We start from the raw sequence: 54,974 nt of genomic DNA on the forward strand, positions 1-54,974 counted from the left end.
TTCATCCAGACGCTCGAGCCGCGCCTGTACTACGTGTACACGCCGTATCGCGACCAGTCGAATGCGCCGCTGTTCGACACCGCGGAATCGGACTTCGGGCTCGCGGAGATCTACCAGCCGAACACGTTCGTCGGCAACGACCGGATCGCCGACGCGAACCGGATCACGGCCGGCCTGACGTCGCGCTTCATCGATCCGCGCACCGGCGACGAGCGCGCGCGCTTCGTCATCGCGCAGCAGTATTACTTCGCCGATCAGCGCGTGACGCTGAACTCGGCACAGGCGCCGTCGCAAGCGCGGCACTCGGACCTGATCGTCGGCGCCGCGCTGAAGCTCGGCTCCGGCTTCATGTCGGAGACGGCGTTCCAGTACAACCAGAACAACAACCAGCTCGTGAAGTCGAGCATCGGCTTCGGCTTCAGCCCGGCCGAGCGCCGCGTGATCAACGTCGGCTACCGCTACACGCGCGCGAACACGACGCTCGATAACCAGCCGATCAACCAGTTCCTCGTGTCCGCGCAGTGGCCGCTGACGCGCCGGCTGTATGCGATCGGCCGCTTCAACTACGATCTCGCGGGCAACCGGCTGGTCGACGGCGTCGTCGGCTTACAATACGACGCGGATTGCTGGGCGCTCGGGATCGGGATCCAGCGTTTCGCGAACGGCGTGAATACGTCGGGCCAGCAGAACTCGTCGACGCGATATCTCGCGCAGCTGACGCTGAAGGGGCTCGCGACCATCGACAACGGCCTCGTGAATGCGTTCCGCGCCGGGGTGCCGGGCTACACGCCGCTGCCGCCGCCGCCGCCGCCGATGTCCCGCTTCAGCAACTACGAGTAACGCCGGCTTGTTCCGCACCGGTCCGCACGATTTCAATGGAGTATCAGTGGCAATGAAGAAAACCCTTCGTTTCGCGGCAGTCGTGTCCAGCCTCGCCGCGTCCGCCGCGCTGCTCGTCGCCGCGCCGGCCGCGGCGCAGGCGCTCGGTTCGCAAGGTGCGCAGCTCGCCGACGAAGTCGTCGCTGTCGTGAACAACGACGTGATCACCGGCCGCGAACTCGACCAGCGCGTGAGCCTGATCGCACGCCGGCTGCAGCAGCAGAACGCGCCGGTGCCGCCGGCCGACCAGCTGCGCGCGCAGGTGCTGAACCAGATGGTGCTCGAGCGCATCCAGGTGCAGAAGGCCAAGGACGACGGCATCCGCATCGACGACGCGACCGTGCAGGCGACGCTGCAGCGCCTCGCGCAGGCGAACGGGATGACGCTCGACCAGTATCGCGCGCGGCTGGAGGCGCAAGGCGTGCCGTGGAACATCTTCACGAACGATGCGCGCACCGAACTGATGCTGTCGAAGCTGCGCGAGCGCGAAGTCGACAGCAAGATCACCGTGTCGGACGCCGAAGTCGCGAACTACATCGCGAGCCAGCGCGGGCCGAACGCCGCGCAGCAGCAGGATCTGCGCTTCCAGCACATCTTCATCAAGGCGCCGACGAACGCGCCGCAGACGGAAATCGAAGCCGCGCAGAAGAAGGCCGAAGCGCTGCTGCAGCAGGCGATGTCGGGCGCCGATTTCGAGAAGCTCGCACGCAACAACTCGGAAGCGAACGACGCGAAGAAGGGCGGCGATCTCGGCTTCAAGTCGCCGGGCGCGCTGCCGCCCGACGTCGTGCAGGCCGCATCGAAGCTGCGTCCGGGCCAGGTCAATCCGACGCTGATCCGCGTGCCGGACGGCTTCGAGATCGTCCGCCTCGTCGACCGCCGCCCGAGCCAGGGCGCGACGGCCGCCGCGCCGAAGATCGTGCAGACGCACGTGCGCCACATCCTGATCCGCGTCGGCGAAGGCAAGTCGGAAGGCCAGGCGCGCCAGGAACTGCTCGACATCCGCAAGCAGATCGAGGCCGGCGGCGATTTCGCGAAGTTCGCGCGCACGTACTCGCAGGACGGCTCGGCATCGCAGGGCGGCGATCTCGGCTGGATCAGCCCGGGCGAGACGGTGCCGGAATTCGAGCGCGCGATGAACAGCCTGCAGGACGGCCAGATCAGCCAGCCGGTGCGTACCGAATACGGCTATCACCTGATCCAGGTGCTCGACCGCCGCGAAGCGGAAGGGTCGGTGCAGCAGCAGATGGACATCGCGCGTCAGGCGATCGGCCAGCGCAAGGCCGAGCAGGCTTATGCCGACTGGCTGCGCGAGTTGCGCGACTCGTCGTACGTGCAGTACAAGATCGGCGGCGTCGGCCCGGCGAACTGAGCGAGCAGCCGATGACGACGCCCGCGCTGCAGATCGCGATCACGACCGGCGAACCCGCGGGCGTCGGCCCCGAACTGACCGTGCAGGCGCTGCGCGACGCCGCGCAGCGCTGGCCCGACGCGCATTTCACCGTGCTCGGCGATGCGGCGCTGCTCGATACGCGCGCGGCGGCCGTCGGCGTGGAGCGTACGGCGCTCGCGGGCGCGCAGGTGTCGATCGAGCATCGTCCGGTCGCCGCACCGGTGCAGGCGGGCAAGCTCGATGCGGCGAACGGCCGCTACGTGCTCGGGCTGCTCGACGCGGCGATCGACGGCGCGATGGCCGGCCGATACGACGCGATCGTCACCGCGCCGCTGCAGAAGAGCACGATCAACGATGCCGGCGTGCCGTTTACCGGCCACACCGAATATCTCGCGGAGCGCACGCACACGCCGCGCGTCGTGATGATGCTGGCGGGCACCGGCGATACGCCGCTGCGCGTCGCGCTCGCGACGACGCACTTGCCGTTGAAAGACGTGTCGGCCGCGCTGACGATCGACGGGCTCGTCGAGACGCTCGCGATCGTCGATCGCGACCTGCGGCGCGACTTCGGCCTCGCGGCGCCGCGCATCCTCGTGACCGGGCTGAACCCGCATGCGGGCGAGAACGGCTATCTGGGCCGCGAGGAGATCGACGTGATCGCGCCGGCGCTCGCGCAGGCAAAAGCGCGCGGCATCGGCGCGCGCGGCCCGTACCCGGCCGACACGCTGTTCCAGCCGCGCTACCTTGCCGACGCCGATTGCGTGCTGGCGATGTTCCACGATCAGGGCTTGCCGGTGCTGAAATATGCGACGTTCGGCGAGGGCATCAACGTGACGCTCGGGCTGCCGATCATTCGCACGTCGGTCGATCACGGCACCGCGCTCGATCTCGCGGGCACCGGTCGCGCGGATCCGGGCAGCATGGTCGCCGCGCTCGACACGGCCGTCACGATGGCGCGGCATCGCCGCGCGGGCTGACGCGGCCGCAGCGTATCGGCGGCCGGCTCTCATTCGTCGTATTTTTCGTTTTTCTCAGTCGATGTCGAACAGCAGACAGCATCAAGGCCACTTCGCGCGCAAGCGCTTCGGGCAGAACTTCCTCGTCGATCATGGCGTGATCGATTCGATCGTCGCGACGATCGCGCCCGCGCGCGGGCAGCGCATGGTCGAGATCGGCCCTGGCCTCGGCGCGTTGACCGAGCCGCTGATCGAGCGTGTCGCGACGCCCGAGTCGCCGCTGCATGCGGTCGAGCTCGACCGCGACCTGATCGGCCGCCTGCAGCAGCGCTTCGGCGCGCTGCTCGAACTGCATGCGGGCGATGCGCTCGCGTTCGACTTCCGCTCGCTCGCGGCGCCCGGCGACCAGCCGTCGCTGCGCGTCGTCGGCAACCTGCCGTACAACATTTCGAGCCCGCTGCTGTTTCATCTGATGACGTTCGCCGACGTGGTCGTCGACCAGCATTTCATGCTGCAGAACGAAGTCGTCGAACGGATGGTCGCGGAGCCGGGCACGAAGGCGTTTTCGCGGCTGTCGGTGATGCTGCAGTACCGCTACGCGATGGACAAGATGCTCGACGTGCCGCCCGAGTCGTTCCAGCCGCCGCCGAAGGTCGATTCGGCGATCGTGCGGATGATTCCGTACGAGCGGCACGAACTGCCGGACGTCGATCCGGCGCTGCTCGGCGAGGTCGTCACGGCCGCGTTCTCGCAGCGCCGCAAGATGCTGCGCAATACGCTCGGCGACTACCGCGGGACGATCGACTTCGATGCGCTCGGCTTCGACCTCGCCCGCCGTGCCGAGGACGTGAGCGTGGCCGAATACGTCGGCATCGCGCAGGCGCTCGCCGCGACGCGCAGCGTAGGCTGACGCGCGCCACGGCGCCGCGCGGGCGCGCACGCAAGGCCGAACGCTGTCACGACGTTGCGCTGCGGCTCGGCACTTTCGTAGCGCACGCGGCTTTCGGGGCGCCGGCCGTTGCCGCTGTCATCGATCGCGCGTGCCCGGCGGCGCATTGACGAGCGCGATCCCGGTCAGCACGAGCGCGGCCGCGGACATGAAGCGCCAGCCGACCGATTCGCCGAGCAGCAGCACGCCGAACGCGACGCCGAACAGCGGCGACAGAAACGTGAACACCGACAGCCGCGATGCGCTGTAGCGCGTGAGCAGCCAGAACCACGACAGATAGCTGAAGAACGCGACGATCACCGACTGATACGCGAGGCTCGCGAGCGCGACCGGCGTCACGTGCGCGAACGACGTCTGGCCGAGCAGCGCGGCGAGCGCGATCAGCACGACGGCCGATACCGCGAGCTGGTAGAACAGCGTCTTGCTCGCGCTAGTGCGCGCGAGCGACGTCGAGCGCACGACGACCGTCGTCGCGGCCCACATCGCGCCGCCGAGGATGCCGAGCGCGTCGCCGGCGAGGCCGGCCAGCACCGACGCGCCGGGCGCGGCCGGCTTCAGGAAGCCGTCCGCGAACGCGAGCGCGATGCCGGCGAACGCGAGGCCGACACCCGCCCACTGCGCGCGCTGCAGCCGCTCGCCGGGCGCGAACAGGTGCAGGCCGAGCGCGGTGAAGCACGGCGCGGTGTACAGAAAGATCGCCATGTGCGACGCGCTCGTCAATGTGAGCCCGAAGAACACGCAGATGAATTCGCCGGCGAACAGCGCGCCGGCCGCGATGCCCGCGCCGAGCGTGCGGTCCGCATCGAAGAGCGGCGTGCCGCGCGTCCGCGCCCAGCCCCACAGCAGCAGCGCGGCGAACAACGAGCGCAGCCCGGCCTGGAACATCGGTGCGATCGCGGCGTTCGTGCTCTTGATCGCGACCTGCTGGAAGCCCCAGATCATGCACAGCAGCAGCATCGCGCCGATCGCGCGTGCGTCGAGCGCGCGGCGTACGGGCGACGCGGCGGCGGGCGGGCTCATCGGTCGGCCTCGACGGTATGGCGCGGCCGCAAGTTCGGACAGCAGGCGCGTGTGGCGCGTTCGGTTCGGCAGTTTCGCACGGCGGTGTGGACGGGTTCGGACGACGGTCGGGTTCGCGCGGGCCGAGAAATGCCCGCTTTTGGTGCGAAGTCGAAGGATGTTACCCGATCGTGCGGACGCGGGCGAGGCGCGCGTGCGCAGCGGGGGCGCCGCCGACGCATTTCACCCGACTCTGGTACAGTTTCCGGTTCTGGAAAGTCCCCACAGGAGTACACACATGCGTTTGCTGCATACGATGCTGCGAGTCGGCGATCTCGACCGCTCGATCAAGTTCTACACCGAATTGCTCGGCATGAAGCTGCTGCGTCGCGAGGATTATCCGGAAGGCAAATTCACGCTCGCGTTCGTCGGCTATGAAGCGGAAAGCGCCGGCACCGTGATCGAACTCACCCATAACTGGGACACGCCGTCGTACGAGCTCGGCAACGGCTTCGGCCACCTCGCGGTGGAAGTCGACGACGCGTACGCGGCCTGCGAGAAGATCAAGGCGCAAGGCGGCAAGGTCACGCGCGAAGCCGGGCCGATGAAGCACGGCACGACGGTGATCGCGTTCGTCGAGGATCCGGACGGCTACAAGATCGAATTCATCCAGAAGAAAGCGCACTGAGCGCGGACGATGAACCGGCTGCGGCGCGATGCGCGTGCCGCAGCATGACGGGCGATGCGAGGCGACTCGCGTCGCCCGTTTGCATTGAAGGCGGTGCCGCCCGCGTTACAGCGACGGCAGCAGCTCGGGCGGGTGATGCTTGAGCGTGTGGCGCGCTTCGCGGAATTCCGGAAAGATCGATTCGACCGTCTGCCAGAACGCCGGACTGTGGTTCATCTCGCGCAGATGCGACAGTTCGTGCGCGACCACGTAGTCGATGATCGACATCGGGAAATGAATCAGCCGCCAGTTCAGCCGGATCTTGCCGTCGCTCGAGCAGCTGCCCCAGCGCGTCGCGGCCGACGACAGCGCATAGACCGAATATGTGACGCCGAGCTTGTGCGCGTACACCGCGAGGCGTTCGCCGAAGATCCGCTTCGCTTCGCCCTGCAGCCAGCCCTGCACGCGGTCCTTGATCTGCTGCGCGTCGGCCTGCGCGGGCAGCGGCAGCGACAGCCGCAGCGCATCGGCGTCGAACGCGACGGCGCCCGCGCCGAGCGCGATCGTCACCGTCTTGCCGAGATACGGAAGCTGCGCGCCGTCGCGCCAGTCGATTTGCGGCAGCGCGCGCTGCTCGGTGCGCGTCTTCCATTCGGCGAGCTTCGCGAAGATCCAGCGCTGCTTTTCGGCGATCGCGGCTTCGATGTCGGCGAGCGTGACCCAGCGCGGCGCGGTGATCGACAGCCCGCTGCCGTCGATCGTGAAGCCGATCGTGCGGCGCGCGGAGCGCTTGAGCCGGTATTCGAGCACGCGGCTGTCGAGCGCGAGCGTGCGCACGCGCGAGCGGTCGACGGACGGGCCGGGATCGGGCAGCGCCGCGGGCGCGGCTTCGGGCGGTGCCGACGCGGGCGGCGCCGCGGGCGCCGACGGCGCGGCGGCCGGCCCGTCGAAGAGCGGCAAGTCCATCTGGCGATGATCGAGGGCTACGACGGCAGGCCGTGGCCGCGGACGCTTCTTCATCAGTTCGCTTCGTTTTGTCGTACGCAACGGCGGCAATCCGGACGGTTCAGACGCGTGCGGCATCGCGTGCGCCGGCGTTGCCCGGCTCGCGATACGCGTCCGGATCGATGCGGCGCATTTCCGCTTCGATCCATGCCTCCACCTGCGAGTTCAACGCATCGGCGGTGAGGCCGGCGACGTCGATCGGCTTGCCGATCGACACGGTCACGACGCCCGGATACTTCGTGAACGAGTTGCGCGGCCACACATGACCTGCATTGTGCGCGATCGGCACGACGGCGGTGCCGGTTTCGATCGCGAACCGCGCGCCGCCCGTCTTGTACTTGCCTTGCTTGCCGACCGGCGTGCGCGTGCCTTCGGGAAACATGATGATCCACGCGCCTTCGGCGAGGCGCTTTCGGCCCTGGCGGATCACCGAGTCGAACGCGTGCTTGCCTTCCTTGCGGTTGATGTGAACCATGTGCAGCATCCCGAGCGCCCAGCCGAAGAACGGCACGTACAGCAGCTCGCGCTTGAACACGTAGCAGAGCGGCTTCGGCATCAGCGCCGGGAACGCGAGCGTCTCCCAGGCGGACTGGTGCTTCGACAGCAGCACGGCCGGACCGTCCGGCAGATTCTCCATCCCTTCGATCCGGTAGCGGATGCCGTTCAGGCGGCGCACGACCCACAGCGTCGACTTGCACCAGCCGGCGGCCATCCAGTAGCGCGCGTCGGGGCGCATGAACGGGAACGCGATGAAGCACGCGGTCGCGTACGGGACCGTGTACAGGATGAAGTAGATCAGCAGCAGCAGGGAGCGGACGAAGCGCATCGGCGTGGGTCTGACAGTGAAGAGGACGCGCGCGGCGGCTGCATCACTCGTATTCGTTTGAAAGAAAATCCAGCGCGAACGCACGCAGGTCGTCGTGGACCTTCGTGCCGGGCGGCAGATTGCCTGCGGCGAGCGTCTTCTTGCCCTTGCCGGTCAGCACGAGGTGCGGCTGGAAGCCGACCGCGACGCCGGCCAGCAGGTCGCGCAGCGAATCGCCGACGACCGGCGTGTGATCGGGATCGATCTCGAAGCGCTCGGCGATCATCTGCATCATGCCGGGCTTCGGCTTGCGGCAGTCGCAGTGATCTTCGGACGTGTGCGGGCAGAAGAATACCGCGTCGATGCGCGCACCGGCCGCGGCCGCCGCGCGATGCATCTTCAGATGCATCGCGTTGAGCGCGGCCATGTCGAACAGCCCGCGGCCGATGCCGGACTGGTTGGTCGCGACGACCACGCGGTAGCCCGCGTGATTGAGCCGCGCGATCGCCTCGAAGCTGCCGGGCAGCGCGATCCATTCGTCGGGCGTCTTGATGAACGCGTCGGAATCGACGTTGATCACGCCGTCGCGATCGAGGACGACGAGCTTCCGGTTGGGGCTGAGCGGCATCGTGCGGCCCTTATGCGGCGAGCTTCGAGATGTCGGCGACGCAGTTCATCTGCTGGTGCAGCGCGAACAGCAGCGCGAGACGGTTCGCGCGCAGCGCGGGATCCTCGGCGTTGACCATCACGTCGTTGAAGAACGTGTCGACCGGCGCGCGCAGCGCGGCGAGCGCCGACAGCGCGCCCGTGTACGCACGCGCTTCGAGCTGCGACTGCACGTGCGGCGTGACGGCCGCGAGCTGCTCGTGCAGCGCCTTCTCGGCGGCCTCGACGAGCAGCGTCGGCTGCACCGCGCCGTTCGCGCCGCCTTCCGATTTCTTCAGGATGTTCGAGATCCGCTTGTTCGCGGCCGCGAGCGCTTCGGCTTCCGCGAGGCGCGTGAACTCGCGCACCGCGTCGAGGCGGGCGACCAGATCGTCGACGCGTGTCGGGTTCAGGCTCAGCACCGCGTCGACTTCGCCGGCCGAATAGCCGCGCTCGCGCAGCAGCCCGCGCAGGCGGTCGATGAAGAACGCGAAGATCGCGTCGGTCGATTCGGCGACGCCGGGCACGTTCGCGAAGCGCGCATGCGCGGTGCGCAGCAGCGACACGAGATCGAGCGGCAGCTGCTTCTCGAGCAGCAGCCGCAGCACGCCGAGCGCGTGCCGGCGCAGCGCGAACGGATCCTTCTCGCCGGTCGGCGCGAGGCCGATGCCCCAGATCCCGACGATCGTCTCGAGCTTGTCGGCGAGCGCGACGGCCGTCGACACCGGCGTGGTCGGCAGCGCGTCGCCGGAGAAGCGCGGCTGGTAATGCTCGGCGCACGCGAGCGCGACGTCGTCGGCTTCGCCGTCGTGGCGCGCGTAGTACGTGCCCATCGTGCCCTGCAGCTCCGGGAACTCGCCGACCATGTCGGTCAGCAGGTCGGCCTTCGCGAGGCGCGCGGCGCGCTTCGCATGCGCGACGTCCGCGCCGATCGCGGGCGCGATCTCGCCGGCGAGCGCCTCGAGCCGCTCGACACGCTCGAGCGTCGAGCCGAGCTTGTTGTGATAGACGACGTTCGCGAGCAGCGGCACGCGCTCGGCGAGCGGCTTCTTCTTGTCCTGCTCGAAGAAGAACTTCGCGTCGGCGAGGCGCGGACGCACGACGCGCTCGTTGCCTTCGATGATTTCGCCGGGCGTCTTCGTCTCGATGTTCGACACGATCAGGAAGCGCGAACGCAGCTTGCCGGCGACGTCGGTCAGCGCGAAATACTTCTGGTTCGTCTGCATCGTGAGGATCAGGCATTCCTGCGGCACCTGCAGGAATTCGTCCTCGAAGCGGCACGGATAGACGACCGGCCATTCGACGAGCGACGTCACTTCGTCGAGCAGCGACTCGGGCATCACGACCGTGTCGCCGTTCGCATGCTCGTTCAGCTGCGTGCGGATCGTTTCCTTGCGGTCCGCGAAGTGCGCGATCACGCGGCCCTTGTCGCGCAGCGTGTCCGCATACGCGCGCGCATGCTGGATCGCGACGAGCCCGTCGGACAGGAAGCGGTGGCCGAGCGTCGTGTCGCCCGCATCGATGCCGAACGCGGTGACGGGCACCACGCGGTCGTCGTGCAGCACGGTCAGCCGATGCACGGGGCGCACGAACTGCACGTCGGTGCCGTCCGGGCGCTGGTACGTCATCACCTTCGGGATCGGCAGCTTCGCGAGCGTTTCGTCGAGCGCGGCCTGCAGGCCGTCGGCGAGCGTCGCGCCGGCGGCCGAATAGTTGACGAAGAACGCTTCGGCCTTGCCGTCCTGCGCGCGCTCGAGCTCGGCGACGGTCAGGTTCGGGAAGCCGAGCGCCGCGAGCTTCTTCGCGAGCGGCGCGGTCGGCTTGCCTTCGGCATCGAGCGCGACCGACACGGGCAGCACCTTTTCGCGGACCTGGCGGTCCGGTGCGACGGCGCGGACGTTCTGCACGACGACCGCGAGGCGGCGCGGCGTTGCGTAGCGTTCGAACACGAGTTCGCCTTCGACCAGGTCGCGCGCCGCGAGGCGTTGCGCGAGACCTTCGGCGAATGCGTCGCCGAGGCGCGCGAGGGCCTTCGGCGGTAGCTCTTCGGTCAGCAGTTCGACGAGCAGGGGGGCGGGATGGTTGTGCGTCATGATGGGAAGAAGTCTCGTCTCGTCAGTCCTGATCGATCTTGCGCTCGACCTTCAGCGGCGGCGCCCATGCCGGCTGCGCGGCGTCCTGGGCGTCGGTGGTGAGGCCCGGCACGCCCGGCGGATTGCCGAGCATCGGGAAGCCGAGCTTCTCGCGCGAGTCGTAGTAAGCCTGCGCGACGAGACGCGACAGCGCGCGGATGCGGCCGATGTACGCCGCGCGCTCGGTCACCGAGATCGCGCCGCGCGCATCGAGCAGGTTGAACGTATGGCCGGCCTTCAGCACGAGCTCGTACGCGGGCAGCGCGAGCTGCGCGTCGATCATCCGCTTCGCTTCCGCTTCGTAGCTGTTGAAGAACGTGAACAGCAGATCGACGTTCGCGTGTTCGAAGTTGTAGGTCGACTGCTCGACCTCGTTCTGGTGGTAGACGTCGCCGTACGTGAGGCGGCGGATCTCGGGGCCGTTCGGGCCCGGCTCCTCCCACTCGGTCCAGATCAGGTCGTAGACGTTCTCGACCTTCTGCAGGTACATCGCGAGACGCTCGAGGCCGTACGTGATTTCGCCGAGCACGGGCTTGCAGTCGAGGCCGCCGACCTGCTGGAAGTACGTGAACTGCGTGACTTCCATCCCGTTCAGCCACACTTCCCAGCCGAGGCCCCACGCGCCGAGCGTCGGGTTTTCCCAGTCGTCCTCGACGAAGCGCACGTCGTTCTGCTGCAGGTCGAAGCCGAGCGCTTCGAGCGAGCCGAGATACAGGTCGAGGATGTTTTCCGGCGCCGGCTTCAGCACGACCTGGTACTGGTAGTAGTGCTGCAGTCGGTTCGGGTTCTCGCCGTAGCGGCCGTCCTTCGGGCGGCGCGACGGCTGCACGTACGCGGCGCGCCACGGCTCCGGGCCGACCGCGCGCAGGAACGTGTGGACGTGCGACGTGCCGGCGCCGACTTCCATGTCGATCGGCTGGAGCAGAGCGCAACCCTGCTTGTCCCAGTAGGACTGCAGCGTCAGGATGATTTGCTGAAACGTAAGCATGAAGAGCCTTCGTGGCGCTGGCGCTCCGTTGCGGGCGGCGCTCCGGGCAGGCCCGGCGCGGCGGCTCGCGCGGCGGCGCGGCTTGTTGTGTGCGGAAAACGTGCAATTTTACCGGATCGGCGGCCGGATGCGGCCGGAACGCCGGCGACGGGCGATCGGCGGCGTTCCGGCGCGCAGCGTGCGCGGTCGCGAGCGCGGGTCGGCAGGCCGCGCGATGCGCTGCGTGCGGCGCATGCCGCTGCGACTCGCGTTGACGTTAAGATCACGCATCGCGGCGCGTGCCGCCCTCCCGATTGCCGATTTCGCCGCATGGACGATTCCGCCGACCTCCTGATTCCGCTGCTTGCGCCGTTCATCGCAATGCTTCGGCAAGCCGCCGACGCGCATGCGCGCGCCGAGCGCGCCGCGCACGATCTGTGGCTCGCGGCCGCCGCGCACCTGCATGCGGTCGATGCCGCCGCGCTGTCGCAGCTCACCGCGACGCTCGTCGCGCGGCAGCGTACCGACGATGCGATCGCGCTCGCCGAATGCGCGGCACGCGCGCTGCCGGGCGCGGCGATGCATTTCAATCACGGCTATGCGCTGCAGATGGCCGGCCGTCATGCGGACGCGGTCGCACCGTACCGCGCGGCGCTCGCGATCGAGCCGGACTGGCCGTCGCTGCGCAACAACCTCGCGATCGCGCTGCGGCTGTCCGGCGGCGATCGCGCCGAAGAGATCGCGCTGCTCGAAGCGGCAGCGAACGCCGATGCACGCGACGTGCAGGCATGGATCAACCTCGTCGTCGCGCGGCTCGCGCTGCGCGACCTCGACGGTGCGCTCGCGTGCGCGGCGCGCCTTGGCGAAATCGCGCCGAACGACGCGCTCGCGATGAACAACGTCGCGATGGCGATGAAGGAGGCGCAGCGCTGGGACGACGCCGAGCGATATGCGGCGCGCGCGTGCGAGCTCGCTCCGCACGACGCGTCGTTCCGCTTCAACCTTGCGATCATCCAGCTCGTGCGCGGCAACTACGCGGATGGCTGGCGCGGCCACGAGGCGCGCTGGGACGGCGCGGGCGAGCTGCGCGGCCGGCTGCCCGCGCTGCCGGGGCCGCGCTGGCGCGGCGAGCCGCTCGCGGGCAAGACGCTGCTCGTGTGGGGCGAGCAGGGGCTCGGCGACGTGCTGCAGTTCTGCCGCTTCGTCGCGCCGCTCGCCGAGCGCGTGCACGCGGAAGGCGGCCGGCTCGTGTGGAACACGTTTCCGTCGCTCGGCTCGCTGCTGCAGCGCAGCCTCGGCGCGCATGCGGATGCGTTCGGCGCGGGCGGCGGCGTCGACACGCTGCCGGCATTCGACTACGAAGTGCCGTTGCTCAGCGTGCCGCTGACGCTCGGGATGGAGACGTCGACGCTCGCATCGTCGGTGCCGTACCTGCACGCGGATCCGCATGCGCGCGACGCGTGGCGTACGCGGTTCGCGGCGGACCGCAGGCTGAAGGTCGGGCTCGTGTGGACCGGCAGCGCCGGGCATCAGCGCAACCCGTTCCGGCGGGTCGGCATCGAACGCTACGCGGCCGCGTTCCGCGGGATCGACGGCGCCGCGTTCTACTCGCTGCAGCCGGGCGCGGACGCCGACGTCGCCGCCGCGCGCGCGGCCGGCTTCGCGATCGACGACTACACGGCGCAGCTGAAGAGCTTCGACGATACGGCCGCGTTCGTCGGCGCGCTCGATCTGGTGATCACCGTATGCACGTCGGTCGCGCATCTGGCCGGCGCGCTCGGCGCGCGCACGTGGGTGCTGCTCGACGTGAATCCGCACTGGCCGTGGCTGCTCGAGCGGCGCGACAGTCCGTGGTATCCGAGCGCGACGTTGTATCGGCAACGTACGTTCGGCGACTGGGAGCCGGTGATGGACGACGTGAGCCGCGATCTGCGGCGCCTGGCCGCGCAGCCGCGGTAACGGCGTCGAGCCGGCGCCCGGCGCGCGGTTTTCGGATGGGCGCGGCGGGTTCCCGTTTCCCGCGCTGCCGGTCCGCCGACGCTTCGGCACGGCGGCGTGTCGAAGCGGCAACGGCCGTCACGCAGCACGTGACGGCCGCCGCTCGTGTCACGCGAGCGGTTCGTCGTCCGCTCGCGCGCCGTTGCGGCGACGCAGCCGCGGCCCGAACGCGAAGCCGAGCGCGAGCAGCACGATCGACACCGCGAGCACCGCGTCGTTGCCGCTCGTCACGTACGGCGTAAAGCCGCTCGTGCCTTCGATGCGCACGTCGAGCGAGCCGATCGTGAACGGCTTGAGCTGGCCGAGCACGCGCCCGCGCGCGTCGATCGCGGCCGTCATCCCGGTGTTCGTCGAGCGCAGCATCGGGCGCCCCGTTTCCAGCGCACGCATCCGCGCGATCTGCAGATGCTGGTCGAGCGCGATCGTGTCGCCGAACCACGCGAGGTTCGTCACGTTGACGAGCACGCCGGGCGGCTGCGGATTGTCGCGGATCGTCGCGGCGATTTCCTCGCCGAAGATGTCCTCGTAGCAGATGTCGGCCATCACCGGCTGGTTGTGCACCAGGAACGGCTTCTGCACCGGCGCGCCGCGCGCGAAGTCGCCGAGCGGCATCTTCATCAGATCGACGAACCAGCGGAAGCCCCACGGAATGAATTCGCCGAAGGGCACGAGGTGGTGCTTGTCGTAGTGATAGATGTCGCGCGAGTTCGGCGTCACGCCGTACAGGCTGTTCGTGTAGTCGACGTAGCGGCCGTCCTCGGTCACCGACGCGCCGACCGCGCCGAACAGCACGGCCGAGCCCGTCGTGTCGCTGAACTTGCGGATCGCGACCGCGAACGGCTCGGGCAGCTCCTGGATCATCACCGCGATCGCGGTCTCCGGCGTGACGATCAGATCGGCCGGCTTTTCGGTGATCATCCGTTGGTACATCTTGATCGCCGCGTCGATGCCGGCCTGCTCGAACTTGATGTCCTGCTTCACGTTGCCCTGCAGCAGCCGCACCGTGAGCGGCGCGTTCGCGGGCACCGTCCACGCGACCTGCGACAGCGCGAGGCCGGCCGCGACGAGCGCCAGCGCGAGGCCGGCCGGCGCGGCGATCCGGATGCTTGCGTTGCCCGCGCGGCCGCCATCGCGGACGGGCGCGGGCGTACCGCGTGCGGCCGCGAGCGCCTGCACGACGAGCGCCGCGAACAGCGCGAGCACCCAGCCGATACCGTACACGCCGACGATCGGCGCGAAGCCCGCGAACGGGCCTTCGACCTGCGGATAGCCGCTCGCGAGCCACGGAAAGCCGGTAAACACGGTGCCGCGCAGCCATTCGCCGAGTGCCCACGCGCTCGCGAACGCGAACGCGCCGTGCCAGGTCGGCGCAAACGGTCGCGGGTCGGGCTCGCGGCGATGCCACGCGTGCCCCGCGCAGCACGACCAGAGCCCGGCGGAGAACGCCGGGTACAGCGACAGATACAGCGAGAACAGCACGAGCGCGCCGCCGGCGAGCGGCGCGGCCATCTCACCGTACACGTGCATGCTGATGTAGAGCCACCAGATGCCGGTGATGAAGTTGCCGAAGCCGAACGCGCCGCCGGTGAGCGCGGCGCTGCGCCAGCTCGCGGTGCGCGTGAGCTGCGCGAAGAACCACACGAACACGGCGAGCTGCAGCCAGCCGCCGTGCGGCGTCGGCGCGAAGCTGAGCGTATTGGCTGCGCCGGCGAGCAGCGCGGCCGGATAGTGCCAGCGCGGCAGCGTGCGGCCGGGGGCGGGCGCGAGCAGGCCGCCAGCCGGGCGGGACGGGATCGGATCGTCCATGTGAAGCGGAACAGGCGAGCGGTTGAAGGAGGGGCGGCCAGCGCGGGACGATCAGTCCTCGTGCGAGGTTTCGGCGCGGCGGCTCGCGAGCGGATTGCGGCGCACCAGCAGCACGTGGATCTGACGCGCGTCGCCGCGCTGGATCTCGAACATGATGTTGCCGAGCTGCAGCTTCTCGCCGCGGTGCGGCACGCGTCCGAAATGATGGGTGATGAGCCCGCCGATGGTGTCGACTTCGTCGTCGGAGAAGTCGGTGCCGAACGTCTCGTTGAACTGCTCGATCTCGGTCAGCGCGCGCACGCGATAGCGGCCGTCCGGCCCCGAGATGATGTTGCCGGCTTCTTCGTCGAAGTCGTATTCGTCCTCGATGTCGCCGACGATCTGTTCGAGCACGTCCTCGATCGTGATCAGGCCGGCGACGCCGCCGTACTCGTCGACGACGATCGCCAGATGATTGCGGTTCACGCGGAAGTCGTGCAGCAGCACGTTCAGGCGCTTCGATTCCGGAATGAACACGGCCGGACGCAGCATCCCGCGCACGTCGAATTCCTCTTCCGCATAGAAGCGCAGCAGATCCTTCGCGAGCAGCACGCCGATCACGTTGTCGCGATTCTCCTCGTACACCGGATAGCGCGAGTGCGCCTTCTCGAGGACGAACGGGATGAAGTCTTCGGGCTTGTCCGCGATGTTGATCGCGTCCATCTGCGCGCGCGGCACCATGATGTCTCGCGCGCACAGGTCGGATACCTGGAACACGCCTTCGATCATCGACAGCGAATCGGCGTCGATCAGGTTGCGTTCGTGCGCGTCCTGCAGGATTTCCAGCAGCTCGCCGCGGGAGTCGGGCTCGGGCGAGATGAAGTCGGTCAGGCGCTCGAGCAGCGAGCGCTTTTCTTGCGGTTTGTCGGTTGGCTTTCGACTGGGATACGAATCGTTCATGATGGTGCGCCCGGGTCGTGCCGGGGCGCGATGTCACGGAGTAGGCAAGGATACACCAAGGGCATGGCGCGGCTGTGTCGGACCGGCCGAACGGCCAGCGTACGCGACGACGCCGCGCCGCTCGCGGGATGCGCCGCGGCGCGGCGTCGTCCCGGTGTCCATCCTATCTCAGAAAAAACCGGCGGGCAGCGGCGCAAAAAGCGGGGTGGGATCGCCGAAGCCGGCTGCCGACGGTCGGGCGGCACGCGAGACCGGCATCGCGAGCGGCATTCTGCCGCATGCGCGGGCGGCCCGCCGTTCAGAAGCGCATGCCGGCCGAGCAGCCGCCGGCCGCCGCGCCGTTGGTCGCGGCGCCGCCGCAGCCCAAGATGCCGCAGCCGGACAGCGCGACGCTCGCGGCGACGAGCAGTGCGGCCAGTTTCCAGCGGGATCGGCGTGACGGCTTCATCGGCGGGAACCTCGTTCGAAACGGCGAGCATGGCGCGCGGCGCCGGCGGGCGCCGCGCCGCGTGGACCGGCTACGCGCGTCACCGGCATCGCGCGAGCAGCCCTTCGAGTGCGCGGTCCGGAATGCCGCTCGCGCGCAGCGCGTCGACCGTGCGGCTCACGTAGTCGAGCGTCGTGCCGTAGCGGCCGGCCGCGCAGTCGAACACTTGCTTCACGACGGCATCGGGCAGCTTGCCGGTATAGGTCGGCGCGTCGCGGCGCATCACGAACGCGAGCGCGTTCACGCGTTCGCCGGTCTCGAGCGAGCACGGCAGCCACGCGGGCCGGTACGAGCCCATCGGCATCTCGCGTTTCCACAGCGTCTCGAGGTGCGGCTGCGCGGTCGGCCCGGCGATCCGGAACGCGATGCCCGAGCACGAGCCGCCGCGGTCGAGCGCGAGCACGAGGCCCGGCCGCTCGGGCGTGCCGCGGTTCACGCGCGACCACAGGTAGAGGCCGCGATGATAGCCGTGCACCTTGGCGCGCACGGCCGCCACCGTCGGCAGCCCGGGATTCCAGATCAGCGATCCATAGCCGAACAGCCACAGATCCTGCCGGCCGTCCCAGTCGCGCATCGTGTGCGCGAGCGACGCGGCGAGCTCGTCCTCCGTCAGCAGTCGCCCTTCGCCGATCGACGGCGGGTAGGCGGGCGGAAGCATCGCGGCGCTGCGCATCGTCGGGCCGGGTTACCGGTAAGGGTTCGGAAAGCCGAGCTTCGCGAGGATGTCGACTTCGAGCGCTTCCATTTCGGCCGCATCCTCGTCGCTGGTTTCGTGATCGTAGCCCTGCGCGTGCAGCACGCCGTGCACGAGCAGGTGCGCGTAGTGCGCGTCGAGCGGCTTGCCCTGCTCCTGCGCTTCCTTCTCGACGACCGGACAGCACAGCACGAGATCGCCGATCACGGTGCCGTCCGGCGCCGGGTCGTACGCGAACGTGAGCACGTTGGTCGGATAGTCCTTGTGGCGGTAGCCGGCGTTCAGCGTGCGGCCTTCCTCCTCGCCGACGAAGCGCACCGTGAGCTGTGCGCTCGAGAACAGCGCCGGCTCGATCCATTCGGCGATCAGCTTGCGCTTCGGCAGCGTCTTGCGCACGTCGGGCGCGATTTCGTCGCCGTACTGCACGGACAGATCGAGTTCCGGCTCGCGGAATTCGCCGTCGCCTTCGCCTTCGCGCGGCGCCGGTTCGGCGCCGACGTGCAGCGTGATGCTGTCGTAGTGCTCGGGCTGTACCGCGAGCTTCGCGCGCATCGCCGAATCGTTGTGCTGCGCGACGATCGCGACGGCCGCGTCGCCCGAGCTGCCCGACAGATCGAACATCAGGCTGCGGCCGTCCGGAAAGTCGATGCGCAGCCCCTGCGCGTTGACGGTCCGGGCCTTGCCCTTCGCGTCGAACAGCGAAACACGGGTGGACGGGGAGGCGGCCGATTGGGCGCGCCCGGACTGGCGGGAACGGGAGGATTTCATGACGCGTGCGGCGATTGGAACGCGATGAGGATACACCAAACGGCCGATCGCACCCGAATTCGGGCAGGCCCGCCCGCACGCGCAAAAAAGCCCGGCGCGCGCTGCGGCGGGCCGGGCTGCGGCGGCGCGCGGGCGCGGCCGTCCGGTCAGGTGTCCTGGCGCTGCGCGTGGAATTCGTCGTACGCCTCGACGATGCGCGCGACGAGCGGATGACGGACGACGTCCGCGCTCGTGAAACGCGTGAGCGCGATCCCGCGCACGCCGCCGAGCACCTGCTGCGCTTCGACGAGGCCGCTCTTGTGGCCGCGCGGCAGGTCGACCTGGCTCGTGTCGCCGGTGACGACGGCCTTCGAGCCGAAGCCGATCCGCGTGAGGAACATCTTCATCTGCTCGGGCGTCGTGTTCTGCGCCTCGTCGAGGATGATGAACGCGTGATTCAGCGTGCGGCCGCGCATGTACGCGAGCGGCGCGATCTCGATCATCTGGCGCTCGAACATCTTCGCGGTCTTGTCGAAGCCGAGCAGGTCGTACAGCGCGTCGTACAGCGGGCGCAGATACGGATCGACCTTCTGCGCGAGATCGCCCGGCAGGAAGCCGAGCCGCTCGCCGGCCTCGACGGCCGGACGCGTCAGCACGATCCGCTTGACCTGGTCGCGCTCGAGCGCGTCGACCGCGCATGCGACCGCGAGGTAGGTCTTGCCGGTGCCGGCCGGCCCGATGCCGAACGTCACGTCGTGCGACAGGATCTGCTTCAGGTACTCGCGCTGCGCGGGCGTGCGGCCGCGCAGGTCCGCGCGCCGCGTGTAGAGCTTCGGCGCGGGCTCGTCGAGCGCGTCGTCGTCGTCGAGCTGGACGGCCGGCTCGTCGAACGGATGATCGGGGTCGCCGCGAAAGCGTACGTCGAGCGTGTCCTGGCGGCCGTTGCCGGCCGTATGGCGCACTTCGACGAGCGCGAGCTGGATGTCGTCGACCGACAGCGGATCGCGCGCGCGGTTGTAGAAGTTCTCGAGTGCCGCGAGCGCGAGCTTCGCGCCGCGGCCGCGGATCGCGATCCGGTGGCCGCGCCGCGCGAGCGTGACGTCGAGCGCCTGTTCGATCTGCCGCAGATTCTCGTCGAGCGGGCCGCAGAGATTCGCGAGGCGCGCGTTGTCGTCGCGCGGCGCGGTGAATTCCAGTGCTTGGGCGGTCTTCAAAGTGGCGTCGGGCTCCGGTGGAACGTCAGTGCGTGGCCGCGCTTGCTTCGTCGCTGACGAGCAGCAGCTCGCCGCGCAGCGAGTGCGGGTACGCGTGGTTGATCTTCACGTCGATCATCTGGCCGATCAGGCGCGGATGCGACGCGAGCGGCGCCGGGAAATTCACGACCCGGTTGTTTTCTGTGCGGCCCGCGAGTTCGTTCGGGTCCTTGCGCGACGGCCCTTCGACGAGGATCCGCTCGACCTTGCCGACCATCGACCGGCTGATGCGCGCGACGTTTTCCTCGATCGTCGCCTGCAGATGCTGCAGGCGCTTGAGCTTCACGTCGCGCGGCGTGTCGTCGTGCAGGTTCGCGGCCGGCGTGCCGGGACGCGGGCTGTAGATGAACGAGAAGCTCGTGTCGTAGCGCATGTCGTGCACGAGCGCCATCATCTTGTCGAAATCGTCGTCGGTCTCGCCGGGGAAGCCGACGATCAGGTCGGTCGACAGCGACAGATCGGGGCGGATCGCGCGCAGCTTGCGGATCACCGACTTGTATTCGAGCACCGTGTAGCCGCGCTTCATCGCCATCAGGATACGGTCCGAGCCGTGCTGCACCGGCAGGTGCAGATGGTTCACGAGCTTCGGCACCTTCGCGTACGTGTCGATCAGGCGCTGCGTGAATTCCTTCGGATGCGACGTCGTGTAGCGGATCCGCTCGATGCCGGGGATGTCGGCGACGTATTCGATCAGCGTCGCGAAATCGGCGATCTCGGACGACCCGGCGGTCAGCGCGCCGCGGTACGCGTTCACGTTCTGGCCGAGCAGCGTGACTTCGCGCACGCCCTGATCGGCGAGCCCCGCAATCTCGGTCAGCACGTCGTCGAGCGGGCGCGACACCTCGTCGCCGCGCGTGTACGGCACCACGCAGTAGCTGCAGTACTTCGAGCAGCCTTCCATGATCGACACGAACGCGGTCGGACCTTCGACGCGTGCGGGCGGCAGATGGTCGAACTTCTCGATTTCCGGGAACGTGATGTCGACCTGCGCGCGGCCGCTCGTGCGCCGCGCATCGATCATCTGCGGCAGGCGATGCAAGGTCTGCGGACCGAACACGAGATCGACGTACGGCGCGCGCGACACGATCGACGCGCCTTCCTGGCTCGCGACGCAGCCGCCGACGCCGATCAGCAGATCCGGCTTCGCTTCCTTCAGCTCGCGCACGCGGCCGAGATCGGAGAACACCTTCTCCTGCGCCTTTTCGCGCACCGAGCACGTGTTGAACAGGATGATGTCGGCGTCTTCGGGCGTGTCGGTCTTTTCGAGGCCTTCGGCCGCATTGAGCACGTCCACCATCTTGTCCGAGTCGTACTCGTTCATCTGGCAGCCGAAGGTCTTTACGTAAACTTTCTTCGTCATGGGGATTCGCCGTTCGCAGTGGTTGACCTGGGGGCGTCGTCAAGGGTGAATCGGGACGGCCGCGTAGCCGATACGCGGGTTCGTGCAGCGTCCGCATGCGGACCGGCGCGCGCAGCGCGCGTGGAGCAGGAAAAGCCGTCGGGAAAGCCCGTCATTATAGCTTTTCACGCCGCGTGCCGCGGCGCCCGGATCGCGCACGCGCGACGGCACGTCGGGTCCGGACCCCTGTCACGCGCGGCTTCCCGTCACCGGCACGCATTGAGCAGATCTTCCAGCGCGGCTTCCTCGCGCGCGAAGCGCTCGGCGAGAAAGTCGAGCAGCACGCGCACGCGCGGCGCCATGTAGCGCTTGCTGTGGTAGATCGCGTGCAGCGGCGCGTCCTGGTGCCGCCACTCGGGCAGCAGCACGCGCAGCCGGCCCGCGCGCACGTCGTCGGCGATGTCCCACAGCGACTTCAGCGCGATGCCGTGGCCGCGCAGCGTCCACTCGCGCGTGAGGCCGCCGTCGTTGGTCTCGAACGCGCCCGACATCGGCACCGTGTAGGTCTGCACGTCGTCGCCGCGCGTGAAGCGCCACGTGTTCATCGGGCCCGACGCGATCGTGATCACGTTGCACGGAAAGCGCGCCAGATCGTGCGGATCGGCCGGCGCGCCGTAGCGCTCGATGAACGACGGCGCCGCGCACAGCACGCGCCGGTTCGCGGCGAGCCGGCGCGCGATCAGCGCGCCGTCGGGCGGCGCGGCGAAGCGGATCGCGAGGTCGATCTCGTCCTGCCACAGATTCGACGACGAATCGGACGCCGTCAGCGAGAACGTGACGCCCGGATGGAGCGCCGTGAATTCGTCGAGCCAGTCGAGCAGCTGGTTGCGGCCGAAATCGGACGTCGACGACAGCCGTACCTTGCCGGCCACCACGTTGCGGCCTTCCTGCAGCATCGCGTCCGCGTCGTCGAGCGCCTGCAGCGCCTGCCGGCAGCAGTTCAGGTACAGGCGGCCCTCGTCGGTGAGCCGCAGCTGCCGCGTCGAGCGCTCGAAGAGCCGCGTCGCCGTCTTCGCCTCCAGCTTCGCGAGCCGCGCGCTCGCGGCGGCCGGCGTGAGATTCAGCTTGCGCCCGGCAGCGGACAGGCTGCCCAGCTCGGCCGCTTCCACGAACAGCCGGATATCGCCCAGTCGGTCCATCGGATTTTCCAGAATCTTTTGAAAATGGTTCAAAGGCGACGCCAATTATCAAATATGAGCGGCTTCGGGACAATGCGCGCACGTCCCGACTTTTGTGCGGTGCGGCGCCGACCGCGCGCCGCGTCCGCCGCGCTATGGAGAACACCATGCCCATTCCGTTACTCGCGCTGGCGATCAGCGCGTTCGCCATCGGCACCACCGAATTCATCATCATGGGGCTGCTGCCCGAAGTCGCGCACGACCTGGCCGTGTCGCTGCCGTCGGCCGGCCTGCTCGTGACCGGCTACGCGCTCGGCGTCGCGGTCGGCGCGCCGCTGCTCGCGGTGCTGACGAGCCGCATGCCGCGCAAGGCCGCGCTGCAGCTGCTGATGGCGATCTTCATCGTCGGCAACGTGCTGTGCGCGACGGCTTCCGGCTACGGCATGCTGATGGTCGCGCGCGTCGTCACGTCGTTCGCGCACGGGTCGTTCTTCGGGATCGGCGCGGTGGTTGCCGCGTCGCTCGTGCCGGTCGACAAGCGCGCGAGCGCGATCGCGCTGATGTTCACGGGCCTCACGCTGTCGAACGTGCTCGGCGTGCCGTTCGGCACGTTCGTCGGCCAGCTGCTCGGCTGGCGCGCGTCGTTCTGGATCGTCGCCGCGCTCGGCGTGCTGTCGCTCGGCGGCGTCACCGCGCTCGTGCCGAACCGGCACGACAGCGGGCCGGTCGGCCTCGGCCACGAAGTGCGCGTGCTGAAGGAGCCGCAGGTGTGGCTCGCGCTGCTGATGACGGTGCTCGGCTTCGGCGGCGTGTTCGTCGTGTTCACGTACATCGCGCCGATTCTCGAGAGCGTGACCGGCTATTCGCCGCGCGCGGTCGCGCTGATCCTCGTGCTGTTCGGCGCGGGCCTCACGGTCGGCAACACGCTCGGCGGCAAGCTCGCGGACCGCGCGCTGATGCCTTCGCTGATCGCGATTCTCGTGGCGCTGATGGCCGTGATGGCCGTGTTCGCGAAGACGAGCCATCAGCCGGTCGCCGCGGCCGTCACCGTGTTCGTCTGGGGAATCGCCGCGTTCGCGACCGTGCCGCCGCTGCAGGCGCGCGTGGTCGAGAAGGCCGCGAGCGCGCCGAACCTCGCGTCGACGCTGAACATCGGCGCGTTCAACGTCGGCAACGCGGGCGGCGCGTGGCTCGGCGGGCTCGCGCTCGAACACGGTTTCGCGCTCGACGCGCTGCCGTGGGTCGCCGTCGCGGTGACGTTCGCGGCGCTCGTCGTCACGTGGCTCGCGATGCGGCTCGATGCGCGCGGGCCCGCGCGCGGCACCGCGCCGGCTGCGCAGTGAGCGGCGCCATAGCGGCAGGAACGGTGCGGCGAGAAACGCATTCCTCCGCGATGCTGATAACGGTGTGAAGATAACTTCGTTTGCCCGCGCCAGGCCGGGTGATAGCGTCTCGATACGCGCCGTTCGCGGCGCAATCCGATTCCGATCCCGGCTTACCCATACGCAGGGCCGCGCGGCGGCCCGGAGGCAATGCTATGTCTTCACCCCTGACGCTCGTGCGCGACGTGTCCTCGTTCGAGTCCGGCGCTGCCGCCGATACGCGGACGTCCGCATCGCTCGACGCTCTCGAACAGGTCGTCGGCGTGAACCTGGCCCGGCTGCGTGCGGAGCGGCAGTTGTCGCTCGATGCGCTCGCGCGGCTGTCCGGCGTGTCGCGCGCGATGCTCGCGCAGATCGAATCGGCGCGCAGCGTGCCGTCGATCAAGGTGCTCTGCAAGATCGCGGCCGCGCTGAAGGTGTCGGTCGCCGCATTCCTGCGCCGCCATGCGGTGAACGGCTTCGAGCATCTGGCGGCCGATCGCGCGTCGCGCGTCGTCAGTTCGAACGGCCGGTTTTCGTCGCGCGCGCTGTATCCGGAAGGCGAGCCGGCCGCGGCCGAATTCCACGAATTGCGGATCGCGCCGCTGCATACGGAGCCGGGCACGCCGCGCGCGCCGGGCACGACGGTGAACCTCGTGGTCAGCGAAGGCACGCTCGAGATCAGCGTGCACGATCGCCGGCAATTGCTCGCGACCGGCGATGCGATCGTGTTCGACGCCGACCAGCCGTACAGCCTGCGCAATCCGGGCGACAGCGACGCACGCGCGTTTCGCGTGACGGTGAGCCCCGAGGTGCCGCCGCGCTGGATCGTGCCCGACGCGTCGCATGCGGCCGGCTGAGCGGGCGCTGCGCCGGCCGATGGACGGCCGGCACGGTGCGCTTAGACGGCGTCGTCAGTAGGGTCTTCGACGACGCCGGCTGCACGGCTGTTGTATGCTTGGCCCCGCCGGCGACGGGCGACCGCCGCCGGCAATCAGTGCGTCTTCAGGGCGGGGCGAAATTCCCCACCGGCGGTAGGCCGGCGAAAGCCGGCGAGCCCGCGAGCGCCCGCGCATCCGCGCGGGGTCAGCAGATCTGGTCGAATGCCAGAGCCGACGGTTACAGTCCGGATGAGAGAAGATGTGCAGATAGTCATGTCCGTCAGGGCCGCTTCGCCGCGCGTGCGAAGCGGATCGTCGTTCTGTCTGTTTGCAATGCCCTGAAACGTTTTTCGCCCAAATCGTATTTGCGAGGAGCGTTTCACATGTCCTTGATGTCCGTTTCGTCGGCGCCTGCCGACGCCTTTGCCGATCTCCCGTTGCTCGACTCCGAACCGGTGCCGCCGCGCATTGCCGCCGCGCTCGATGCAATGCGCGCGGGGCGCGCGGTCGTGCTGCAGGACGACCACGACCGCGAGAACGAGGCCGACCTGATCGTTGCCGCAGAACGCATCACGCCGGAAACGATGGCGCTGCTGATTCGCGAATGCAGCGGGATCGTGTGTCTGTGCCTGACCGACGACAAGGTGCGCGCGCTCGAGCTGCCGCCGATGGTTCAGACCAACGAGAGCCGCAACGGCACGGCCTTCACCGTGTCGATCGAGGCGCGCGAAGGTGTGCATACGGGCGTGTCGGCGGCCGACCGCGTGACGACGATCCGCGCGGCGATCGCCGACGATGCGAAGCCGCACGACATCGTGCGTCCCGGCCACGTGTTTCCGTTGCGCGCGCAACCGGGCGGCGTGCTCGCGCGGCGCGGCCATACCGAAGGCACGGTCGATCTTGCGATTCTGGCCGGGCTGAAACCGGCCGGCGTGCTGTGCGAGCTGATGAATCCGGACGGCACGATGACGCGCGGCGACGACGTCGAGCGTTTCGCGCAACGGCATCGCCTGCCGATGCTGACGATCGCGGAGCTCGTCGAATTCCGCGCGGCGCTGGCGGCCGCGCGCGAGCGTTGCTGCGAACCGGTGTAACGGCGAAGGCACCACGCATATCGACGCGCCCGTGTCGCGGCATCCGCGCGCGGGCGCATCGCGTCGCGCGTCTTAGCGCCGCGCGCTCAGGACTGCACGTCGCCGAATTCGCCGCGCATGCCGGCCGCGACGAGCGCCGGCAGTTCGTCCATCGTCCGCATGATCCGCGTGATGCCCATCGCGCGCAGCGCGTCCGCGTAGTTGTCGGGAATGTGGCTCGCGCCGACGAATGCGATCGTCTTCATGCCGGCCGCGCGTGCGGCGTTCAGCCCCGATACGCTGTCTTCGACGACGATGCAGCGCTGCGGCGCGATGCCGAGCGTCTGCGCGGCGTACAGATAGACGTCGGGATAGGGCTTCGGTCGTGCGACCTGCTCGGAGCTGAACACGCGATCGCCGAAGATCTCGGTGAGCGCCGCGCGCTTCAGCGAATTGCGCACGCGCGCGAGGCGGCTGTTCGACACGACCGCGGCCGGCAGCTCGACCTTCAGCAGTGCGTCGCGCACGCCGGTGATCGGTGCGAGCGACTTCGCGAGCTCGACTTCGATGTTGTGCTCGACGGTCTCGATGAAGTTGTCGGGCATCCGGATGCCGAAGCGCGCTTCGAGGCCGGCGAGAAAGCGCGACGTCTGCTGACCGAACGCCGTCTTCGCGGCGGCTTCGAAATCGAGGTGCGGGAACGTCGCGGACAGCGTGTCGAGCAGCACGCGGTCGGCAATGACTTCGCTGTCGACGAGCACGCCGTCGCAGTCGCAGATGAGGTGATCGAGCATGATGGGTGAGAAAGCGGGGAAATCGGCGACGCCGATCATCCCGCCATGATACGTGCTTTCGTCCGGCCGCCGCGCACCGCTCGTTGTGCGCGGCGGCCGCTTCGTGACCGCGCGCCGCGGCCAGCGTGCAGCCGAATGTCTGCGTGCGCGACTGCTGCTGCCGTCACACCTCGACCACGCGCCCCGTCTGCCACGACGCGATCGCGGCTTCGGCCAGCTCGAGCGCCGCGAGTCCGTCGTCGATCGTCGTCCTGACCGGCGCGCCGTCGCGCAGCGCATCGACGAAGTGCGCGATCTCGGCCGCATACGCATGCCGATAGCGTTCGAGAAAGAACGGTTCCGGCACGTCGATCGCGATGGCGCGCGCCGACCACGCGCTGACCTCGGTCGCGCGCACGTTGCCGGCCTGCAGCATCCCGCGGCTGCCGAGCAGCTCGAAGCGCTGGTCGTAGCCGTACGCGGCGCGCCGCGACGTATTGATCTGGCACAGCAGCCCGCGCCGCGTGCGGATCGTGACGGCCGTCGAATCGAGGTCGCCGGCGTCGCGCACGGCCGGATCGGTCAGGCAGCTGCCGGTCGCATGCAGCGTCTGCGCTTCGTCGCCGAGGATCCAGCGGAACACGTCGAAGTCGTGGATCAGCATGTCCTTGAAGATGCCGCCCGAGCTGCGGAGATAGTCGAGCGGCGGCGCGCCGGGGTCGCGGCTCGTGACGATCAGCATCTCCGGCTCGCCGATCTCCCCGTGCTCGACGCGCGCCTTCAGCGCGGCGAACGTCGGATCGAAGCGGCGCTGGAAGCCGATCATGCAGGTCACGCCGTTGCGGCGCACGACGTCCGCGCATTCGCGCGAGCGCTCGATGCTCAGATCGACCGGCTTTTCGCAGAACACCGCCTTGCCCGCATTCGCTGCGGCGACGATCAGGTCCGCATGCGTATCGGTGCTCGACGCGATCACGACCGCGCGCACCGCCGCATCGCCGAGCGCACGCTCGATGTCGGCGACCTGCGCGCCGTGCGCGTGTGCGAGCGCGGCGGCCGACCGCGCATGCCGGTCGATCACGTATTTCAGCTTCGCGCCGGGATGGCGCGCGAGATTCGCCGCATGAATCTTTCCGATTCTGCCTGCGCCGAACAAAGCGAATTCGATCATGCCTTCTCCTGTTGATTCCGATGAGCGCCGGTCGGGCGGCTGCGCGGCACGGCTTTTCGGCTTCGCGGTTTCGCGGCGGCTTCGACGTGCGCGGTCCAAACGTGCGACGGACGCCGGCTCGCGTGCCGGCCGTCGCCGACGCGTATGTCTCGTGCGTTGCCGCGCCGCTCAGCGTGCGGCCAACTCCGAGCGGACGTAGTCGATGCTCGCGCGCAGCCGGCCTTCGATGTCGTCGGCTGCGGCGATTTCGTCCGCGAACGGTTCGAACGACAACGCGCCGCGGTAGCCGCGCGCGAGCAGTTCGCGCAACTGGCGGATGTTGCCGAGCCGGTCCGCAGCGCCGACCAGTACGCGATGACCGTCGCGCATCCGCGCGACCGGCAGATCGGCTTCGTCGACGCCCGAGAGGTGCACGAGGCCCGTCAGGTTCGGGAAGAAGATGTCTTCGCCGGCCAGGTGATGGTGGAACGTGTCGTGCACGAGCCGGAACACCTGTTCGCCAGCTGCGTCGTAGATCGCCTTCACCGCGTCGGACTTGCGGCGCAGCGCGCACTCGTCGAAGCCGAGCGGTTCGATGAAGCCGAGCAGGCCGCGCGCGTCGAGGATCGGCTCGAGCGCCTTCAACGCGTTCACGAGATCGGCGTGGCGCGCATCGGCGCTGCGCGTATCGCCGCGGCTGTTGGTCGGGCACAGCACGAGTGCGCGTGCGCCGCATTGCGCGGCGTAATCGGCCAGCGCCGTCGCTTCGTCCGCGCGCTCGGCGTTCCATTGGTCGAAGCGCTGCAGCGCGTTGATCGTCAGGATCGTCACGCCGCCGGCTTCGGCCGTCGCGCGCACGGTCGTGGCCGGCGTGCCATCGGCGATCTCGACGCCGTCGACGTCGTTGCGGATCTCGATCGCATCGATGCCGAGACGCCGGCACAGCGCGACGTAGCGATCGAGCGGCATGCGCGGCGCGCTCATCCGGTTCAGCGAAAAGTGAAATGCTTGCGTCATCGTTGCGTCCTCCGGTGTCGTGTGGGGCGAATCAGGTGGCGGCGCGCGCATCGGCCGCCTGCGCGGCGAGCGCGCGCCACGTGTCGCGCAGCCAGTGCGCGCACGCGACGTTGTTGTCGAAGATCGAATAGCGCGCGCCGCCGCCGTAGTCCGGAAACGGAATGAATTCGCAGCTGATCTGCTCGAGCTGCGCAGGCTGCGTGCGGACTTGCCAGCGCAGCAGCTGGCGCAGCGCTTCCTTCCACGTGTCGAGCCGTGCGGCGTCCCATGCGCCGTGATAGGTGCCCGGCGCGGGCGCGACGAACGGATACTGAATGCCGCGGCCGGGCCTGCCGTCCGCGCGGCGCATCCAGCGGTTGTCCGGATTGTTCGGAATCACGCTGCGCGCATGCGCGTGCCGCACCCACCCGCGCGCGATCCAGTCGGTATAGATCGCCGTCGGCGATGCGGGGTCGAGCAGCGCGCGTCCGCCGTCGGGCTCGCTGTCGACGTGCGATGCGGCGAGTTCCGCACGGTTGCCGATCTTGAACAGCAGATGCGAATGGTCGAGCGTGATCCGGAACGGCGCGCCGGCTGCATCGACGTGTTGCGCGACCCGCGCGATGCGTGTGAAATCCTCGCTCCACATGTCGACGTGCACTTCGACGCTCGGCAGGCAGCCGACCCGCTCGCCGCGTTCGTAAGCGCGCAGATAGAAGTCGGCGACCTCGCGGTCCGACAGCGGATGGCCGTCCGCATGATGCGCATGCAGCTGGCAGTTGAGCACCGTGCTGCCGAACCGCGCGCCGGCGTCGACGATCTCGGCCACGTGCGCTTCGTCGGCGCCCGCGCGCCAGATGCCGCCGATCACGCGGATCGGCAGCGCGTGGCGCTCGACCAGCGCGAAATACGGCGACAGGTCTTCGCCGCGCAGCGGATTCTTTTCGACGTAGTCGAACGCGCGGGCGGCCGCGATCATCCGGAAGCGTTCGGCCGGCGACGGCGGCGGCAGCCCGTCGTGTTCGAGCACGCCGTCGATGTTGACGCCGACGAGAATCGGTTCGGCCATCGTCTCCTCTTTGTCGTCGTATTGCGATGGCTGTCCAATTTACGGATGCGCGGCGCGCGCCGCATGACCGACGTTGACGAAAAATCGCCAACGCGACGGTCGATTTTTTCGCGCCGCGCGGCTCAAGCCTGCAGATACGCGCTCGTCCTGACGTTCGCCGAACAGAACACGCGGAATTCGACCGCTTCGCGCGGCGGCGGCTGTTCGACGATTCCGCACGCGTGCAGCACATGCTGCAGCGCGGAGATCGCCTGCCCGTCCGGATCCTGGTCGATTGCGATGTCCATCGCGCCGGCCTCGATGAACGCGCGGTGCTCGTCGAGCATCTCGTGTCCGATCCACACGACGCGGTGCGCCGCGTCCGCGTTGCGCAGCGCGGCTTCGATGCCGGCCGAACCGGCGCCGCTGTTGTAGATCGCGACCAGATCGTCGTGCCGGCGCAATGCGTCGGTCACCGCGCGGTAGCACCGGTCGTCCTGATCGAACGTCTCGATCGGCTCGTCGCTGCAGCGCAGCGCCGCGAATGCGTCGGTCAGCTGATCGACGCAGCCGGCGAGCCGCTCCGCATGCGCGCGGTATCCCATCCGCGCGCCGAGCAGCAGCACGCGGCCCGCGCGCGCCGCGAGGCGGCCGATGTAGTAGCCGGCCGTGCGGCCGGCGCGGTAGTTGTCGATGCCCGCGTAGTGCACGCGCGCAATGCCGGAGATGTCGGTGACCATCGTGACGACGGTTTCGCCGCGCGCGATCGCGCCGGCCAGTGCGTCGCGCACGCGCGGCGTGTCGGGCGCCGTGACGATCAGCGCCGCGCGCCGGTACGCGGGCCGTTCGATCAGGGCGGCCGCGCGCGCGTCGTCCGCCGCGGGCAGGATCGTCCGGTGCACGACCACGCGGCGGTCGAGCATCTGCAGCGAGCGCTGCAGCGCCTGCTGCAGCCGGCGGAAGAACGGCGTATCGGTGTCCGGCAGCAGCACGTCGACGTGGATCAGTCCATGCCGCGTGTCGGGCAGCTGCCGCGGCACGCCGAGCTGCCGGGCCGCGGCGACCACACGCTCGCGTGCGTGCGCGGATACGCTGCCGCGCTCGTTCAGCACGCGATCGACGGTCGTCGTGCTGACGCCGGCGAGCGCCGCGATCTCGTCGAAGCGCGCGGTGCGCTTGCGCCAGCGCGGACCGGATTCGCGTGTCATGTCGTCTCCATCGTTGTCTTCGCCATTCGGAATGACGCTGACCGGTACGCTAGGACGCTGGCGAAATTTCGTCAATGTTCCCGTTGAGCGCGCGGTGCCGGTCGCCTAATTTTGCTTTCACGCCGAAGCGCTTGCCGAAGCGCCCGCCGCTTTCCGAGCATCGACGAACAGGAGACACGAGTGGCCCCCATGGACGACCAGGCGCGCGATCGCACGGCATCGGCGCGCCGTCACGAATACCGGATGATCGGCGGCGCCGGCGAGCGTGCGCGCGCGGCCGGGCTCGTCAACGCCGAGTGGTACCGCTGCCCGGTGCCGCGACCGCTGATGAAGCAGCTGATGCAGCGCGACGATGCGCGCGCGATCCGCGACACGCTGATCTGGTACGCGGCGATCGCGGTCAGCGGCGCATTGGCGTGGCTCGCGTGGCGCGCGCATTCGGCGTGGACGATTCCCGCGTTCTTCGTGTACGGCACGCTGTACTGCAGCCCGGCCGATTCGCGCTGGCACGAATGCGGTCATGGCACCGCGTTTCGCACGCGCTGGATGAACGACGTGCTGTATCAGGTCGCGTCGTTCCAGGTGTTTCGCCGCGCGACGGTGTGGCGGTGGAGCCATGCGCGCCACCACACCGACACGCTCGTCGTCGGACGCGACCCGGAGATCGCCGCGCCGAAGCCGACCGACTGGCTGTCGCTCGCGCTGAACGTCGTCGCGCTGAAGCATGTGGCCGGTGAACTGCGCAAGATGGTCGCGATCGCGTTCGTCGGCCGGCTCGACGACGAAGAGCGCACGTACGTGCCCGAATCGGAATGGCCGAAGGTCGTGCGCGAAGCGCGCATCCATCTGGCCGTGTATGCGGCGGCGATCGGTGCGTCGCTGGCCTGGCACACGATGCTGCCGCTGCTGTACGTCGGGCTGCCGAGTCTCTACGGCGCGTGGCTGTACCTGTACTTCGGCCTCACGCAGCACGCGGGAATGCCGGAGAACGTGCTCGATCATCGGCGCAACTGCCGGACCGTGATGATGAATCCGGTGTTCCGCTTCCTGTACTGGAACATGAACTACCACGTCGAGCACCACATGTTTCCGATGGTGCCGTTCCATGCGCTGCCGAAGCTGCACGACGCGGTAAAGGCCGACATGCCGCCGCCGTACCGCAGCACGCTCGCCGCGTATGCGGAGATCGTGCCCGCGCTGATCCGGCAGACGCGCGATCCGTCCCATCACGTCGTGCGTCCGGTGCCGGATGCCGCGCGTGCGTGAGCGGCCCGCACATTCAACGAAGGAGACGCGAATCATGACGCAATGGATCGACGCCGGCGCACTCGACGACATCGACGAAGACGACGTCGCGCGCTTCGACCACGCAGGCCGCACGTATGCGATCTACCGGATCGGCGGCAACGTGTATGCGAGCGACGGGCTGTGCACGCACGAGCACGTGCATCTCGCAGACGGTCTCGTGATCGATCACGTGATCGAATGCCCGAAGCACAACGGCCGCTTCGACGTGCGCGACGGCCGGCCGCTGTCCGCGCCCGCGTGCGAGAAGCTGCGCACGTATCGCGCGAAGATCGACGACGGCCGCATCCTGATCGAGGTATGACCGCGATGGCGACCGAACGCGTGATGGCGATCGTCGGTGCGGGGCACGCAGGCGGCCGCGCGGCGCAGGTGCTGCGCGAGTGCGGGTGGCGCGGGCGCATCGTGCTGATCGGTGCGGAGGCGCACCTGCCGTACGAGCGGCCGCCGTTGTCGAAAGGCGTGCTGACGGGCGAACGCAGCGCCGCGCAGTGTCAGTTGCGCGACCCGCGCGCGTGGGCGGCGGACGGCATCGAGCCGATCGTCGCGACGGTCGAACGCATCGACCCGCACGCCCGCGAAATCCGCGTCGCGGGCGCCCGCACGTTCGGCTATGACGCGCTGCTGCTCGCGACCGGCGCACGTGCGCGCCGCCTCGCGATTCCGGGCGCGACGCTCGACGGCGTGCTCGCGCTGCGCACGCTCGACGATGCGGCGGCGCTCGGCGCACGGCTCGTGCCCGGCGCGCGCATCGTGTCGATCGGCGCCGGCTTCATCGGACTCGAGGTTGCCGCGTCCGCACGGCTTCGCGGGTGTCGCGTGACGGTGCTCGACGCGGCGCCGCGCGTGCTCGGGCGCGCGGTGCCGGCGGCAATCGCCGCGCGCGTGCACGCGCTGCACGTGCAGCACGGTGTGACGATCCGCGTGAACTGCGCGCCGGTTGCGATCGAGCGGACGGCGGCCGGCGCGCTCGCGATCGTGCTCGACGACGGCAGCACGCTCCACGCCGATACGATCGTCGCCGGCATCGGTATCGAACCGGCCGACGAACTCGCGCGCGATGCGGGCCTGCGCGTCGATCGCGGGATCGTCGTCGATGCGCGGCTCGAGACGTCGGCGCCCGGCATTTATGCGGCCGGCGACGTCGCGGTGTTTCCGCGCGGCCGTTCGGGACGGCTCGTGCGGCAGGAGACGTGGCACGGCGCCGAAACGCAGGCGCGCGTCGCCGCGCGCAACATGCTCGGCGCCGACGAGCCGTATCGCGACACGCCGTGGTTCTGGTCCGATCAATACGACGCGCAGCTGCAGGTGGCCGGCGACCCGGCGCTCGGCGAGCTGACCGTCGCGCGCGTGCTCGACGACGACGCCGAAATCCACTTTCATTTCGACGCGCATGCGCGGCTGGTCGCCGCGAGCGGCTTCGGGCGCGCGTCGGGTTTCGTCAAGGAGATGCGGGTCGCGAGAATGCTGGTCGAGCGCGGCGTCGACGTCGCGCCGGATGCAGTCGCGGATACGAACGTGAAGCTGAAGTCGCTGGCGGCGGCCGCGTGACGGTCGGCGCCGGACCGCGCGCGTGCGGCGACGCGGCTTGCGAAGAAGAGAGTGAAAGCGTGTCGTTGCCGGCGCGTGCGGCAGCGACGTGCCGCGCGCGCCGGCGAAGCGACGCTCAGACCGTCGCGTGCAGGCGCAGATACAGGCCGGCCGCCGCCGCGCCGCCGAGCAGCGGGCCGATGACCGGCACCCACGCGTAGCGCCAGTCGCTGTCGCGCTTGCCCGGAATCGGCAGCAGCGCGTGCATGATCCGCGGCGACAGATCGCGCGCCGGGCTCATCGCGTAGCCGGTCGGGCCGCCGAGCGAGATCCCGATGCCGAGCACGAGCAGGCCGACCGGCAGCGCATCGAGCGCACCGAGGCCGACCTGCGGCGATGCGAGGTACAGCACGCCGAGGATCAGCACGAACGTGCAGATCGCTTCGGTCAGCACGTTGTGCGTGACGCTGCGGATCGCGGGCGCGGTGCAGAACACCGCGAGCTTCAGGTCGGCGTCGGCTTCCTTCGCGAAGTGCTGCCGATACGCGAGCCACACGAGCAGCGCGCCCGCCATGCCGCCGAGCATCTGCGCAAGCACGTAGCCGCCGACTTTCGACCACGCGAACTTGCCGGCGAGCGCGAGGCTGATCGTGACGATCGGATTCAGGTGCGCGCCGCTGAACGACGCGGTCACGTAGACCGCGACGAATACGGCCATCGCCCAGCCCATCACGATCACGATCAGGTCCGCGCCTTTGCCCTTGGTTTTCGCGAGCAGCACGTTCGCGACCGCGCCGTTGCCGAGCAGCACGAGGATCGCGGTGCCGATGAATTCTGCAATGTAAGGTGACATGTTCGTCTCTCGTATGTCCGGGCAGACTCGCGCGCTGCGCGGTCCGCCGGTGTTGTTGTGTGTTGTCGTCTTTCCGTCTGGCGGCGACGCTTATCGGCCGTCGTCGGCCCACGCCTTCGCGGCGCGCACCGCGCGCTGCCAGCCGGCCATGCAGCGCTCGACCTGGTCCTTCGGCATCGACGGCGCGAAGCGGCGATCGAGCTGCCACTGGCTGCGCACCTCGTCGAGGTTCTTCCAGTAGCCGATCGCGAGGCCGGCGAGGTATGCGGCGCCGAGCGCGGTCGTTTCGGTGATCTGCGGGCGCACCGCATCGACGCCGAGCAGGTCCGCCTGGAACTGCATCAGCAGATCGTTCGCGCTCGCGCCGCCGTCGACGCGCAGCTCGCCGATGCTGATGCCCGAATCGGCTTCCATCGCGGCCAGCACGTCGAGCGACTGATACGCGATCGCATCGAGCGCGGCGCGCGCGAGGTGCGCGGACGTCGTGCCGCGCGTGACGCCGAACACCGACCCGCGTGCGCGCGCGTTCCAGTGCGGCGCGCCGAGCCCCGCGAACGCGGGCACGAGATAGACGCCGTCGCTATGCGGGACGCTCGCGGCGAGCGCTTCGATTTCGGCAGCCGTCTTGATGATGCCGAGCCCGTCGCGCAGCCACTGCACGACCGCGCCGGCGATGAAGATGCTGCCTTCGAGCGCGTACTGCACGTTGTCGCCGATCTGCCACGCGATCGTCGTCACGAGGTTGTTCTTCGACTCGATCGGCTTGTCGCCGGCGTTCATCATCAGGAAGCAGCCGGTGCCGTACGTGTTCTTCACCATGCCCGACGTCGTGCACATCTGGCCGAACAGCGCCGCGTGCTGGTCGCCGGCGATACCGGCGAGCGGAATCTTCGACGCGAACACGGTCGTCTTCGTATGGCCGTAGATCTCCGACGACGCCTTCACGTCCGGCAGCATGCTGCGCGGGATGTCGAGCAGTTCGAGCAGCTCGTCGTCCCACTCGCGCGTGTGGATGTTGAACAGCATCGTGCGCGACGCGTTCGTCACGTCGGTCACGTGCAGCTCGTGCTTCGTGAAGTTCCACACGAGCCAGCTGTCGACCGTGCCGAACGCGAGCTTGCCCGCGCGCGCCTTGTCGCGCGCGCCGGGCACGTTGTCGAGGATCCAGCGGATCTTGGTGGCCGAGAAGTACGAGTCGATCGGCAGGCCGGTTTTCGCGCGCACCTTCGCTTCGAGACCCTGCTTCTTCAGCGAATCGCAGAAGTCGGCGGTGCGGCGATCCTGCCACACGATCGCGTTGTACACGGGCTGGCCGGTGTCGCGATCCCAGACGATCGTCGTCTCGCGCTGGTTCGTGATGCCGATCGCTGCGATCGACGTGCCGTTCAGGCCCGTGCGCGTGACGGCTTCGGCGGCGACGCCGGCTTGCGTCGACCAGATTTCCTGCGGGTCGTGCTCGACCCAGCCGGGTTGCGGGTAGATCTGGGCGAATTCCTTCTGGGCGATCGATACGATGTTGCCCTGGCGATCGAACAGCATCGCGCGGGAGCTCGTCGTGCCCTGGTCGAGCGCGAGGATGTACTGGTCCTGCATGTCTCTCATCTCCATCCGTGGATTGGCTTAGTTGTGATGCGCGCCGCACGGGTGGCGGCGCGTCGGTGATTCAACGTCGGTGATGCAACTTCTGCTGCGGGCGGCTCGCGCCGTGCTCACGCATGCGGCGCGTGCGCGGCGGCGAACCAGCCGTCGATAGCGGCCGCGACCGCGTCGAGCGTGCCCGGCGCGACGTGCAGGCCGAGCTTCGAGCGGCGCCACAGCACGTCCTGCGCGCAGGTCGCCCATTCGACGTCGCGCAGGTAGCGCAGTTCGGCGTCGAACAGGCCCGGCGCGATTTCGGCGCCGAGTTCCGCGAGCGACGTCGCGCCGTCCAGCACGCGTTCCGCGCGGGTGCCGTATGCGCGCGCATAGCGGCGCGCGAGCGCGGCAGGCAGCCACGGATGGCGCGTCGCGAACCGGTCGGCAAATGCGTCGAACTTCGCGTCGGCGATGTCGCCGCCCGGCAGCGGTACGCCGGCCGTCCATGCGGCGGCGTCGCGGCCGAGCGCGCGGCACAGCAGGTCGGCCGCTTCTTCGGCGAGCTTGCGAAACGTCGTGATCTTGCCGCCGAACACCGACAGCAGCGGCGCGCCGGCGCCGTCGTCCAGCTCGAGGCGGTAGTCGCGCGTGACGGCCGACGCGTTCGCGGCGTTTTCGTCTTCGAGCAGCGGACGCACGCCGGAATAGGTCCACTGCACGTCGGCCGGCGAGATCTTGCGCTTGAAGTAGCGGTTGATCGAATCGCACAGATACTGCGTTTCGTCGCGATCGATCGCAACCTTCGCCGGATCGTTCGTGTATTCGACGTCGGTCGTGCCGATCAGCGTGAAGTCGCGTTCGTACGGAATCGCGAAGATGATCCGCTTGTCCGGGTTCTGGAAGATGTACGCGTGGTCGTGGTCGAACAGCCGGCGCGTGACGATGTGGCTGCCTTTCACGAGCCGCACGCTGTGATGCGCGCCGCGGCCGAGCGCGCCGTGCAGCACGTCGCCGACCCACGGACCGGCCGCGTTCGCGATCGCGCGCGCGTGCACGACGTGCGTCGTGCCGTCCGCGAGCTGCAGCTGCGCTTCCCATTCGTCGCCGCGGCGCTGCGCGGAAACCAGCTTCGTGCGCGTCAGGATCTCGGCGCCGCGCTCCTTCGCATCGAGCGCATTCAGCACGACGAGCCGCGCGTCGTCGACCCAGCCGTCCGAGTACACGAAGCCGCGCCTGATCGTATCGACGAGCGGCGTGCCGGCCGGATGGCGGCGCATGTCGATGCCGCGCGAGCCGGGCAGCAGTTCGCGTTTCGCGAGGTGATCGTAGAGGAACAGGCCGACGCGGATCAGCCATGCCGGCCGCAGGTTCGGCATGTGGGGCATCACGAAACGCAGCGGCCACATGATGTGGGGCGCCGCGCGCAGCAGCGTTTCGCGCTCCTGCAGCGCCTTGCGCACGAGGCCGAACTCGTTGTACTCGAGATAGCGCAGACCGCCGTGAATCAGCTTCGTGCTGGACGACGACGTGTGCGACGCGAGATCGTCCTGCTCGCAGAGCATGACCGACAGGCCGCGGCCGGCCGCATCGCGCGCGATGCCGGCGCCGTTGATGCCGCCGCCGACGACGAGCAGATCGTAGCGATTCGGTTGGGTCACCTGCTGTCCTTATCGTCTGAGGGAAAGTGACGAACATGAAATGTTCGAATTCGAAATCTAACGAACGAAATCGAAAAAGTAAAGTTCGAAAAAGAGGGCGGGTAGCGCGCACCGCGATCCGGGACGATACTGGCGGCTTGACCATTTCGCGAGGTGAATCATGCGTATCGGGATGTGGGTCGGCGCGTGCGCGGTCGTTCTGGCAGGATGCGGCGTCGGCATGCCGCCGCTGGCGGGCAACTGGCGCACGCCGTCGTTCGCGGACCTGCAGACGTCATGCGGCGGCGCCGCGCGCGACTGGGGCGACGACGCGCAGCCGGTGTATTCGACGCTGTACGACGCGTACGTCGCGAAGCGGTATCGCGGGCTGACGGACGCGAACTATTGCGCGTTCGTAAACGAACTTTCGACGCACTATGCGGCACCCGACGCGCCGGGGCGCGCGGGCTGGGTCGCGTATTTCAACGATGCGCGGGCGCAGGCGATCAGCTGGCGCGCGGCGGTCGATCCGACGCTGCGCGGCGGCTGAAGCGCGTGTAGTGGAAACGGGGGCGGGAAAGGCCGCGCGGCCGGAAAACCGGCCGCGCAGTCAGGTCGGTCACGGCGGGAAGTTTACGAATAGCGGTATTTGATCGACCGCAGCGTGGCGTCGCCGGTCTCGGTGACGCAGTATTTGCGTCCGGATCCCAGCCCTTCGAGACGGACGAGCTGCTGTTCGAGCAGTGCGTCCAGTTCGTCCCGATCCATGTCGGCCTGGTCGGGCGCGTCCTTCACAAGCAGTAGCGTGGCGAATTCATGCGGACTCAGCATCGTTCTCTCCATGGCAACCGGTCTGCCCGCGCGGCCGGCGCGACCGCCGGCGAGCGCGATACCCCGCGGGGTATGGCTTGGGGGGAAAAGCTGCATTCGCCGGCCAGACGGTTCGCACACGCCGTGGCACAGGCGGATCGGGCGAACGGGCCGGGGAACTGGAGTCTAGTCGAGCGTGCACGTGACGACAACTCGTGCCCCGTTAATTTTCCGTTTGACACGCGCATGCCCCGCAAGCGGTTCGGCTGCGGCGGCAACTTCTTGATTTCACTTGAAGTTCGCGACGCGCTGCAGCATCGCGCGGTCACTGTGCGACGTACACCTGCGTGCCGGCGGCCGCGATCGTGTCGGCCATTTCGGGCGGCAGCGGCTGGTCGGTGAACAGCGCATGGACCTGGCTCAGATGCCCCTGGCGGACGAGCGCCGGGCGGCCGACCTTCGAGTGGTCGGCGACGAGGTACACCGTGCGCGCATGCTGCATGATCGCCTCCGCGACGCGCACCTCGCGCGTGTCGAAGTCGCGCAGCGTGCCGTCGGCCTCGATCGCCGACGTGCCGATGATCGCGTAGTCGACCTTGAACTGGCGGATGAAGTCGATCGCGAGCTCGCCGACGATGCCCTTGTCCCACGGCCGGACGATGCCGCCGGTGATCAGCACTTCGCAGTCCGGGTAGCCGCTCATCATCGACGCGACGTTCAGATTGTTCGTGATCACGTGCAGCCCGTGATGGCGGTTCAGCGCGCGCGCGACTTCCTCGGTCGTCGTGCCCAGGTTGATGAACAGCGACGCCTGATCCGGAATGTGCGATGCGGCCAGCGCGGCGATCCGCCGCTTCTCGTCGTGGAACATCCGCTGGCGCGCCGTGTACGACACGTTCTCCGAGCTGGTCGGCAGGCTCGCCCCGCCGTGGTAGCGGCGCAGCAGATTCAGATCGGCGAGCCAGTTCACGTCGCGGCGGATCGTCTGCGGCGTGACCGCGAAGTGGGCGGCGAGATCGTCGACCGTCACGAAGCCGTCGCGCTGCACCCATTCGAGCAGTTCCTGCTGGCGAGCGTTGAGGGTGAGGCGGGGATCTCGTGTCATGGTTCGGCGATCGGAGCGTGTGAGACGAAGCCGGTATTGTAAGGGCGTTCGGGCCGGCGGCCGGCCCGCGGGCGCGTCGTATTCATGCGCAGCCGGCATGGATTCATGTGACAAATGAATTTGTGCGATCGGGTGGATCGCGCTGCAATGGCGGACTGTCCGCGCATGCGCGCGCCTTCAGCTTTCTGCATTCCGCTTTCGACGAGGTGGCACCGATGACTGGCTTCAACTGGCACAACCCGTATCCGACGACGCGCATTCCGGTGTTCGCGCGCAACGTCGTGTCGACGTCGCACCCGCTCGCCGCGCAGGCCGGCTTGCGGATGCTGTGGAAGGGCGGCAACGCGGTCGACGCGGCGCTGGCCGCCGCGGTCGCGATCACGGTGGTCGAGCCGGTGTCGTGCGGGCTCGGCGGCGACGCGTTCGCGCTCGTGTGGGACGGCGAGCGGCTGTCCGGCCTGAACGCATCGGGCGTCGCGCCGGCCGCATGGAACGTCGACTATTTCCGCAAGCGCCACGGCGAGGATGCGCATGGGATCGCGAACAAGCCGACCCGCGGCTGGGACACCGTGACCGTGCCGGGCGTGATCGCCGGCTGGGAGGCGCTGCACGCGAAGTTCGGCTCGCTGCCGTTCGCGGATCTGCTGGAGCCGGCGATCGAGATCGCCGAGCGCGGCTACTCGGTGCCGCCGATCGTCGCGCACAAATGGGCGGCGGCCGTGCCGGAGCTGCAAGGACTGCCGGGCTTCGCGGACACCTTCATGCCGCGCGGCCGCGCGCCGCTGGTCGGCGAGCGCGTGTGCCTGCCCGGTCACGCGCAGACGTTGCGCACGCTCGCGGCGGAAGGCCCGCGCGCGTTCTACGAAGGCGCGCTCGCCGAGCGGCTCGCTGCGTTCGCGCGCGACGGCGGCGGCGCGTTGACCGAAGCCGACTTGCGCGCGTACCGGCCGGAATGGGTTGAGCCGATCGGCAAGCGCTTCGGCCGCCACACGATCCACGAGATTCCGCCGAACGGGCAGGGGATCGCCGCGCTGATCGCGCTCGGGGTCGCCGAGCACGCGGGCGTGACCGAGTGGCCCGTCGATTCGGTCGACTCGCAGCACCTGCAGATCGAGGCGATGAAGCTCGCGTTCGCGGACGTCTATCGCTATGTCGCCGATCCGCGCGCGATGGACGTCACGCCCGAGCAGATGCTCGACGATACGTATCTCGCCGAACGCGCGAAGCTGATCGATCCTGCGCGCGCGACGCACTTCGCGGCGGGGCGGCCGCATTCGGGCGGCACGATCTACCTGGCGGCGGCGGACGAGCGCGGGATGATGGTCAGCTTTATCCAGTCGAACTACATGGGCTTCGGCTCGGGGCTCGTCGTGCCCGGCACCGGCATCGCGCTGCAGAACCGCGGGCACGGGTTCTCGATGGATCCGGCATCGCCGAACGTGGTCGCGGGCGGCAAGCGGCCGTTCCACACGATCATCCCGGCGTTCGTCACCGAGGCGGTCGGCGGCCGCACCGAGGCCGTGATGAGCTTCGGCGTGATGGGCGGCGACATGCAGCCGCAGGGCCACCTGCAGACGGTGATCCGGATGCTCGGCTACGGTCAGCAGCCGCAGGCCGCGTGCTGCGCGCCGCGCTGGAAGGTCAATCGCGACTTCACGCTCGACGTCGAGGCGACGATGGACCGCGCGACGGTCGACGCGCTCGCCGCGCGCGGCCATACGATCCAGTCGATCGACGATCCTTACATGGATTTCGGCTCGGGGCAGTTCGTGTGGCGGCTCGATCCCGACGATCCGGAGCGCGGCTACGTGGCCGCGAGCGACAGTCGCCGCGACGGGCTGGCGGCCGGATTCTGACGGAACGCTTTCCATTGAAGCGAGCAGCGGGCGGCCGAGCGGCCGCCCGTTTCGTTTGCGGACGCGATGCGCAGCGTGCGGCGTGCGGCGCGGCGGTTCGAAGGACCCGTCTAACGAACGGCAACGCGGGCGGCGGAACTGCGCGACACGCGGTTGGTCAGTGCTCTGAAGCACGAACTTCAAACTCGGGCTAAGATGCCTGAATGGTTCGGCCGGACCAATCCACTAAAAACGCAAGTAGAACGCCGCCAGCGGGACGGTACCGCCTGTGCCGGAGGCATGGGTCGGCCCGCCGGCGCGACGACTGGGAGCGCACTACCATGCACACCGAAACGACGCATGTCATGCCGTGGCGTATCGAAGATATCGACCTGAGCCGGATCGATCGCCAGCGTGCCGCCGCAAACGAGGATCTGCTGCTGCTGCTGTGCGCGGCGTCGTTCATCGAAAGCGGCTCGGATCTCTACACGAGCAATCTGAGCGAGTTCTTCAACGACGATCCGGAAGTGTCCGAGTGGCTCAACAATGCATGGGAGCACGAAGAATTGCAGCACGGCCGCGCGCTGAAGGCCTACATCGCGCACGTGTGGCCGGAATTCGACTGGGATACCGCGTTCGCGAACTTCTTCGAAGAGTATTCGAAGACCTGCTCGGTCGAAGCGTTCGAGAAGACGCGCGCGCTCGAGATGGTCGCGCGCTGCGTCGTCGAGACGGGCACGGCCACGCTCTACCGCGCGATCAACGAGTGCTCGGACGAGCCGGTGCTGAAAGAAATCACCGACAACATCCGCACGGACGAAGTGCGTCACTACAAGCACTTCTTCAAATACTTCAAGAAGTACAACCAGCTCGAAGGCAACGGCCGGCTCGCGGTGCTCGGCGCATTGATGCGCCGCGTGATGGAAATCAAGAACGAGGATTCGGAGATCGCGCTGCGGCACGTGTTCGCGGTCCGCTATCCGGAGCGCGTCGGCGACAGCGAATACAGCCGCGCACGTGTCGCGCGCATCAATTCGCTCGTGCGGCGCAACCTGTCGGCCGACATGTGCGTGAAGATGCTGCTCAAGCCGCTCGATCTGCCCGCGAAGATTCAGCCGGGCGTCCACTATCCGCTGACGAAGCTCACGCAGCACGTGTTCTTCCGTTGATCGCCGCTGCGCCCGCCGCCGCGTGCGCGCTGGCGCAGCGGCGTCGGCCCGGCATCGAGGCCACGCCATCATGACCGATTCTGATCGCCACGCGCTCGAACAATGGACGTTCGACGCGTGGCCGCCCGCCGTCGTATCGCTGTTCGACGGCACCGCGCTCGAACGCCACGCGGATCTCGCCGCATCGCTGATCGTCGCGACCGACGAAGGCCAGTTGCGCACGACGCTGCTGAGCGTCGGCGAAATCTATGCGCGCGACGCGCGCACATTGCTGTTCGCGCTGTGGCCGCAGTCGCGTGCGGCGCGCGCGATCCGGCAGCGGCGCGCGGCCGCGCTGACGCTCGTCGCGGACGGTGCATTCTTCCAGGCGCAATTGAAGATCGAGCCGCTCGAAGGCGACTTCGGCGGGCTGGCCGGATTCGCTGCGACGATCGTGCGTGGCGATGCGCAGCGGGTCGGCTATGCGCGTGTCGTGACGGGCGTCACGTTCGCGCTGGAAGGCGAGCGCGCCGCAGTGCTCGCACGCTGGCAGCGTCAGATCGAGCACTTGCGGCGCGCAGCCGCGCAGCTTCAGTGACCGCGCTGGCCGCTGCGCGACGAACGGTTGCGGTTCGCGTGCGCGGACGTGCCGCCCGACGGCCGCGCGCCGTTGCCGGCCGAGCCGCCGCCTGACGTGCGGGGCTTCGCGGCCTTCGGTTGCGCGTTGCCGTCGCGCTTCGCGGCCTTCGGCTGCGCGTTGCCATCGCGCTTCGCGGCCGGCTGACCGGCGCCGCCCGCACGCGGCTGACGATTGCCGCCGGCCGCGCCGCCGCGCGGCTGCTGCCCGCGGCGCTGCTGAATCGGCTCCGGCTTCGCGTTCGGATCGGGCTCGAAGCCCGCGATCACTTCCTGCGGAATCTCGCGCTTGATCAGCCGCTCGATGTCGCGCAGCAGCTGCTTCTCGTCGACGCACACGAGCGACACCGCCTCGCCGGTCGCGCCTGCGCGCCCCGTGCGGCCGATCCGGTGCACGTAGTCTTCGGGCACGTTCGGCAGATCGAAGTTGACGACGTGCGGCAACTGGTCGATGTCGATTCCGCGTGCGGCGATATCGGTCGCGACGAGCACCTGCAGCGTGCTGTTCTTGAACTCCGTCAGCGCGCGCGTGCGCGCCGACTGGCTCTTGTTGCCGTGGATCGCCATCGCGCTGATGCCGTCCTTCGTCAACTGCTCGGCCAGACGGTTCGCGCCATGCTTCGTGCGCGTGAACACGAGCACCTGGAACCAGTTGTGTTCGCGGATCAGATGCGTGAGCAGTTCGCGCTTGCGATCGCGGTCGACCGGGTGAATCTTCTGCGCGACGGTCTCGGCCGTCGTATTGCGGCGCGCGACCTCGATCAGTGCCGGCGAGTCGAGCAGGCTGTCGGCGAGCGCCTTGATCTCGTCGGAGAAGGTCGCGGAGAACAGCAGGTTCTGGCGGCGCGGCGGCAGCTTCGCGAGCACGCGCTTGATGTCGTGGATGAAGCCCATGTCGAGCATCCGATCCGCTTCGTCGAGCACGAGGATGTCGAGGCTCGACAGGTCGATCGTCTTCTGCTGCATGTGATCGAGCAGGCGACCCGGCGTCGCGACGACGATGTCGACGCCGCGCTTGAGCGCATCGATCTGCGGATTGATGCTGACGCCGCCGAACATCACGGTCGAGCGCAGCTTCAGATACTTGCTGTACGCGCGCACGCTTTCCTCGACCTGCGCGGCGAGCTCGCGCGTCGGTGTGAGAATCAGCGCGCGCACCGCGCGCTTCGCGTTGCGGTGCTCGGCGTAGAACGTGTGCAGGCGCTGCAGGATCGGCAGCGTGAAGCCTGCGGTCTTGCCGGTGCCGGTTTGGGCGCCGGCGAGCAGATCGCCGCCGCCGAGGACGGCCGGGATCGCCTGCTGCTGGATCGGGGTCGGCGACGTGTAGCCGAGTTCGTTGACCGCCTTGACCAGCGGTTCGGCCAGGCCGAGAGATTCGAAAGACATAGATACCACTCTTGAGTTTTATGATCGGCGACGCCTCGCGCGGCCCGCGCGGGAGACTGGCGTCGCAAAAAGCAAAGGGGCGCGGCTGCGGGTGATCCGCAGCCGCGCCCCGTTTGCGTCAGCGTTATTTAGTCAAGCGGCGCGGAACGCAGGTCGCTCACCTGTTGCGGCGAGATCGGCGTACCGTTGTTGCCCCACGACATGCGGATATACGTGACGACCGCCGCAACCTCCTGGTTCGACAGCGATTGTGCGAACGGCGGCATCCCGTACGGACGCGGATTCTTGAACGTGCTCGGCGGATAGCCGCCGTTCAGCACCATGCGGATCGGGTTGACGGCCGATTCCATCATGATCGAACGGTTGCCCGCGAGCGGCGGATACGCAGGCGGCTTGCCCGCGCCGTTGTCGGCGTGGCAGGTCGCGCAGTTGTCTGCGTAGATCTTCTTGCCCTGCTCGAACAGCGCGTTGCCGAACTGCTTCGACGTCTCGTACTGCATGTTCTTCGGCGCGTCGGCCTTCTGCGGGATCGACTTCAGGTACGTCGACATCGCGCGCGTATCTTCGTCGGTCATGTATTGCAGGCTGTTGTGCACGACGTCCGCCATCGGGCCGAACACCGCGCCCTTGTTCGACACGCCGGCCTGCAGCAGGTCGGACAGCTCCTGCACGTGCCAGTCGCCGAGGCCGAGTTCCTTGTCGTTGGTCAGCGACGGCGCATACCAGTTCTGCAGCGGGATCAGGCCGCCCGCGAAGGCTGCCGAATTCACCGGACCGCCCATCATGTTGATCGACGTGTGGCACATCGAGCAGTGGCCGAGGCCTTCGACGAGGTACGCACCGCGGTTCCATTCGACCGACTTGGTCGGATCCGGCTTGTACTCGCCTTCCTTGAAGAACAGCGTGCGCCAGCCGATCAGCAGGTTGCGGTTGTTGAACGGGAATTTCAGTTCATGCGGACGGCTCGGCACCGACACCGGCGCGACCGAGCGCAGGTACGCGTAGATCGCGTCCGAATCGGCGCGCGTGACCTTCGTGTAGCTCGCGAACGGGAAGCCCGGATAGAGCAGGCTGCCGTCCTTCGAGCGGCCCGTGTGCATCGCGCGATAGAAATCGTCCGACGTCCACTTGCCGATGCCGTTCTGGTCGTCCGGCGTGATGTTCGGCGTGTACATCGTGCCGAACGGCGTCGCCATCGGCAGGCCGCCCGCGAACGGCTTGCCGCCGCGCACCGTGTGGCACGCGATACAGTCGCCGACGCGTGCGAGATATTCGCCTTTCTTGATCAGCGCGGCCTGGTCGGCCGGCGTGGCCGCGACGGCCGAAGCGCCGTGCAGCGTGTCGCTGGCCGGCCACAGGACCGGCACGAGAGCCGCTGCCGCGACGATCGCGACAGCCGAGAGTGCAAACAGGGACTTGCGTTTCATTGTGTCTGTCTCCCTTGCCTTATTGCGGTTCGCTGCCGCAGGCGAGCGGAGTCTTCATCGAACGCGCCGGGGCCGGCACGGGGTTGGCGGGCGCCGGCTGCGCGGCGAGCCATGCCGTCACGGCCGTCACGTCTTCGTCGGAAAGCTTGGCTGCGATGTCGTGCATGCAGTCGGGTGCCTTCGCGCGGCGGTTGCCCGAGCGCCATGCGCCGAGCTGCGCGCTCAGGTAATCGGCGTGCAGGCCGACGAGGCCCGGAATCGCCGGCTGCATGCCGGTCAGCCCTGCGCCGTGGCAGGCCACGCAGGCCGGCAGCTTGCGCGCCGGATCGCCTTGCGTGACGAGCTGCTTGCCGCGTGCGAGCGTCGCGGCCGGCAGCGTCGGCTTCGCGGGCGTCGGATACGGCGGGCGTTCGGCGGAGAAGTGCTCGGCCATTTCGCGCAGGTAGTCGTCGCTCAGGTACGTCAGCAGGTAGTTCATCGGCGGGTACTTGCGCCGACCGTCGCGGAAGTTGACGAGCTGGTTGTACAGGTACTCGGCCGGCTTGCCGGCAAGACGCGGGAAGTAGTCGTTGTCCGTGCCCTGGCCATGCACGCCGTGGCACGCCGTACAGCCGCGCACGCGCTCGGCCATGGTATCGGGTGCCTTGAGCGGTGCCTGCTGCGCGTGGGCTTGCTCCGTGGGCTTGGTCTGCGCTTGGGCAGCGCTCATGAGGCCCGCGCCGCCGATCATCAGAACGGCGAGCAGCGGACGGAAGAGGCGTCTTGAAGACACACGAGACTCCATGTTTATTCGACGGGGACCTGTCCGGGCTACGATCGGCTCGGCATGACGGCAGGACAGCCGGGCTGCTGCGACGCGGCATTCTATCATCGATGGGTAATGACGGCTATTTGGCAAAAGAGCAGGGGTTCCTGCCTGTTTGCGACTTGCGACAATTTGACGCGCAGCGTGCAGCGCACACGTGAACCGGCGTGCGCTTTGCCCATCGAAGACCGTACACTCGCGGGTCGCGCGGCGATGTCTGCGCCGCGGACCCAGTCATTTCTCCCGTTTTTCCGGATGTCTCGATGACGTTTCTTACCGTGCCGTTGCCCGTTTTCCGCATTCCCGTCCACCAGCCGAGTTCGTGCTGCGTCGCCGCGCCGTCGTTTCAAGCGGGGCGCGTGCGATGAGGATCGACAGTTTGTGGATCGGGCAGGTCGCGCTTGCCGCGTTGATGGACGCGACGTTCGCGATGGCGGTGGGCTCCGCGCTGCTCAAGGCGTGGCTCGGCAAGGACGGCGCGCGGCCGGCCGTCGCGCCGTCGCATTCCGCATGGCTGCGCGCGCAACATTCGCTCGTCGCGGCCGCGCTTGCGCTCGTGCTTGCCGACGTCGGCTGGCTCGTATACGAGGCGGCGACGATGAGCGGCGCCGGCCTCGGCGGCGCGTTCGCCGCGATTCCGACCGTGCTCGCTCAGACGCATGCGGGCTTTGCGTGGAGCGTCGCGTTCGCCGGCGCCGTCGTGCTTGCGATCGTCGCGCTGCTGAAGCCGGACGGTCCGCTCGCGCACGCGGTGCTGTGGCTGGCGGTGATCGTGGCGGCGGCCGGCAAGGCGTCGCTCGGCCATGCGGCCGACACGGGCGGGTTGTCCGCTGCGGTCGGCGTGCAGACGCTGCATCTGCTCGCGACCGCGGTGTGGGGCGGCCTCGTGCTGGCGGGCGGACTCGCCGTGCTGCCGGCGCTCGGCGCGTCGGTCGCGCGCGGGTCGCTGATCCGCATCGCTCAGCAACTGTCGCGTACGTCGGCGATTGCCGTCGTGTTCGTGCTCGCGACGGGTGTGCTCAACGCGGTGCGCGGGCTCGGCGGCTCGCTCGCGCCGCTCGACGGCAGCACGTGGGGGCGCGTGTTGCTGCTGAAGCTGCTGCTCGTCGCGCTCGCGCTCGTGCTCGGCGCGCTGAACCGCTTCTCCGCGCTGCCGCGCCTGCGTCGCACTGCATCGACCGAGGACGCGTACACGTTCCGCAACATCCTGCATCTCGAGGCGCTGACGATGATCGGCGTGTTCGTCGCGGCGGCTGTGCTGTCGTTCAGCGTGCCGGGATTCGCGGCGCTCGGCTGACGGCCGCGCGTATACAGACAGCGAGACGGCGGACAGCGCGGCGCAACCGACGGCTCGCGCGTTCCGCGCGATCGATTCACGCCGCTCGCGCCATTCGCACGATGCGCACCGTTCGGGCCGCGGATGCAAAAAGGCCGCCTGCCGGCGGCCGTATCGGAACCCGTCGCGCAACGCAGCCGGATGCACCGTGCCCCCGTTGCGCGTCGTCCGTCACCACTCGGCGACGCTGCCGTCCGCGTGGCGCCACACCGGGTTGCGCCAGCGATGGCCCGTCTTCGCCATCTCGCGCACCTTCTCCTCGTTGACGTCGATGCCGAGCCCGGGGCCTTGCGGAATCGCGACGAAGCCGTCGTCATAGCGGAACACTTCGGGATTGCGCAGGTAGTCGAGCAGGTCGTTGCCCTGGTTGTAGTGAATGCCGAGGCTTTGCTCCTGGATGAACGCGTTGTAGCTGACCGCATCGAGCTGCAGGCACGCGGCAAGCGCGATCGGCCCGAGCGGGCAGTGCAGCGCGAGCGCGACGTCGTAGCTTTCCGCGAGCGTCGCGATCTTCCGGCATTCGGTGATGCCGCCTGCGTGCGATGCGTCCGGCTGGATGATGTCGACGTAGCCGCCCGCCAGGATGTGCTTGAAGTCCCAGCGCGAGTAAAGCCGCTCGCCGAGCGCGATCGGCGTGTTCGTCTGGTTCACGATGTCGCGCAGCGCCTCGGCATTCTCCGACAGCACGGGCTCCTCGATGAACATCAGCTTGTACGGATCGAGTTCCTTCGCGAGCACCTTCGCCATCGGCTTGTGCACGCGGCCGTGGAAGTCCACGCCGATCCCGACGTGCGGGCCGACCGCGTCGCGCACCGCCGCGACGTTCGCGATCACCTGCTCGACCTTGTCGTACGTGTCGACGATCTGCAGCTCCTCCGAACCGTTCATCTTCACGGCCTTGAAGCCGCGTTCGACGACCGCGCGTGCGTTGTTCGCGACGTCGCTCGGCCGGTCGCCGCCGATCCACGAGTAGACCTTGATCCGGTCGCGCACCTGGCCGCCGAGCAGCGCGTGCACGGGCACGCCGTGATGCTTGCCCTTGATGTCCCACAGCGCCTGGTCGACGCCGGCGATCGCGCTCATCGTGATCGGGCCGCCGCGATAGAAGCCTGCGCGGTACATCACCTGCCAATGATCCTCGATCAGCAGCGGATCGCGCCCGACGAGATAGTCGGCCAGTTCGTGGACGGCCGCTTCGACGGTGTGCGCACGGCCTTCGACGATCGGTTCGCCCCAGCCGACGATGCCCTCGTCGGTTTCGATCTTGAGGAACAGCCAGCGCGGCGGGACGACGAAGGTTTCGAGGCGGGTGATTTTCATGAAGAGTCTCCAGGGTGGGCCGGCGCGGGCGCGCTCGCGCGTTGCCGGTCGCATGCTTTCGCGGTTATCCTAGCGCAAGCCGACTAAAAATAGTATTAATAGCACTATTGTGCAGATAGTGGACAGCCGATGCCCGCTCAACAAAGAACGACGATTCAACGCGACCTGCATGGACAGACGGCCTTTCGCCTCGCGACGGCGATCCTGCGCGGCGACTACGCGCCCGAATCGCTGCTGCCGCGCGAGCCCGAATTGATGGAGATGTTCGGCGTGAGCCGCACGGTGCTGCGCGAGGTGCTGCGCACGTTGACGTCGAAGGGGCTCGTCGAATCGCGGCCGAAGGTCGGCACGCGCGTGCGGCCGCGCCGCGCGTGGAACCTGCTCGATGCCGATCTGCTCGACTGGTACTCACGCGTCGCGCCGCCGCTCGCGTTCGCGCTGAAGCTGCAGGAGATGCGCGAGATGATCGAGCCGCACGCGGCGGCGCTGGCGGCCCGCGCGCACACGCCGGGCGGGTTCGACGCGATCGAGGACGCGGTGCGCGCGATGGCGGCCGCGCGCAACGTCGACGAATGGGTGCGTGCCGACCTGCGCTTTCATCTGAGCGTGCTCGAGGCCGGCGGCAACGAGCTGCTGGTGCCGCTCGGCGCGCTGATCGATCGCACGCTCGAGGCGCAGCTGCTGGTGAATGCGCACCGCGCGGACGTGTTCAACGCGTCGCTCGCCGAACATACGGCGATCAGCGACGCGATCCGCGTGCGCGACGAGGACGGCGCACGCCGCGCGATGGCGACGCTGCTCGCCGTCACGCGCGCGCGAATCGAGATGTCGTGACGAGCCCGACGGCGATCACGCGCCCGCGCAGCCGCCGGGCTTCACGATGCGTTGCGTCGATGGCGGGTATTTCGCAAGCAGGCTCGCCGGCCGCCGCGGGCGCGTCACGAGTTCGCCGCCGCAGTTCGGGCAACGGCCTTTGAGCACTTCGTCGGCGCAGGTCGCGCAAAAAGTACATTCGAATGTGCAAATACGTGCGTCCGCCGAGTCGGGCGGCAGATCCTTGTCGCAGCATTCGCAGCCGGGGCGCAGTTCCAGCATGACGGTCATTCCTCGATCGACGGTGGCGGGCCGCGCCGACGGGCGTTGCGTGCGGCGCATGTGCGCGCTACTGTACGCGCTTGAGCCGGCCCGGCCAACGGTGTCCCGTTCGGGCGCCGCCGATGTGCACGGGCGATCGGAGGAGACGACCATGCTTTATCGCGGAAGCTGTCACTGCGGAGACGTGAAATTCGACGCGCAAGGCGATCTGCAGCGCGTGATGGCCTGCAACTGTTCGATCTGCCGGCGCAAGGGCGCGCTGATGTGGTTCGTGCCGCTCGAGCATATGGCGCTGCTGACGCCCGAAGAAAATCTCGCGACCTATACGTTCAACAAGCACGTGATCCGGCATCGCTTCTGCAAGCGCTGCGGGATTCATGCGTTCGGCGAAGGCGTTCATCCGGACGGCACCGCGATGGCGGCGATCAACGTGCGCTGCCTCGACGACGTCGACATCGACGCGCTGCCCGTCACGCATTTCGACGGCCGCTCGCTCTGATCGGCATCCGGCGTTCGCGGCGCTGTGCGAACGGCGGCGCGCCCGCCGTCACGACGGCTGGGTCGTCGGCGCTTGCGGCGCCGGCGTTTCGGCCTGCGGCGCCGGTCCTTCGGTGCGCGTGCCGGCTTCGACCGGCCGCTCGATCAGCGGAGCGAGCGCCGGCGCCATCGAGCGCAGCAACTGCACGGCCATCGCGCTCGTGAAATCGTAGCGCGCCGCATACGGCTCGTGCGCGGTCGCCGTCAGCACGCCGAAGAAGCGATCGCCGATCACGAAGACGAACGTGCCGCTGCGATTCACCTTGCGCGATTCGATCAGCCGCGCGCCGCGCGCATACACGTTGAAGCGCTGATCGCCCGTTCCCGTCTTGCCGTACACGTCGAGCATCTTGCCGTCCGGCAGCGTCAGGCCGCCCGCGAGGCGCCGCGCGGTGCCGTTCAGCACGACGTCGCGCAGCAGCGTGCGCGCGACCTTCACGATCTCGGGCGCCAGCAGCGGCTGCGGCTGCGCGGCCGCGCGCACGAAGCGCGTTTCGTACGGCGTGCCCTTCGCGAAGTCGAGACGCGTGATCGTTTCGGTGGGCACCTTGTCGCCGCCGGTCGCGATCAGGCCGATCAGTTTCGCGAGCGCGTCCGGCTGGTCGCCCGACGCGCCGATCGCGGCCGCGTACGACGGCGTGACTTCCGCGAACGGATAGCCGAGCGCGCGCCACGACTTCGTGATTTCCGCATACGCGCGCTGCTCGACCATCCGGCGGATCCGCCGATCCTGCGTCGCGCGGTAGCGCGTCTTGTACAGCCACGAGTACGTGTAGAAGCGCGTATCGCGGCTGTCGCGCACCGCATCGTCGAGCGACGCATTCGGGTGCGCGCGCAAGTAGTTCAGCGTCCACAGCGCGAGCGGATGCACGCTCGCGATATAGCCGCGATCGTTGAGGTTGAAGCGGTCGATCGCATACTTCGCGTACAGCGCGGCGAGGTCGTCGTCGGACAGCGACGCGGCCGGCGTGCCCTTCAACTGCGCGCGCATCTGCGCGTTGAACCACGCGAGCGATTCGTTCGGCGCGACGCTGCGCAGCACCGTCGCGATCTTCGGCGGCGACTTGCGCACGTCTTGCAGCATCAGCGCGAGCGCGTCGTCGGGCGTCTTGCCCGCATAGCGCGCGTAGTAGCGCTTCAGATAGACCTTGCTCTCGCCGTCGACGAACTGCTGCAGATAGTGCTTGCGCTGCTCGGGATCGCCGAGCCACGACGACGACGGTCCGGCTGCCTTCAGCATCTCGTAGTGGACGATGTCGCGCATCAGCCGCACGAACACGAGGTTCACCGAATGCTCGAACGCGTGATGCAGCGTCATGATGCGTCCGTTGTCGGACTTGTCGAAGTTCGAGAACACCTGTGCGCCGCCGCCCGTGTAGAACACGTCGGGGCTCGCCGAATACTTGCGTTCGACCGCCGCATCGAGCATCGCCTGCAGCGAGCGGTCGCGCGTATGCGACAGGTAGTCGATCGTCCAGCGCGACAGCGCGTCGATCGGGTCCGGCTTGACGCGCGCGAGCGCCGCGTTCGACAGGTTCGCGTAGCGCGCATGCAGCTCGGACACGATCTGCAGATACGTGATCAGCGTGCGCAGCTTAGCGGTCGAGCCGAGATTGATGCGGCCGCCGCGATTCACGTCGAACGGCTGGTTCACGCTGTCCGTCTGCACGCGCAGCAGGTTCGCGCCGTTGCGATGCTCGTACAGCGTGAAGCTGTACGTGAGGTGCGACGGATCGTCTTTCGGCGCGAGCATCTCGAAGCCGTACAGGCCGGCCGCCTGCGCGCCTTCGCGCGTGGACGCCTGCGCGAGCCGTTCGGCAACCGCCTGCTGCACGCCGTTGTCGAGCGTGCTGGTCGCCTGCAGGTCGAGCTGGTCGAGCTGATACAGATCGTCGATGCCGAGTGCGGCGAGCAGCGACGCGCGCGCGGACGTCACGGCCTTGCGCGATACGAACGACTGCACGCGCGGCGGCGTCGGCGGCGCGCTGCGTTCGATGTGCGCGGCAAGCGCCGCGTCGCGCAGCGCGGGCGAGATCACGCCGCCGTTCGCGAGCAGCCGCAGATAGCTGTCGGTGAGCCGTTGCAGCGCCGGATAGCCGCGGTTGAGGAAATACGACGGCGCGCGCTGCGCGATGATCAGCGACAGCACTTCGCGGAACGTCTTGCCCTGCTGATCGACGTTGTCGCCGGTCGTCGGCGCGGACAGGATCCGGTTCACTTCGTTGAAGTCGCGGCCGTACCACGCGGCGAGGCCGTCGCCGATCCCGGTGATCTCGCCGACGCGCGGCCGCGCCGCGAGCGGCACCGAGTTCAGGTAGCGCACGACGATATCGCGGCGCGCGAGCATCGTCTGCGGGCCGTCGAGATAGGCGCGCACCGACGCGGACGCGATTTGCCTCAGCTTCTCCGGCGGCGACGCCGTGCGGCCTTCCGGCGAATGGCGGAACTTCTCGATCTGCGTCGCGAGCGTGCTGCCGCCGGGGCGCGCCTGATGGTGGTCGACCACGTGCAGCGCCTGATCGGCGAGCGCGCGGCTGAAGCGCCCCCAGTCGATCGCCGGGTTGCGGTTCGGCTGATTCGGATCGAGCAGATAGCGGTCTTCGATGAAGAGCAGCGAGTCGGTGACCACGCGCGGAATTGCGTCGAAGTCGGCATACCCGCGCTGCGGGAACACGGTCGCGAAGAGCGGCGAGCCGGTCGAGTCGAACAGCATCAGCCCGGTCTGGTCTTTCTCTTCGTAAGGAAGGAACAGCCCGCGATCGGCGAGCGACAGCATCCGCTGCGAATCGCGCGCCTGCTTGCTGACGACGAAGCCGCGCGCGAGCAGGCGCTGCTGGAACGTCGGGATCATCGCGTAGCCGAGGCGCCGGTCGTACGGGCCGTTCGCCGGGAAGCGGATGTGGTCGCTCGCACCTGCTTCCACCGTGTAGCCGACGTCGCGCGTCAGTTCGGACAGGTAGCGCGCCTGCAGCCGGGACGTTTCGATCTCGGTCTGCACGAGCCGCGCGACGATCGCTACCGCGACGACCAAGGCGGCGACGAGGGACCACTTGATCCACGTCCAGACCGATGCGGGTCCGATCACGCGAGGCAGGATGCGATTCAGCGGCCGATTCATGGCGGCGTCTCCCTGAGGGGCACGGGCTTCGGCCGCACCCCATTAAGGATTAGTTTAGTCCTCAACTGCGGGCTGCCAAGAGCGGTTCACTACCGAGATGCGTCCGCGCAACGGGCATGCCCGCGCCCCGCGACGCCGGGGCGCCCCATGCCGCGAAGGGCGTGCACCGTCGTCGCGCATCGTCGTTGCACTTCGCGGTTGCAACGTGTGCGGGCGCTCGCAGGGCGCACGGTTCGGCGGGGACGACGGAGCGCAGCGGCGCGATGGCGATGCGCCGGATGCATGCATTGTGAAGAGCCGGCAATTCGGGCCGGATCGGATGCCGGGACGAACACGTGTGTACCGCCGCGCTACGGGTTTCCGCGCTGGCTTCGCGCGCCCGTCGCCGGTACGATCGCCGGACCCGCGGCGCACGTCCGCTTTTCTTCCGGGAGCACCATGTCGATCCATCCGGTTGCGCTAGGCTGTACGGCCATACTCGGGCTGCTGCTGTTCGGGCTTGGGCTCGGCGTGTCGGTGACGCGCTTCAGGCAAACCACCGGCTGCGGATGTGCGCCCGATCCGACGAACGTGCTGCACAAGATCGTGCGCGCACACGGCAACACCGCCGAATACGCGCCGTTTCTCGCGGTGCTGTTTCTCTACTTCGGCGCGCACGATCCGTCGCGCGCGATCCTCTCGCTGATCGTCGCGGCAACCGCGTGCCGTTGCCTGCTCGTTGTCGGGCTGCTCGCATGGCCGACGATGTCGCGGCCGAATCCGTTGCGTTTCATCGGCGCGTTCGGTACGTATCTGTGCGGCGCCGCGCTGAGTGTCGCGCTGTTTGTCTGAGCCGCGTATCGCCGCGCGGGCCGCGCGATCGCAGCGGCCGCGCCGCCATGCAATGCACGAACGGCGCGCATTCAGCGAGCGGCTCGGTGCGCCGGTGATATCCTCGCGGCACGCCCGCGACCGACGGGCCGATACCGATAGCGTGCGTACGGTGCCCACACCGCGCGCCGGCGCGTTTCCGATGGAAGGACCGACATCATGAGCCGCAAATTCATACTGAAGGGCGACGTGACCGATCACGGCGGCGTCGTGCTCGACGGAATCGCGCATTCGTCGTTCGACGGCCGCGAACTCGCGTATCTCGGCGCGCCCGTATTCTGCGCCGCGTGCAACACGCAGGGCGTGATCGTGTCGGAC

The 54,974-nt window shown here is 68.6% G+C and carries 52 protein-coding genes and 1 riboswitch (2 of these 53 only partly in view); of the genes, 22 read left to right on the forward strand and 30 right to left on the reverse strand.

The window, feature by feature from the left end:
• The 4 genes from BUB20358_RS03980 to rsmA form a co-directional block, all read left to right on the forward strand.
• Window positions 1-840, forward strand: partial view of an LPS-assembly protein LptD gene (locus tag BUB20358_RS03980; RefSeq protein ID WP_006763434.1) — the end only. 1,521 nt of this gene lie to the left of the window's left edge; the window shows 840 of its 2,361 coding nt (coding positions 1,522-2,361); its start codon lies beyond the left edge, outside the window; the stop codon is at window positions 838-840.
• A gap of 52 nt (window positions 841-892) precedes the next feature.
• Window positions 893-2,251 (forward strand): peptidylprolyl isomerase, encoded by a 1,359-nt coding sequence (locus tag BUB20358_RS03985; protein ID WP_035971740.1) that lies wholly within the window; start codon window positions 893-895, stop codon window positions 2,249-2,251.
• An 11-nt stretch (window positions 2,252-2,262) separates the two neighbouring features.
• Window positions 2,263-3,249, forward strand: coding sequence for a 4-hydroxythreonine-4-phosphate dehydrogenase PdxA (gene pdxA / locus BUB20358_RS03990; RefSeq protein ID WP_006763436.1), 987 nt, complete (start codon window positions 2,263-2,265; stop codon window positions 3,247-3,249).
• Window positions 3,250-3,310: 61 nt separating this feature from the next.
• Window positions 3,311-4,138: a 16S rRNA (adenine(1518)-N(6)/adenine(1519)-N(6))-dimethyltransferase RsmA gene (rsmA, locus tag BUB20358_RS03995; RefSeq protein ID WP_006763437.1), complete on the forward strand. Its 828-nt coding sequence runs from the start codon at window positions 3,311-3,313 to the stop codon at window positions 4,136-4,138.
• Between the two features lie 117 nt (window positions 4,139-4,255).
• Here the strand turns inward: rsmA and BUB20358_RS04000 are convergent, their stop codons facing one another.
• On the reverse strand, window positions 4,256-5,197 hold the full coding sequence (locus tag BUB20358_RS04000; protein ID WP_006763438.1) for a DMT family transporter: 942 nt from the start codon (window positions 5,195-5,197) through the stop codon (window positions 4,256-4,258).
• Window positions 5,198-5,474: 277 nt separating this feature from the next.
• Here BUB20358_RS04000 and gloA point away from each other — a divergent pair, with 277 nt between their 5' ends.
• A complete protein-coding gene (gloA, locus tag BUB20358_RS04005; RefSeq protein ID WP_006763439.1) occupies window positions 5,475-5,864 on the forward strand; it encodes a lactoylglutathione lyase in 390 nt (129 codons plus the stop codon).
• A 105-nt stretch (window positions 5,865-5,969) separates the two neighbouring features.
• Here gloA and BUB20358_RS04010 read toward each other — a convergent pair whose 3' ends face one another.
• Genes BUB20358_RS04010 through glyQ form a run of 5 tightly spaced genes read right to left on the reverse strand, consistent with a single transcriptional unit; the run spans window position 5,970 to window position 11,418 of the window.
• Complete coding sequence (locus tag BUB20358_RS04010) at window positions 5,970-6,863, reverse strand: M48 family metallopeptidase (protein ID WP_035971742.1); 894 nt, start codon at window positions 6,861-6,863, stop codon at window positions 5,970-5,972.
• A 46-nt stretch (window positions 6,864-6,909) separates the two neighbouring features.
• Complete coding sequence (locus tag BUB20358_RS04015; RefSeq protein ID WP_006763441.1) at window positions 6,910-7,674, reverse strand: lysophospholipid acyltransferase family protein; 765 nt, start codon at window positions 7,672-7,674, stop codon at window positions 6,910-6,912.
• 43 nt (window positions 7,675-7,717) lie between these two features.
• Window positions 7,718-8,281: a D-glycero-beta-D-manno-heptose 1,7-bisphosphate 7-phosphatase gene (gene gmhB / locus BUB20358_RS04020; protein ID WP_006763442.1), complete on the reverse strand. Its 564-nt coding sequence runs from the start codon at window positions 8,279-8,281 to the stop codon at window positions 7,718-7,720.
• A 10-nt stretch (window positions 8,282-8,291) separates the two neighbouring features.
• Entirely contained in the window at window positions 8,292-10,391 is a 2,100-nt protein-coding gene (gene glyS / locus BUB20358_RS04025; protein ID WP_006763443.1) for a glycine--tRNA ligase subunit beta, read from the reverse strand.
• A gap of 22 nt (window positions 10,392-10,413) precedes the next feature.
• Window positions 10,414-11,418 carry a glycine--tRNA ligase subunit alpha gene (gene glyQ / locus BUB20358_RS04030; RefSeq protein WP_006763444.1) on the reverse strand — a complete coding sequence of 335 codons (1,005 nt, stop codon included), beginning with the start codon at window positions 11,416-11,418 and terminating at the stop codon, window positions 10,414-10,416.
• Between glyQ and BUB20358_RS04035 the strand changes: the two genes are divergently transcribed.
• Entirely contained in the window at window positions 11,417-11,752 is a 336-nt protein-coding gene (locus tag BUB20358_RS04035) for a hypothetical protein (protein ID WP_123806813.1), read from the forward strand. The genes glyQ and BUB20358_RS04035 overlap by 2 nt on opposite strands.
• Window positions 11,728-13,356, forward strand: coding sequence for a tetratricopeptide repeat protein (locus tag BUB20358_RS04040; protein WP_006763445.1), 1,629 nt, complete (start codon window positions 11,728-11,730; stop codon window positions 13,354-13,356). Before BUB20358_RS04035 ends, BUB20358_RS04040 begins: the two co-directional genes overlap by 25 nt.
• Before the next feature lie 147 nt (window positions 13,357-13,503).
• Here the strand turns inward: BUB20358_RS04040 and lnt are convergent, their stop codons facing one another.
• From lnt to BUB20358_RS04080, 8 genes are all read right to left on the reverse strand, one after another.
• The gene (lnt, locus tag BUB20358_RS04045) at window positions 13,504-15,201 is read right to left on the reverse strand and encodes an apolipoprotein N-acyltransferase (RefSeq protein ID WP_006763446.1); all 1,698 of its coding nucleotides are present in this window, start codon (window positions 15,199-15,201) and stop codon (window positions 13,504-13,506) included.
• A gap of 51 nt (window positions 15,202-15,252) precedes the next feature.
• On the reverse strand, window positions 15,253-16,140 hold the full coding sequence (locus BUB20358_RS04050) for a CorC family transporter (RefSeq protein ID WP_006763447.1): 888 nt from the start codon (window positions 16,138-16,140) through the stop codon (window positions 15,253-15,255).
• A 298-nt stretch (window positions 16,141-16,438) separates the two neighbouring features.
• Entirely contained in the window at window positions 16,439-16,588 is a 150-nt protein-coding gene (locus tag BUB20358_RS04055; RefSeq protein WP_165803003.1) for a hypothetical protein, read from the reverse strand.
• Window positions 16,589-16,667: 79 nt separating this feature from the next.
• The gene (locus BUB20358_RS04060) at window positions 16,668-17,300 is read right to left on the reverse strand and encodes a gamma-glutamylcyclotransferase (RefSeq protein WP_035971745.1); all 633 of its coding nucleotides are present in this window, start codon (window positions 17,298-17,300) and stop codon (window positions 16,668-16,670) included.
• Window positions 17,301-17,312: 12 nt separating this feature from the next.
• On the reverse strand, window positions 17,313-18,089 hold the full coding sequence (gene ybeY, locus BUB20358_RS04065) for an rRNA maturation RNase YbeY (protein WP_035971747.1): 777 nt from the start codon (window positions 18,087-18,089) through the stop codon (window positions 17,313-17,315).
• A 146-nt stretch (window positions 18,090-18,235) separates the two neighbouring features.
• Window positions 18,236-19,282 (reverse strand): PhoH family protein, encoded by a 1,047-nt coding sequence (locus BUB20358_RS04070; RefSeq protein WP_045552409.1) that lies wholly within the window; start codon window positions 19,280-19,282, stop codon window positions 18,236-18,238.
• Between the two features lie 25 nt (window positions 19,283-19,307).
• The gene (gene miaB, locus BUB20358_RS04075; RefSeq protein ID WP_006763450.1) at window positions 19,308-20,681 is read right to left on the reverse strand and encodes a tRNA (N6-isopentenyl adenosine(37)-C2)-methylthiotransferase MiaB; all 1,374 of its coding nucleotides are present in this window, start codon (window positions 20,679-20,681) and stop codon (window positions 19,308-19,310) included.
• A 245-nt stretch (window positions 20,682-20,926) separates the two neighbouring features.
• Entirely contained in the window at window positions 20,927-21,859 is a 933-nt protein-coding gene (locus tag BUB20358_RS04080) for a LysR family transcriptional regulator (protein ID WP_006763451.1), read from the reverse strand.
• 146 nt (window positions 21,860-22,005) lie between these two features.
• Here BUB20358_RS04080 and BUB20358_RS04085 point away from each other — a divergent pair, with 146 nt between their 5' ends.
• From BUB20358_RS04085 to ribB, 3 genes are all read left to right on the forward strand, one after another.
• On the forward strand, window positions 22,006-23,181 hold the full coding sequence (locus BUB20358_RS04085) for an MFS transporter (protein ID WP_006763452.1): 1,176 nt from the start codon (window positions 22,006-22,008) through the stop codon (window positions 23,179-23,181).
• Window positions 23,182-23,375: 194 nt separating this feature from the next.
• A complete protein-coding gene (locus tag BUB20358_RS04090; protein WP_035971748.1) occupies window positions 23,376-24,059 on the forward strand; it encodes a helix-turn-helix domain-containing protein in 684 nt (227 codons plus the stop codon).
• Between the two features lie 137 nt (window positions 24,060-24,196).
• A riboswitch (FMN riboswitch) is annotated at window positions 24,197-24,345 on the forward strand.
• A gap of 118 nt (window positions 24,346-24,463) precedes the next feature.
• Window positions 24,464-25,174, forward strand: coding sequence for a 3,4-dihydroxy-2-butanone-4-phosphate synthase (gene ribB / locus BUB20358_RS04095; RefSeq protein WP_006763454.1), 711 nt, complete (start codon window positions 24,464-24,466; stop codon window positions 25,172-25,174).
• Window positions 25,175-25,260: 86 nt separating this feature from the next.
• Here ribB and BUB20358_RS04100 read toward each other — a convergent pair whose 3' ends face one another.
• From BUB20358_RS04100 to BUB20358_RS04120, 5 genes are all read right to left on the reverse strand, one after another.
• Window positions 25,261-25,947, reverse strand: a complete 687-nt coding sequence (locus tag BUB20358_RS04100) for an HAD family hydrolase (protein WP_006763455.1) — start codon at window positions 25,945-25,947, stop codon at window positions 25,261-25,263.
• Between the two features lie 163 nt (window positions 25,948-26,110).
• Window positions 26,111-27,097 carry an inositol 2-dehydrogenase gene (gene iolG, locus BUB20358_RS04105; protein ID WP_006763456.1) on the reverse strand — a complete coding sequence of 329 codons (987 nt, stop codon included), beginning with the start codon at window positions 27,095-27,097 and terminating at the stop codon, window positions 26,111-26,113.
• A gap of 168 nt (window positions 27,098-27,265) precedes the next feature.
• Entirely contained in the window at window positions 27,266-28,093 is an 828-nt protein-coding gene (locus tag BUB20358_RS04110; RefSeq protein WP_035971749.1) for a TIM barrel protein, read from the reverse strand.
• 31 nt (window positions 28,094-28,124) lie between these two features.
• The gene (locus BUB20358_RS04115) at window positions 28,125-29,141 is read right to left on the reverse strand and encodes a hypothetical protein (protein ID WP_006763458.1); all 1,017 of its coding nucleotides are present in this window, start codon (window positions 29,139-29,141) and stop codon (window positions 28,125-28,127) included.
• Between the two features lie 122 nt (window positions 29,142-29,263).
• The gene (locus BUB20358_RS04120) at window positions 29,264-30,328 is read right to left on the reverse strand and encodes a LacI family DNA-binding transcriptional regulator (RefSeq protein WP_006763459.1); all 1,065 of its coding nucleotides are present in this window, start codon (window positions 30,326-30,328) and stop codon (window positions 29,264-29,266) included.
• Window positions 30,329-30,508: 180 nt separating this feature from the next.
• Here BUB20358_RS04120 and BUB20358_RS04125 point away from each other — a divergent pair, with 180 nt between their 5' ends.
• The 3 genes from BUB20358_RS04125 to BUB20358_RS04135 are packed head-to-tail and all read left to right on the forward strand — an operon-like array spanning window position 30,509 to window position 33,184.
• On the forward strand, window positions 30,509-31,594 hold the full coding sequence (locus BUB20358_RS04125; RefSeq protein ID WP_006763460.1) for a fatty acid desaturase family protein: 1,086 nt from the start codon (window positions 30,509-30,511) through the stop codon (window positions 31,592-31,594).
• A 34-nt stretch (window positions 31,595-31,628) separates the two neighbouring features.
• A complete protein-coding gene (locus tag BUB20358_RS04130; RefSeq protein WP_035971750.1) occupies window positions 31,629-31,937 on the forward strand; it encodes a non-heme iron oxygenase ferredoxin subunit in 309 nt (102 codons plus the stop codon).
• A 5-nt stretch (window positions 31,938-31,942) separates the two neighbouring features.
• The gene (locus BUB20358_RS04135) at window positions 31,943-33,184 is read left to right on the forward strand and encodes an NAD(P)/FAD-dependent oxidoreductase (RefSeq protein ID WP_045552507.1); all 1,242 of its coding nucleotides are present in this window, start codon (window positions 31,943-31,945) and stop codon (window positions 33,182-33,184) included.
• 115 nt (window positions 33,185-33,299) lie between these two features.
• Here the strand turns inward: BUB20358_RS04135 and BUB20358_RS04140 are convergent, their stop codons facing one another.
• The 3 genes from BUB20358_RS04140 to glpD form a co-directional block, all read right to left on the reverse strand.
• Window positions 33,300-34,016, reverse strand: a complete 717-nt coding sequence (locus tag BUB20358_RS04140; protein ID WP_006763462.1) for an MIP/aquaporin family protein — start codon at window positions 34,014-34,016, stop codon at window positions 33,300-33,302.
• A gap of 90 nt (window positions 34,017-34,106) precedes the next feature.
• On the reverse strand, window positions 34,107-35,609 hold the full coding sequence (glpK, locus tag BUB20358_RS04145; protein ID WP_035971751.1) for a glycerol kinase GlpK: 1,503 nt from the start codon (window positions 35,607-35,609) through the stop codon (window positions 34,107-34,109).
• A 116-nt stretch (window positions 35,610-35,725) separates the two neighbouring features.
• Complete coding sequence (gene glpD / locus BUB20358_RS04150) at window positions 35,726-37,249, reverse strand: glycerol-3-phosphate dehydrogenase (RefSeq protein WP_006763464.1); 1,524 nt, start codon at window positions 37,247-37,249, stop codon at window positions 35,726-35,728.
• Window positions 37,250-37,409: 160 nt separating this feature from the next.
• Here glpD and BUB20358_RS04155 point away from each other — a divergent pair, with 160 nt between their 5' ends.
• Entirely contained in the window at window positions 37,410-37,778 is a 369-nt protein-coding gene (locus BUB20358_RS04155) for a hypothetical protein (RefSeq protein ID WP_035971752.1), read from the forward strand.
• 83 nt (window positions 37,779-37,861) lie between these two features.
• Here the strand turns inward: BUB20358_RS04155 and BUB20358_RS04160 are convergent, their stop codons facing one another.
• Both BUB20358_RS04160 and BUB20358_RS04165 read right to left on the reverse strand, forming a co-directional pair.
• A complete protein-coding gene (locus tag BUB20358_RS04160; RefSeq protein WP_006763466.1) occupies window positions 37,862-38,059 on the reverse strand; it encodes a phage tail assembly chaperone in 198 nt (65 codons plus the stop codon).
• 304 nt (window positions 38,060-38,363) lie between these two features.
• Window positions 38,364-39,143, reverse strand: a complete 780-nt coding sequence (locus tag BUB20358_RS04165) for a DeoR/GlpR family DNA-binding transcription regulator (RefSeq protein WP_035971753.1) — start codon at window positions 39,141-39,143, stop codon at window positions 38,364-38,366.
• A gap of 215 nt (window positions 39,144-39,358) precedes the next feature.
• Between BUB20358_RS04165 and BUB20358_RS04170 the strand changes: the two genes are divergently transcribed.
• The 3 genes from BUB20358_RS04170 (at window position 39,359) to BUB20358_RS04180 (ending at window position 42,724) form a co-directional block, all read left to right on the forward strand.
• The gene (locus BUB20358_RS04170; protein ID WP_035971754.1) at window positions 39,359-40,999 is read left to right on the forward strand and encodes a gamma-glutamyltransferase family protein; all 1,641 of its coding nucleotides are present in this window, start codon (window positions 39,359-39,361) and stop codon (window positions 40,997-40,999) included.
• A gap of 320 nt (window positions 41,000-41,319) precedes the next feature.
• On the forward strand, window positions 41,320-42,147 hold the full coding sequence (locus tag BUB20358_RS04175; RefSeq protein WP_035971755.1) for a ferritin-like domain-containing protein: 828 nt from the start codon (window positions 41,320-41,322) through the stop codon (window positions 42,145-42,147).
• Between the two features lie 70 nt (window positions 42,148-42,217).
• Window positions 42,218-42,724 carry a hypothetical protein gene (locus BUB20358_RS04180; RefSeq protein WP_035971756.1) on the forward strand — a complete coding sequence of 169 codons (507 nt, stop codon included), beginning with the start codon at window positions 42,218-42,220 and terminating at the stop codon, window positions 42,722-42,724.
• Here BUB20358_RS04180 and BUB20358_RS04185 read toward each other — a convergent pair.
• The 3 genes from BUB20358_RS04185 to BUB20358_RS04195 form a co-directional block, all read right to left on the reverse strand.
• Complete coding sequence (locus tag BUB20358_RS04185; RefSeq protein ID WP_035971757.1) at window positions 42,718-44,148, reverse strand: DEAD/DEAH box helicase; 1,431 nt, start codon at window positions 44,146-44,148, stop codon at window positions 42,718-42,720. The genes BUB20358_RS04180 and BUB20358_RS04185 overlap by 7 nt on opposite strands.
• Window positions 44,149-44,276: 128 nt before the next feature.
• Window positions 44,277-45,575 carry a c-type cytochrome gene (locus tag BUB20358_RS04190; RefSeq protein ID WP_035971758.1) on the reverse strand — a complete coding sequence of 433 codons (1,299 nt, stop codon included), beginning with the start codon at window positions 45,573-45,575 and terminating at the stop codon, window positions 44,277-44,279.
• A gap of 19 nt (window positions 45,576-45,594) precedes the next feature.
• Entirely contained in the window at window positions 45,595-46,359 is a 765-nt protein-coding gene (locus tag BUB20358_RS04195; RefSeq protein ID WP_006763473.1) for a c-type cytochrome, read from the reverse strand.
• A gap of 385 nt (window positions 46,360-46,744) precedes the next feature.
• Here BUB20358_RS04195 and BUB20358_RS04200 point away from each other — a divergent pair, with 385 nt between their 5' ends.
• Entirely contained in the window at window positions 46,745-47,677 is a 933-nt protein-coding gene (locus BUB20358_RS04200) for a CopD family protein (RefSeq protein ID WP_035971760.1), read from the forward strand.
• 210 nt (window positions 47,678-47,887) lie between these two features.
• Here BUB20358_RS04200 and dgoD read toward each other — a convergent pair whose 3' ends face one another.
• Window positions 47,888-49,036, reverse strand: coding sequence for a galactonate dehydratase (gene dgoD / locus BUB20358_RS04205; RefSeq protein WP_035971761.1), 1,149 nt, complete (start codon window positions 49,034-49,036; stop codon window positions 47,888-47,890).
• A 129-nt stretch (window positions 49,037-49,165) separates the two neighbouring features.
• Between dgoD and BUB20358_RS04210 the strand changes: the two genes are divergently transcribed.
• Window positions 49,166-49,870, forward strand: a complete 705-nt coding sequence (locus BUB20358_RS04210) for a FadR/GntR family transcriptional regulator (protein WP_006763476.1) — start codon at window positions 49,166-49,168, stop codon at window positions 49,868-49,870.
• Between the two features lie 15 nt (window positions 49,871-49,885).
• On the opposite strand, the gene BUB20358_RS04215 is transcribed toward BUB20358_RS04210, so the two are convergent.
• Window positions 49,886-50,131, reverse strand: a complete 246-nt coding sequence (locus tag BUB20358_RS04215; protein ID WP_035973277.1) for a DUF1272 domain-containing protein — start codon at window positions 50,129-50,131, stop codon at window positions 49,886-49,888.
• A gap of 151 nt (window positions 50,132-50,282) precedes the next feature.
• Here BUB20358_RS04215 and BUB20358_RS04220 point away from each other — a divergent pair, with 151 nt between their 5' ends.
• Window positions 50,283-50,630: a GFA family protein gene (locus BUB20358_RS04220; protein ID WP_035971762.1), complete on the forward strand. Its 348-nt coding sequence runs from the start codon at window positions 50,283-50,285 to the stop codon at window positions 50,628-50,630.
• A 48-nt stretch (window positions 50,631-50,678) separates the two neighbouring features.
• Here the strand turns inward: BUB20358_RS04220 and BUB20358_RS04225 are convergent, their stop codons facing one another.
• The gene (locus BUB20358_RS04225) at window positions 50,679-53,786 is read right to left on the reverse strand and encodes a transglycosylase domain-containing protein (protein WP_006763479.1); all 3,108 of its coding nucleotides are present in this window, start codon (window positions 53,784-53,786) and stop codon (window positions 50,679-50,681) included.
• Window positions 53,787-54,224: 438 nt separating this feature from the next.
• Here BUB20358_RS04225 and BUB20358_RS04230 point away from each other — a divergent pair, with 438 nt between their 5' ends.
• Together BUB20358_RS04230 and BUB20358_RS04235 are read left to right on the forward strand one after the other, a co-directional pair.
• A complete protein-coding gene (locus BUB20358_RS04230) occupies window positions 54,225-54,617 on the forward strand; it encodes an MAPEG family protein (protein ID WP_035971763.1) in 393 nt (130 codons plus the stop codon).
• 198 nt (window positions 54,618-54,815) lie between these two features.
• Window positions 54,816-54,974: the 5' portion of a PAAR domain-containing protein gene (locus BUB20358_RS04235; RefSeq protein ID WP_006763481.1), read on the forward strand. The gene runs 126 nt beyond the window's last position; only the first 159 of its 285 coding nucleotides appear in the window; the start codon lies at window positions 54,816-54,818; its stop codon lies beyond the right edge, outside the window.

The organism is Burkholderia dolosa (assembly GCF_902499135.1).
Taxonomy (GTDB): Bacteria; Pseudomonadota; Gammaproteobacteria; order Burkholderiales; family Burkholderiaceae; genus Burkholderia; species Burkholderia dolosa.

What these genes read in the sequence shown, in the direction of transcription:
- BUB20358_RS04110 (WP_035971749.1), bottom strand. Translation starts at nt 28,093, where the DNA reads ATGACGCAAGCATTTCACTTTTCGCTGAACCGGATGAGCGCGCCGCGC.
- ribB (WP_006763454.1), top strand. Translation starts at nt 24,464, where the DNA reads ATGTCCTTGATGTCCGTTTCGTCGGCGCCTGCCGACGCCTTTGCCGAT.
- BUB20358_RS04210 (WP_006763476.1), top strand. Translation starts at nt 49,166, where the DNA reads ATGCCCGCTCAACAAAGAACGACGATTCAACGCGACCTGCATGGACAG.
- BUB20358_RS04225 (WP_006763479.1), bottom strand. Translation starts at nt 53,786, where the DNA reads ATGAATCGGCCGCTGAATCGCATCCTGCCTCGCGTGATCGGACCCGCA.
- BUB20358_RS04160 (WP_006763466.1), bottom strand. Translation starts at nt 38,059, where the DNA reads ATGCTGAGTCCGCATGAATTCGCCACGCTACTGCTTGTGAAGGACGCG.
- ybeY (WP_035971747.1), bottom strand. Translation starts at nt 18,089, where the DNA reads ATGAAATCCTCCCGTTCCCGCCAGTCCGGGCGCGCCCAATCGGCCGCC.
- BUB20358_RS04220 (WP_035971762.1), top strand. Translation starts at nt 50,283, where the DNA reads ATGCTTTATCGCGGAAGCTGTCACTGCGGAGACGTGAAATTCGACGCG.
- glyQ (WP_006763444.1), bottom strand. Translation starts at nt 11,418, where the DNA reads ATGCTTACGTTTCAGCAAATCATCCTGACGCTGCAGTCCTACTGGGAC.
- BUB20358_RS04165 (WP_035971753.1), bottom strand. Translation starts at nt 39,143, where the DNA reads ATGACACGAGATCCCCGCCTCACCCTCAACGCTCGCCAGCAGGAACTG.
- pdxA (WP_006763436.1), top strand. Translation starts at nt 2,263, where the DNA reads ATGACGACGCCCGCGCTGCAGATCGCGATCACGACCGGCGAACCCGCG.
- BUB20358_RS04230 (WP_035971763.1), top strand. Translation starts at nt 54,225, where the DNA reads ATGTCGATCCATCCGGTTGCGCTAGGCTGTACGGCCATACTCGGGCTG.
- BUB20358_RS04140 (WP_006763462.1), bottom strand. Translation starts at nt 34,016, where the DNA reads ATGTCACCTTACATTGCAGAATTCATCGGCACCGCGATCCTCGTGCTG.
- BUB20358_RS04130 (WP_035971750.1), top strand. Translation starts at nt 31,629, where the DNA reads ATGACGCAATGGATCGACGCCGGCGCACTCGACGACATCGACGAAGAC.
- gloA (WP_006763439.1), top strand. Translation starts at nt 5,475, where the DNA reads ATGCGTTTGCTGCATACGATGCTGCGAGTCGGCGATCTCGACCGCTCG.
- BUB20358_RS04155 (WP_035971752.1), top strand. Translation starts at nt 37,410, where the DNA reads ATGCGTATCGGGATGTGGGTCGGCGCGTGCGCGGTCGTTCTGGCAGGA.
- BUB20358_RS04080 (WP_006763451.1), bottom strand. Translation starts at nt 21,859, where the DNA reads ATGGACCGACTGGGCGATATCCGGCTGTTCGTGGAAGCGGCCGAGCTG.
- BUB20358_RS04135 (WP_045552507.1), top strand. Translation starts at nt 31,943, where the DNA reads ATGGCGACCGAACGCGTGATGGCGATCGTCGGTGCGGGGCACGCAGGC.
- BUB20358_RS04000 (WP_006763438.1), bottom strand. Translation starts at nt 5,197, where the DNA reads ATGAGCCCGCCCGCCGCCGCGTCGCCCGTACGCCGCGCGCTCGACGCA.
- glpK (WP_035971751.1), bottom strand. Translation starts at nt 35,609, where the DNA reads ATGCAGGACCAGTACATCCTCGCGCTCGACCAGGGCACGACGAGCTCC.
- BUB20358_RS04175 (WP_035971755.1), top strand. Translation starts at nt 41,320, where the DNA reads ATGCACACCGAAACGACGCATGTCATGCCGTGGCGTATCGAAGATATC.
- gmhB (WP_006763442.1), bottom strand. Translation starts at nt 8,281, where the DNA reads ATGCCGCTCAGCCCCAACCGGAAGCTCGTCGTCCTCGATCGCGACGGC.
- BUB20358_RS04200 (WP_035971760.1), top strand. Translation starts at nt 46,745, where the DNA reads ATGAGGATCGACAGTTTGTGGATCGGGCAGGTCGCGCTTGCCGCGTTG.
- BUB20358_RS04190 (WP_035971758.1), bottom strand. Translation starts at nt 45,575, where the DNA reads ATGAAACGCAAGTCCCTGTTTGCACTCTCGGCTGTCGCGATCGTCGCG.
- BUB20358_RS04195 (WP_006763473.1), bottom strand. Translation starts at nt 46,359, where the DNA reads ATGGAGTCTCGTGTGTCTTCAAGACGCCTCTTCCGTCCGCTGCTCGCC.
- iolG (WP_006763456.1), bottom strand. Translation starts at nt 27,097, where the DNA reads ATGATCGAATTCGCTTTGTTCGGCGCAGGCAGAATCGGAAAGATTCAT.
- miaB (WP_006763450.1), bottom strand. Translation starts at nt 20,681, where the DNA reads ATGACGAAGAAAGTTTACGTAAAGACCTTCGGCTGCCAGATGAACGAG.
- BUB20358_RS04060 (WP_035971745.1), bottom strand. Translation starts at nt 17,300, where the DNA reads ATGCGCAGCGCCGCGATGCTTCCGCCCGCCTACCCGCCGTCGATCGGC.
- BUB20358_RS04055 (WP_165803003.1), bottom strand. Translation starts at nt 16,588, where the DNA reads ATGAAGCCGTCACGCCGATCCCGCTGGAAACTGGCCGCACTGCTCGTC.
- dgoD (WP_035971761.1), bottom strand. Translation starts at nt 49,036, where the DNA reads ATGAAAATCACCCGCCTCGAAACCTTCGTCGTCCCGCCGCGCTGGCTG.
- BUB20358_RS04170 (WP_035971754.1), top strand. Translation starts at nt 39,359, where the DNA reads ATGACTGGCTTCAACTGGCACAACCCGTATCCGACGACGCGCATTCCG.
- lnt (WP_006763446.1), bottom strand. Translation starts at nt 15,201, where the DNA reads ATGGACGATCCGATCCCGTCCCGCCCGGCTGGCGGCCTGCTCGCGCCC.
- BUB20358_RS04120 (WP_006763459.1), bottom strand. Translation starts at nt 30,328, where the DNA reads ATGACACGCGAATCCGGTCCGCGCTGGCGCAAGCGCACCGCGCGCTTC.
- BUB20358_RS04185 (WP_035971757.1), bottom strand. Translation starts at nt 44,148, where the DNA reads ATGTCTTTCGAATCTCTCGGCCTGGCCGAACCGCTGGTCAAGGCGGTC.
- BUB20358_RS04215 (WP_035973277.1), bottom strand. Translation starts at nt 50,131, where the DNA reads ATGCTGGAACTGCGCCCCGGCTGCGAATGCTGCGACAAGGATCTGCCG.
- BUB20358_RS03985 (WP_035971740.1), top strand. Translation starts at nt 893, where the DNA reads ATGAAGAAAACCCTTCGTTTCGCGGCAGTCGTGTCCAGCCTCGCCGCG.
- BUB20358_RS04100 (WP_006763455.1), bottom strand. Translation starts at nt 25,947, where the DNA reads ATGCTCGATCACCTCATCTGCGACTGCGACGGCGTGCTCGTCGACAGC.
- glyS (WP_006763443.1), bottom strand. Translation starts at nt 10,391, where the DNA reads ATGACGCACAACCATCCCGCCCCCCTGCTCGTCGAACTGCTGACCGAA.
- BUB20358_RS04010 (WP_035971742.1), bottom strand. Translation starts at nt 6,863, where the DNA reads ATGAAGAAGCGTCCGCGGCCACGGCCTGCCGTCGTAGCCCTCGATCAT.
- BUB20358_RS04090 (WP_035971748.1), top strand. Translation starts at nt 23,376, where the DNA reads ATGTCTTCACCCCTGACGCTCGTGCGCGACGTGTCCTCGTTCGAGTCC.
- BUB20358_RS04050 (WP_006763447.1), bottom strand. Translation starts at nt 16,140, where the DNA reads ATGAACGATTCGTATCCCAGTCGAAAGCCAACCGACAAACCGCAAGAA.
- BUB20358_RS04115 (WP_006763458.1), bottom strand. Translation starts at nt 29,141, where the DNA reads ATGGCCGAACCGATTCTCGTCGGCGTCAACATCGACGGCGTGCTCGAA.
- BUB20358_RS04015 (WP_006763441.1), bottom strand. Translation starts at nt 7,674, where the DNA reads ATGCGCTTCGTCCGCTCCCTGCTGCTGCTGATCTACTTCATCCTGTAC.
- BUB20358_RS04035 (WP_123806813.1), top strand. Translation starts at nt 11,417, where the DNA reads ATGAAGAGCCTTCGTGGCGCTGGCGCTCCGTTGCGGGCGGCGCTCCGG.
- BUB20358_RS04040 (WP_006763445.1), top strand. Translation starts at nt 11,728, where the DNA reads ATGGACGATTCCGCCGACCTCCTGATTCCGCTGCTTGCGCCGTTCATC.
- BUB20358_RS04085 (WP_006763452.1), top strand. Translation starts at nt 22,006, where the DNA reads ATGCCCATTCCGTTACTCGCGCTGGCGATCAGCGCGTTCGCCATCGGC.
- rsmA (WP_006763437.1), top strand. Translation starts at nt 3,311, where the DNA reads ATGTCGAACAGCAGACAGCATCAAGGCCACTTCGCGCGCAAGCGCTTC.
- BUB20358_RS04180 (WP_035971756.1), top strand. Translation starts at nt 42,218, where the DNA reads ATGACCGATTCTGATCGCCACGCGCTCGAACAATGGACGTTCGACGCG.